The 57671-nt window shown below is 70.8% G+C and carries 43 protein-coding genes, 6 tRNA genes and 1 riboswitch (1 of these 50 running past the window's edge); of the genes, 26 read left to right on the top strand and 23 right to left on the bottom strand.

Going from position 1 to position 57671, the window contains the following annotated elements:
- Positions 1-353 carry the final stretch of an META domain-containing protein gene (locus AB0E78_RS05340; protein WP_361828665.1) on the top strand. 463 nt of this gene lie to the left of the window's left edge, so 353 of the gene's 816 nt are visible here — the last part of the coding sequence; the start codon falls outside the window, past its left edge; its stop codon occupies positions 351-353.
- On the opposite strand, the gene AB0E78_RS05335 is transcribed toward AB0E78_RS05340, so the two are convergent.
- From AB0E78_RS05335 to AB0E78_RS05325, 3 genes are all read right to left on the bottom strand, one after another.
- Positions 319-1665: an LPXTG cell wall anchor domain-containing protein gene (locus AB0E78_RS05335; protein ID WP_361828664.1), complete on the bottom strand. Its 1347-nt coding sequence runs from the start codon at positions 1663-1665 to the stop codon at positions 319-321. The genes AB0E78_RS05340 and AB0E78_RS05335 overlap by 35 nt on opposite strands.
- Before the next feature lie 198 nt (positions 1666-1863).
- Positions 1864-3270: a sulfatase-like hydrolase/transferase gene (locus tag AB0E78_RS05330; protein WP_361828662.1), complete on the bottom strand. Its 1407-nt coding sequence runs from the start codon at positions 3268-3270 to the stop codon at positions 1864-1866.
- A gap of 77 nt (positions 3271-3347) precedes the next feature.
- Positions 3348-3449 (bottom strand): putative leader peptide, encoded by a 102-nt coding sequence (locus AB0E78_RS05325; protein WP_361193438.1) that lies wholly within the window; start codon positions 3447-3449, stop codon positions 3348-3350.
- A 163-nt stretch (positions 3450-3612) separates the two neighbouring features.
- Here AB0E78_RS05325 and purF point away from each other — a divergent pair, with 163 nt between their 5' ends.
- Positions 3613-5139 (top strand): amidophosphoribosyltransferase, encoded by a 1527-nt coding sequence (purF, locus tag AB0E78_RS05320; RefSeq protein ID WP_361828661.1) that lies wholly within the window; start codon positions 3613-3615, stop codon positions 5137-5139.
- Positions 5140-5176: 37 nt separating this feature from the next.
- On the top strand, positions 5177-6244 hold the full coding sequence (gene purM, locus AB0E78_RS05315) for a phosphoribosylformylglycinamidine cyclo-ligase (protein WP_361828659.1): 1068 nt from the start codon (positions 5177-5179) through the stop codon (positions 6242-6244).
- A gap of 134 nt (positions 6245-6378) precedes the next feature.
- On the opposite strand, the gene AB0E78_RS05310 is transcribed toward purM, so the two are convergent.
- Complete coding sequence (locus tag AB0E78_RS05310) at positions 6379-6636, bottom strand: DUF3073 domain-containing protein (protein ID WP_361828657.1); 258 nt, start codon at positions 6634-6636, stop codon at positions 6379-6381.
- A 290-nt stretch (positions 6637-6926) separates the two neighbouring features.
- Positions 6927-8009: a Glu/Leu/Phe/Val dehydrogenase dimerization domain-containing protein gene (locus tag AB0E78_RS05305; protein ID WP_361828655.1), complete on the bottom strand. Its 1083-nt coding sequence runs from the start codon at positions 8007-8009 to the stop codon at positions 6927-6929.
- A 209-nt stretch (positions 8010-8218) separates the two neighbouring features.
- On the opposite strand from AB0E78_RS05305, the gene AB0E78_RS05300 reads away from it, so the two are divergent.
- Positions 8219-9115, top strand: coding sequence for a hypothetical protein (locus AB0E78_RS05300; RefSeq protein WP_361828653.1), 897 nt, complete (start codon positions 8219-8221; stop codon positions 9113-9115).
- Between the two features lie 534 nt (positions 9116-9649).
- Complete coding sequence (gene bldC / locus AB0E78_RS05295; RefSeq protein ID WP_003949541.1) at positions 9650-9856, top strand: developmental transcriptional regulator BldC; 207 nt, start codon at positions 9650-9652, stop codon at positions 9854-9856.
- 539 nt (positions 9857-10395) lie between these two features.
- On the opposite strand, the gene AB0E78_RS05290 is transcribed toward bldC, so the two are convergent.
- The 3 genes from AB0E78_RS05290 to hrpA form a co-directional block, all read right to left on the bottom strand.
- A complete protein-coding gene (locus tag AB0E78_RS05290; RefSeq protein WP_361828652.1) occupies positions 10396-10617 on the bottom strand; it encodes a DUF6274 family protein in 222 nt (73 codons plus the stop codon).
- 433 nt (positions 10618-11050) lie between these two features.
- A tRNA-Asp gene (locus tag AB0E78_RS05285) sits at positions 11051-11125 on the bottom strand.
- Positions 11126-11220: 95 nt separating this feature from the next.
- The gene (hrpA, locus tag AB0E78_RS05280) at positions 11221-15207 is read right to left on the bottom strand and encodes an ATP-dependent RNA helicase HrpA (RefSeq protein ID WP_361828651.1); all 3987 of its coding nucleotides are present in this window, start codon (positions 15205-15207) and stop codon (positions 11221-11223) included.
- Between the two features lie 83 nt (positions 15208-15290).
- Here hrpA and AB0E78_RS05275 point away from each other — a divergent pair, with 83 nt between their 5' ends.
- The 4 genes from AB0E78_RS05275 (at position 15291) to AB0E78_RS05260 (ending at position 18547) form a co-directional block, all read left to right on the top strand.
- Complete coding sequence (locus AB0E78_RS05275; RefSeq protein ID WP_361828649.1) at positions 15291-15665, top strand: hypothetical protein; 375 nt, start codon at positions 15291-15293, stop codon at positions 15663-15665.
- Between the two features lie 56 nt (positions 15666-15721).
- Entirely contained in the window at positions 15722-16492 is a 771-nt protein-coding gene (locus tag AB0E78_RS05270) for a DsbA family protein (RefSeq protein WP_361828647.1), read from the top strand.
- Positions 16489-17337 carry a cytochrome c biogenesis CcdA family protein gene (locus AB0E78_RS05265; RefSeq protein ID WP_361828646.1) on the top strand — a complete coding sequence of 283 codons (849 nt, stop codon included), beginning with the start codon at positions 16489-16491 and terminating at the stop codon, positions 17335-17337. Before AB0E78_RS05270 ends, AB0E78_RS05265 begins: the two co-directional genes overlap by 4 nt.
- Before the next feature lie 67 nt (positions 17338-17404).
- Positions 17405-18547, top strand: a complete 1143-nt coding sequence (locus tag AB0E78_RS05260) for an ABC transporter permease (RefSeq protein ID WP_361828644.1) — start codon at positions 17405-17407, stop codon at positions 18545-18547.
- A gap of 68 nt (positions 18548-18615) precedes the next feature.
- On the opposite strand, the gene AB0E78_RS05255 is transcribed toward AB0E78_RS05260, so the two are convergent.
- The 4 genes from AB0E78_RS05255 to AB0E78_RS05240 all read right to left on the bottom strand — a co-directional run bounded on the left by AB0E78_RS05255 (position 18616) and on the right by AB0E78_RS05240 (position 20530).
- Positions 18616-18689: transfer RNA gene (locus AB0E78_RS05255), tRNA-Phe, on the bottom strand.
- A 24-nt stretch (positions 18690-18713) separates the two neighbouring features.
- Positions 18714-18788 (bottom strand) — tRNA-Asp (locus AB0E78_RS05250).
- A gap of 39 nt (positions 18789-18827) precedes the next feature.
- Positions 18828-18900 (bottom strand) — tRNA-Glu (locus AB0E78_RS05245).
- 79 nt (positions 18901-18979) lie between these two features.
- Complete coding sequence (locus AB0E78_RS05240) at positions 18980-20530, bottom strand: metallophosphoesterase (protein WP_361828643.1); 1551 nt, start codon at positions 20528-20530, stop codon at positions 18980-18982.
- Between the two features lie 59 nt (positions 20531-20589).
- Between AB0E78_RS05240 and AB0E78_RS05235 the strand changes: the two genes are divergently transcribed.
- The 6 genes from AB0E78_RS05235 to AB0E78_RS05210 all read left to right on the top strand — a co-directional run bounded on the left by AB0E78_RS05235 (position 20590) and on the right by AB0E78_RS05210 (position 26697).
- Complete coding sequence (locus tag AB0E78_RS05235) at positions 20590-20940, top strand: metallopeptidase family protein (protein WP_361828642.1); 351 nt, start codon at positions 20590-20592, stop codon at positions 20938-20940.
- Positions 20941-21039: 99 nt separating this feature from the next.
- Positions 21040-21615 (top strand): hypothetical protein, encoded by a 576-nt coding sequence (locus tag AB0E78_RS05230; RefSeq protein ID WP_361828640.1) that lies wholly within the window; start codon positions 21040-21042, stop codon positions 21613-21615.
- Between the two features lie 303 nt (positions 21616-21918).
- A complete protein-coding gene (locus AB0E78_RS05225) occupies positions 21919-24267 on the top strand; it encodes a DEAD/DEAH box helicase (protein ID WP_361828639.1) in 2349 nt (782 codons plus the stop codon).
- A gap of 358 nt (positions 24268-24625) precedes the next feature.
- Entirely contained in the window at positions 24626-24889 is a 264-nt protein-coding gene (locus tag AB0E78_RS05220; protein WP_361828637.1) for a hypothetical protein, read from the top strand.
- Positions 24890-24954: 65 nt separating this feature from the next.
- Entirely contained in the window at positions 24955-26514 is a 1560-nt protein-coding gene (locus tag AB0E78_RS05215) for an amino acid permease (protein WP_361828635.1), read from the top strand.
- 110 nt (positions 26515-26624) lie between these two features.
- Positions 26625-26697, top strand: a tRNA-Lys gene (locus tag AB0E78_RS05210).
- Positions 26698-26805: 108 nt separating this feature from the next.
- Here AB0E78_RS05210 and AB0E78_RS05205 read toward each other — a convergent pair.
- From AB0E78_RS05205 to AB0E78_RS05195, 3 genes are all read right to left on the bottom strand, one after another.
- Complete coding sequence (locus tag AB0E78_RS05205; RefSeq protein ID WP_361828633.1) at positions 26806-27498, bottom strand: GAF and ANTAR domain-containing protein; 693 nt, start codon at positions 27496-27498, stop codon at positions 26806-26808.
- An 82-nt stretch (positions 27499-27580) separates the two neighbouring features.
- The gene (locus AB0E78_RS05200) at positions 27581-28309 is read right to left on the bottom strand and encodes a GAF and ANTAR domain-containing protein (RefSeq protein ID WP_361828631.1); all 729 of its coding nucleotides are present in this window, start codon (positions 28307-28309) and stop codon (positions 27581-27583) included.
- Positions 28306-29049: a GAF and ANTAR domain-containing protein gene (locus tag AB0E78_RS05195; RefSeq protein ID WP_361828629.1), complete on the bottom strand. Its 744-nt coding sequence runs from the start codon at positions 29047-29049 to the stop codon at positions 28306-28308. Before AB0E78_RS05195 ends, AB0E78_RS05200 begins: the two co-directional genes overlap by 4 nt.
- A gap of 391 nt (positions 29050-29440) precedes the next feature.
- Here AB0E78_RS05195 and AB0E78_RS05190 point away from each other — a divergent pair, with 391 nt between their 5' ends.
- The gene (locus AB0E78_RS05190) at positions 29441-30178 is read left to right on the top strand and encodes a GAF and ANTAR domain-containing protein (RefSeq protein ID WP_361828627.1); all 738 of its coding nucleotides are present in this window, start codon (positions 29441-29443) and stop codon (positions 30176-30178) included.
- Positions 30179-30779: 601 nt separating this feature from the next.
- On the opposite strand, the gene AB0E78_RS05185 is transcribed toward AB0E78_RS05190, so the two are convergent.
- Entirely contained in the window at positions 30780-31127 is a 348-nt protein-coding gene (locus AB0E78_RS05185; RefSeq protein WP_361828625.1) for a MerR family transcriptional regulator, read from the bottom strand.
- Between the two features lie 927 nt (positions 31128-32054).
- Between AB0E78_RS05185 and AB0E78_RS05180 the strand changes: the two genes are divergently transcribed.
- The 5 genes from AB0E78_RS05180 (at position 32055) to AB0E78_RS05160 (ending at position 37300) form a co-directional block, all read left to right on the top strand.
- Complete coding sequence (locus tag AB0E78_RS05180) at positions 32055-33266, top strand: alginate lyase family protein (protein ID WP_361828623.1); 1212 nt, start codon at positions 32055-32057, stop codon at positions 33264-33266.
- Between the two features lie 78 nt (positions 33267-33344).
- Positions 33345-33418 (top strand) — tRNA-Met (locus AB0E78_RS05175).
- Positions 33419-33592: 174 nt separating this feature from the next.
- Positions 33593-34756, top strand: coding sequence for a PP2C family protein-serine/threonine phosphatase (locus AB0E78_RS05170; RefSeq protein WP_361828621.1), 1164 nt, complete (start codon positions 33593-33595; stop codon positions 34754-34756).
- A 202-nt stretch (positions 34757-34958) separates the two neighbouring features.
- Positions 34959-35105, top strand: a riboswitch (cyclic di-AMP (ydaO/yuaA leader).
- Between the two features lie 11 nt (positions 35106-35116).
- On the top strand, positions 35117-36202 hold the full coding sequence (locus AB0E78_RS05165) for a M23 family metallopeptidase (protein ID WP_361828619.1): 1086 nt from the start codon (positions 35117-35119) through the stop codon (positions 36200-36202).
- Positions 36203-36355: 153 nt separating this feature from the next.
- Positions 36356-37300, top strand: a complete 945-nt coding sequence (locus AB0E78_RS05160; RefSeq protein WP_361828617.1) for an aldo/keto reductase — start codon at positions 36356-36358, stop codon at positions 37298-37300.
- Here AB0E78_RS05160 and AB0E78_RS05155 read toward each other — a convergent pair.
- The 4 genes from AB0E78_RS05155 to AB0E78_RS05140 all read right to left on the bottom strand — a co-directional run bounded on the left by AB0E78_RS05155 (position 37297) and on the right by AB0E78_RS05140 (position 42572).
- On the bottom strand, positions 37297-38652 hold the full coding sequence (locus AB0E78_RS05155; RefSeq protein ID WP_361829505.1) for a PrsW family intramembrane metalloprotease: 1356 nt from the start codon (positions 38650-38652) through the stop codon (positions 37297-37299). The genes AB0E78_RS05160 and AB0E78_RS05155 overlap by 4 nt on opposite strands.
- Positions 38653-38746: 94 nt before the next feature.
- Positions 38747-39562, bottom strand: coding sequence for a tRNA (guanosine(46)-N7)-methyltransferase TrmB (gene trmB / locus AB0E78_RS05150; RefSeq protein WP_361828615.1), 816 nt, complete (start codon positions 39560-39562; stop codon positions 38747-38749).
- A gap of 163 nt (positions 39563-39725) precedes the next feature.
- Positions 39726-40928 (bottom strand): L-2-hydroxyglutarate oxidase, encoded by a 1203-nt coding sequence (gene lhgO, locus AB0E78_RS05145; RefSeq protein ID WP_361828613.1) that lies wholly within the window; start codon positions 40926-40928, stop codon positions 39726-39728.
- A 177-nt stretch (positions 40929-41105) separates the two neighbouring features.
- Positions 41106-42572 (bottom strand): MFS transporter, encoded by a 1467-nt coding sequence (locus AB0E78_RS05140; protein WP_361828611.1) that lies wholly within the window; start codon positions 42570-42572, stop codon positions 41106-41108.
- Positions 42573-43271: 699 nt separating this feature from the next.
- On the opposite strand from AB0E78_RS05140, the gene AB0E78_RS05135 reads away from it, so the two are divergent.
- Complete coding sequence (locus tag AB0E78_RS05135; protein WP_361828608.1) at positions 43272-45371, top strand: asparagine synthase-related protein; 2100 nt, start codon at positions 43272-43274, stop codon at positions 45369-45371.
- A gap of 126 nt (positions 45372-45497) precedes the next feature.
- Entirely contained in the window at positions 45498-48782 is a 3285-nt protein-coding gene (locus tag AB0E78_RS05130; RefSeq protein ID WP_361828605.1) for a BTAD domain-containing putative transcriptional regulator, read from the top strand.
- 59 nt (positions 48783-48841) lie between these two features.
- Here the strand turns inward: AB0E78_RS05130 and AB0E78_RS05125 are convergent, their stop codons facing one another.
- Entirely contained in the window at positions 48842-50806 is a 1965-nt protein-coding gene (locus tag AB0E78_RS05125; protein ID WP_361828602.1) for a sigma-70 family RNA polymerase sigma factor, read from the bottom strand.
- A 225-nt stretch (positions 50807-51031) separates the two neighbouring features.
- Positions 51032-51805: a helix-turn-helix domain-containing protein gene (locus AB0E78_RS05120; protein WP_361828599.1), complete on the bottom strand. Its 774-nt coding sequence runs from the start codon at positions 51803-51805 to the stop codon at positions 51032-51034.
- A 373-nt stretch (positions 51806-52178) separates the two neighbouring features.
- On the opposite strand from AB0E78_RS05120, the gene AB0E78_RS05115 reads away from it, so the two are divergent.
- A complete protein-coding gene (locus AB0E78_RS05115; protein WP_361828596.1) occupies positions 52179-53537 on the top strand; it encodes an NAD(P)/FAD-dependent oxidoreductase in 1359 nt (452 codons plus the stop codon).
- 142 nt (positions 53538-53679) lie between these two features.
- Positions 53680-55353 (top strand): SpoIIE family protein phosphatase, encoded by a 1674-nt coding sequence (locus tag AB0E78_RS05110; RefSeq protein WP_361828593.1) that lies wholly within the window; start codon positions 53680-53682, stop codon positions 55351-55353.
- A 44-nt stretch (positions 55354-55397) separates the two neighbouring features.
- On the opposite strand, the gene AB0E78_RS05105 is transcribed toward AB0E78_RS05110, so the two are convergent.
- Positions 55398-56675 carry an MFS transporter gene (locus AB0E78_RS05105; RefSeq protein ID WP_361829503.1) on the bottom strand — a complete coding sequence of 426 codons (1278 nt, stop codon included), beginning with the start codon at positions 56673-56675 and terminating at the stop codon, positions 55398-55400.
- A gap of 115 nt (positions 56676-56790) precedes the next feature.
- Between AB0E78_RS05105 and AB0E78_RS05100 the strand changes: the two genes are divergently transcribed.
- Entirely contained in the window at positions 56791-57339 is a 549-nt protein-coding gene (locus tag AB0E78_RS05100; protein WP_361828590.1) for a MarR family transcriptional regulator, read from the top strand.
- Positions 57340-57671: the final 332 nt, after the last annotated feature.

The raw sequence follows: 57671 nt of genomic DNA, 5'->3' as shown, positions 1-57671 counted from the left end.
CGGGCACCAAGTGGAACGTGAACGCCATCGGCGACGGCAAGGTATCGGCGTCCCTGCCGAAGGAGGTCGAGGGCAAGGCCCATCTGACCTTCGGCAAGGACGGCACGGTCCGCGGCAACCTCGGCTGCAACAACGTCACGGCCAAGGCCGAGGTGAAGGACGGGACCATCACCCTGGGCGCCCCGCGGAGCACCCGGATGATGTGCGAGGGAGCCGCGGGCGACACCGAGAAGAAGCTGCTCAAGCTGTTCGACGGCAAGGTGAGCTACGAACTGCGCCACGGCGGGCTGTCGCTCACCGCCGCCGACGGCACGGTCGTCAGCGCGAACGCCGCCGACCCGAAGGGGAAGTAGGGGCGACGTGGCGGGTGCGGGACTTCAGCAGGAACGCGCCGCCGAAGGCGAGCAGCAGGCCGCCGCCGACCGCGTAGGCGAGCGTGGTGTCCGAGTCGCCGCCGGTCTCGGCCAGTTCGGTGGAACCACCGGCGGGGCGTGCGGCGTTGGGGGCCTCAGAGCTCTCCTTGTCCTCGACGGGCGTCGCGTTGTCCTCGACGGGCGTCGCGGACTTCGCGGGCCCGGCCGCCTTGGAAGGCGCCGCCACCCCGTCCAGGCTCACCCGCACCGTCGCCGCGTCGGCCCCGGCCTTCACGACCTTGACCTCGACCTTCCGTGCCGCGTCCGTGAGCGTCGCGCCCGCCTTGAGGGCGTCCACGTCGGCCGGGGCGTCGCTGTCGTCCCCGTCGGCGTCCGGCGTCGGGTCGATGAACGCCGACTTCGCGTAGTCCGTGCCGGGCACCCGGTAGGCGTGCACGCCCTGGATCCCGCCGTCGACGGTGCCGGACTCGTGCCGCAGCTCCACGACCAGGCGGTCGTCGCCCAGCGGAATGTCGAGCGCACGGACCCCGCGGCCGCTCCCGTACAGCGGACGCAGGTCGTACGTGCCGGATGTGGCGACCTTCGCGACCTCGCCGCCCGTGAGCCACTTGTTGTGCAGCAGCTCGGGCGAGGTGAGGCCGGCCTCCCAACCGCCGCCGCCCATCGGGGTCTTGTGGCTGGTGCCGTCCTCCTCGCAGCCCTCGCCGAGGTCGCCGGCCGGGCAGCGCAGCCGCATGTGGTGGCTGTAGCCGAAGTTGTGGCCGAACTCGTGGACCAGGGCCGTCATCGACATCTTGCCGTCGGCGCCGACGGGCATCCAGGTGGTGCCGCCGCCGACGGTACCGAGCGCGAGCCAGTCGCAGCCCGCCTTCTCCGAGGGGAAGACGAGCGACAGGTGGTCGTAGCTGTCCTCGGGCACGCCCTTCGCGGCGAGCGCCTTCCGCGTCAGGTCGTTGATCTTGCCGGTGTCGCAGCCGGTGGCCGCGAGGTCGATGTCCACGGGTCCGGTGACGCCGTCGCCCTCGGCGGCCTTGAAGGTGGTCGCGCCTCCGGTGACCTCGTTGTAGTACGAGGTGAGGGAGCCGCTGCTGCCGAAGTAGTTGTCCTTCAGGGCCGTTTCGAGTGTTCCCGCGTCCGGGATCCGGCTGTCCGTGAAGTTCACCATGGCGACCTGTACGCGCCGCTCCGGCTCGTCGGCGGCGTGCGCGGGCGAGGCGGAAGCGGCGGTCAGGGCGGCGGCTGCGGCGGCCACGGCGGCCGGTACGAGGCAGAGGCGCGGGGACGGTTTCATGGGGGACCTTCCGGGTGGGGGTGCGCGCGGGCCTGATGATCAACTCGGTTGCGCGCCAGGCACGCTAGCGATCACTTCGGCCCGCGCGAACCCCTGGGGAAGGCCCTTAGGGCGCGCTTAAGGCTCTGTTCATGCAGCCGGACCCCACGGCCGGGTTCAGGCAGCCCACAGCCGGACCGGGTCCCCGCGAAGCCCAGGTCACGCGCCCGGGTACGGCAGCAGCCCCTTGTCCGTCTTCTCCCAGGCCGCCTTCAGATCGGCGAGCAGCTTCGGCTCGTCCGGCGCCCGGTCGGCCTGCTCGCGCTGATCCGCCGCGAGGTTGAAGAGCTGGTCCTTGCCGCCCTTGCCCCGGTAGTACTTCCACTGCCCGCGCCGCAGCGCCCGCTCCCCGCGCACCCGCCAGAACAGCTCCCGCTCGGCGAGCTCCTCGCCCTTGAGGAGGTAGGGGGCGAGGCTGGTCCCGTCCAGCTCGTACGCGGGGTTCGGCCTGGCACCGCCGATCTCCAGGAGCGTCGCCGTCCAGTCCGGGGTGAACACGGGCTCGTGGCTGACCTGCCCGCCGTCGAGGCGCGCGGGCCAGCGCACGATGGTCGGCACGCGGATGCCGCCCTCCTGGAGCGAGGCCTTGTTGCCCGACAGGGGCCAGTTGTACGAGAAGCGCTCACCGCCGTTGTCCGAGGCGAAGAAGACGAGGGTGTTCCGCTCCTGCCCGGACTTCTTCAGGGCCTTGAGGACCTCGCCGACCGACCGGTCCAGGTCCTGCACCATCTCCGTGTACTTCTCGACGGAGCCGCCGTCCTGGTGCCAGAGCGCACCCTTCTCGCCCGCCTCGATCCTCCGTACGATCTCGGCGCTCTCCTCCTTGTCGCCGTCCGCTATCCACGGCCAGTGCGGGGTGGTGAAGTTCAGGTTGAGCAGCCACGGCTTGTCGCCGTGGTCCCGCCGGACGTACTCGCTCGCCCGCTCGGTCAGGATGCGGGTGTAGTAGCGCAGGTCCTTGTACTCGGCGTCGCCCTCGTAGAGGTCGTACTCACCGCCGAGCCCGAGCTTGGAGTAGTACTCCAGGGCCCCGCCGAAGTTCCCGAAGAACTCGTCCCAGCCCGATCGGGTCGGCGAGTAGTCCGGCAGGTAGCCGCAGTGCCACTTGCCGATGAGGGCCGTCGCGTACCCCGCGTCCCGCAGCAGCGAGGCCAGCGTCGGATGTGTCGGTTCGAGGCCGACGGACTTGTCCGCGATCGGCTCCGCGAGCCCGCCCTTCGTACGCCCGGGAAAGCGCCCCGTGTAGAGGCTGAAGCGGGTCGGCGAGCAGGTCGCGGACCCGGAGTAGGCGTCGGTGAACCGCACGCCCTGGCGTGCGAGGCGGTCCAGGTTCGGGGTCTTGATGTGCGGCGACCCGTAGGAGGAGAGGTCCGCCCAGCCCAGGTCGTCGCCGAGGATGAAGAGGATGTTCGGCCGCTCGGCGCTTCGGCCCGGGGCGGCCCGAAAGGGCCGCTCCCGGGCCTCGGCGGCGGCGGGCAGACCCACCGCGGCGGCGGCACCGGCACCCACGGCACCGGTGAAGGCACGTCGGGACAGAGCGGACTTTTCGTACGAGGACGAGGGCATGGCGGCGCTCCTGAACGGGGCACGGCGCGGCAGCGGCCCGTACCCGGAGTCGGGAAGAAGGGAGACGGAGAGTGAGTTCAGGCAGCGCTGCGACAGATGGCGCTCGCGACACGGACCAGGTCGACGTGGCGGCGCTCCACAAGGGTGACCGACGGGTCACCGAGGGGTTGCAGGGGCATGGACCAGGAGCTTCACGGGACCCGGACGCCCCTGTCAACGCTCCCGCTCACCTGTTCACAAGGGCTTCGTACTCCACGTACGCATCGGCGCCGTCATCACGCTCCGTGCGGGGCCCGTATCCCCAATTCGGACCAGTGGTCGATCTCGCCTACACTCGATGTCGTGCCACGTGGTGACGGTCGACTCAATCATGATCTGCTCCCCGGCGAGAAAGGCCCCCAGGACGCTTGCGGCGTCTTCGGTGTCTGGGCTCCGGGTGAAGAGGTCGCCAAGCTCACTTACTTCGGGCTGTACGCCCTCCAGCATCGAGGCCAGGAGTCCGCGGGAATCGCGGTCAGCAACGGCTCCCAGATCCTTGTCTTCAAGGACATGGGGCTCGTCTCCCAGGTCTTTGACGAGACTTCCCTCAGCTCGCTCCAGGGTCATATCGCGGTCGGTCACGCCCGCTACTCGACCACCGGAGCCTCCGTCTGGGAGAACGCCCAGCCGACATTCCGTGCCACCGCGCACGGCTCCATCGCGCTCGGGCACAACGGAAACCTCGTCAACACGGCCCAGCTCGCCGAGCTGGTCGCCGCCCTGCCCAAGGAGAACGGCCGCGCGACCCAGGTCGCGGCGACCAACGACACCGACCTGGTGACGGCTCTCCTCGCGGGCCAGGTGGACGACGACGGCAAGCCCCTGACCATCGAGGAAGCGGCCACCAAGGTCCTCCCGGAGGTCCAGGGCGCCTTCTCCCTCGTCTTCATGAACGAGCACACGCTGTACGCGGCCCGCGACCCGCAGGGCATCCGCCCGCTGGTCCTCGGCCGCCTGGAGCGTGGCTGGGTCGTCGCCTCGGAGTCCGCCGCTCTCGACATCTGCGGCGCCAGCTTCGTCCGCGAGGTCGAACCCGGCGAGTTCATCGCGGTCGACGAGAACGGACTGCGAACGTCCCGATTCGCTGAAGCGAAGCCCAAGGGCTGTGTCTTCGAGTACGTCTATCTGGCGCGCCCCGACACGGACATCGCCGGCCGGAACGTCTACCTCTCGCGCGTCGAGATGGGCCGGAAACTCGCCGAGGAAGCTCCCGCCGAGGCCGACCTCGTCATAGCGACCCCGGAGTCCGGAACGCCCGCCGCGGTCGGTTACGCGGAAGCCTCCGGCATCCCCTTCGGTGTCGGCCTGGTGAAGAACGCCTATGTGGGCCGGACCTTCATCCAGCCCTCGCAGACGATCCGCCAGCTCGGCATCCGTCTCAAGCTGAACCCCCTCAAGGAAGTCATCAAGGGCAAGCGTCTGGTCGTCGTCGACGACTCGATCGTGCGCGGCAACACCCAGCGCGCCCTGGTCAAGATGCTCCGCGAGGCCGGGGCCGCCGAGATCCACATCCGGATCTCCTCCCCGCCCGTGAAGTGGCCCTGCTTCTTCGGCATCGACTTCGCGACCCGCGCGGAGCTCATCGCCAACGGCATGACGATCGACGAGATCGCCAAGTCCATGGGCGCCGACTCCCTCTCGTACATCTCCATCGACGGCATGATCGAGGCCACGACCATCGACAAGCCGAACCTGTGCCGCGCCTGCTTCGACGGCGTGTACCCGATGGACCTCCCCGACCCCGAGCTGCTCGGCAAGCAGCTCCTGGAGACGGAGCTGGCCGCCGGTCCGGCGTCCACGGCAGCGGCCGACGCGATCCGTCGCCCGTAAGCCACCCGTAGTAACGACACGAAAGCTCTCAATCACCATGTCTGAGACCACCGGTGCCAGCTACGCCTCCGCGGGCGTCGACATTGAAGCGGGCGACCGCGCCGTCGAGCTGATGAAGGAGTGGGTGAAGAAGACGAAGCGTCCCGAGGTCCTCGGCGGCATCGGCGGCTTCGCCGGACTCTTCGACGCCTCCGCCCTCAAGCGCTTCGAGCGCCCCCTGCTCGCCTCCGCCACCGACGGCGTCGGCACGAAGGTCGACGTGGCCCGCCAGCTCGGCGTGTACGACACCATCGGGCACGACCTGGTCGCGATGGTCATGGACGACATCGTGGTGTGCGGCGCCGAGCCGCTCTTCATGACCGACTACATCTGTGTCGGCAAGGTCCACCCCGAGCGTGTCGCGGCCATCGTGAAGGGCATCGCCGAGGGCTGCGTCCTCGCCGGCTGCGCCCTCATCGGCGGCGAGACCGCCGAGCACCCGGGTCTCCTCGGCCCCGATGACTTCGACGTCGCGGGCGCCGGCACGGGCGCGGTCGAGGCCGACCGCGTGCTCGGCCCGGATCGCATCCGTAAGGGTGACGCGGTGATCGCCATGGCGGCCTCCGGCCTTCACTCGAACGGGTACTCGCTCGTCCGGCACGTGGTCTTCGACCGCGCGGGCTGGTCCCTGGACCGCCAGGTCGAGGAGTTCGGCCGCACGCTCGGCGAGGAGCTCCTGGAGCCCACCAAGATCTACTCCCTGGACTGCCTGGCGCTCACCCGCACCACGGACGTCCACGCCTTCAGCCACATCACGGGCGGCGGTCTCGCGGCGAACCTGGGCCGGGTCATCCCGGACGGTCTGCACGCGATCGTCGACCGTGAGACGTGGACGCCCGGCGCGGTCTTCGACGTGGTCGGCAAGGCCGGTCAGGTCGAGCGCCTGGAGCTGGAGAAGACGCTGAACATGGGCGTCGGCATGATGGCGATCGTCCCCGAGGAGTCCGCCGACGCGGCCCTGGCGACCCTCGCGGACCGCGGTGTGGACGCCTGGATCGCCGGTGAGATCACCGAGCGCGGCGACCACGCGACGGGCGCAGAGCTCATCGGTGACTACGCGAAGTAGGCCCGTGCGGCGGCCTGCGGGGCAGTCCTCAGGGCAGCACAAAACCCGGTCCGGTGTGGTGACCACCCCGGACCGGGTGAGGTGCAGTTGCTACGAGAACTGCGAATACTGCAGGTGCTGCGAATGCAACGAGGTCAAGCGCCGCGGCGCTGCGACGAAGGCCCGGACTCGTCGGCGGAGTCCTCGTCATCGTCGTCGTTGTACACGTCCGCGTACTGGGCGTACGGGTCGTCTTCCTCGTCGTCGTCCTCGAACGGCTCGCCATTCGGCGGCTGTTGCGAAGTCGAAGCGCCCAGCTCATTGGCCAGACGCGAGAGGTCAGTCCCGCCGCTGCTGTACTTCAGCTGGCGGGCGACCTTCGTCTGCTTGGCCTTTGCCCGGCCGCGCCCCATGGCTCGACCCCCTCGGATATGGGGCTTGGTGACCCCAGAGTCTTGACACGCGTTCATGATCAGGAACGGGCTCTCCGTGGAGAGGCCGGTCCGTAGGGCTTCCACGGTACCTGCTCCTGCGGCCATACGGTACGTCGCCCGCAGGACGCGCCTAAGCGCAGAACCGGCGAGGAGCCCCGTCCTCGCTGGTCAACTGCGATTTTAACCTCTTCTTGCCGGGCGACCCGCCGACGGGGGTGAGTCTTGTCTCTCGCGCACGTCGGCGGGGCCCCTTCGCGGCACCTGCGGGGTCAGCGGAGGCGGGCCTCCGCCATCCGCTGCTCGGCGATCCTGTCGGCCGCCGCGGCCGGCGGAATGCCGTCTTCCTTCGCACGAGCGAATATGGCAAGAGTGGTGTCGAAGATCTTCGACGCCTTCGCCTTGCACCGGTCGAAGTCGAAGCCGTGCAGCTCGTCGGCGACCTGGATCACGCCGCCGGCGTTCACCACGTAGTCGGGCGCGTAGAGGATCCCGCGGTCGGCGAGGTCCTTCTCCACACCGGGGTGCTCGAGCTGGTTGTTGGCGGCGCCGCAGACCACCTTGGCGGTGAGCACCGGCACGGACTGGTCGTTCAGGGCGCCGCCCAGCGCGCAGGGGGCGTACACGTCGAGGCCCTCGACCCGGATCAGCGCCTCGGTGTCGGCGACGGCCGTCACGGAGGGGTGCTTGTGGGTGACCCGGGTGACGGACTCCTCGCGGACATCGGTGATCACGACCTCGGCGCCGTCCTCCAGGAGGTGCTCGACGAGGTGGTGACCGACCTTGCCGACGCCCGCGACGCCGACCTTGCGGCCGCGCAGCGACGGGTCGCCCCACAGGTGCTGGGCGCTGGCCCGCATGCCCTGGAAGACACCGAACGCGGTGAGCACGGAGGAGTCGCCCGCGCCGCCGTTCTCGGGGGAGCGGCCGGTCGTCCAGCGGCACTCACGTGCGACGACGTCCATGTCGGCGACGTACGTACCGACGTCGCACGCCGTCACGTAGCGGCCGCCGAGCGAGGCGACGAAGCGGCCGTAGGCGAGGAGCAGCTCCTCGCTCTTGATCTGCTCCGGGTCGCCGATGATCACGGCCTTGCCGCCGCCGTGGTCGAGACCGGCCATGGCGTTCTTGTACGACATCCCGCGCGCGAGGTTCAGCGCGTCCGCGACGGCGGCTTCCTCGCTCGCGTACGGATAGAAGCGGGTGCCGCCGAGGGCCGGGCCCAGGGCGGTGGAGTGGATGGCGATGACGGCCTTGAGGCCGCTGGCACGGTCCTGGCAGAGCACTACTTGCTCATGGCCCCCCTGGTCCGAGTGGAACAGGGTGTGCAGGACGCCGTTGTCTGCTTCGGTCACTGTGGTGACTCCCGGTCAAGTGGCGGCGGTTGGGCGGGCGCCCGTGCGGGTGGCGGGGCCCGATGGGCATGAGACTAGAGCCTGGAAGAACCCGGTGGCCGCGCAGTGCCGAGGATCACCCTCTCCCGGCGCAGCGACCGGTACGGCGGAGTTCGGCCATGGCACGATTTGCAGTGTTTTCCAGCCGGTACGCGGGGGAGGGAGCAGCCGTGCCCAAGGTGTCTTCGTTGGTCGTCCCGTACGCGTCCTACTTGCGCGTCTATGAGCCCCTCGCCGCTTTCCCGGAGCCCGAGCGCGGCCACTGGGCCCGCTACGCGCGACGTACCGACCGCCCCTCGTACCAGGACGAACTCCGCCGCTCCCTGGCCGACTTGCTGCCCACCCCGCCGGTGCCCGTGCCGGTGCACGAGAGCAGCGACGCGTTCGTGGTGGAGGCCGACGGAGTGGTGTGCGTCTGCCCCTGGCGCACCCGGCTGCGCGGCTGGCAGGCCCTGGGGGAGCTGGCGGGGCAGTTGCCGATGCCGGTCCTCGACGCGGTCCTGCCGCCGGTGGTGCGCCGCCAGACGGCCGCGGACTACGAACAGTGGCTCGCCCGGAACCCTGACGCGCGCCCCTGGATCCGTACGTCGACGTGGCAGGTGCCGCTGAACTGGTTCGTGCTCGTCGCGGACGAGGAGCGGCAGTTCGAGAAGGGCTACGAGAAGAGGGGCGACGAGGGCGCTGCGGGGTCCGACGGCGCCGAGGGCGAGGCGGTGGCCTGCGCGCCCGTCCTCCGCTACCGCACGCCGATGGTGCAGGCCCGGCGCAGGGTGGCCCGCGGGCTCAGGACGCTGCGGGACACCCTCGACGACGGACCGCTCGTCGAGGGACTCACGGACGTGGGCCGGTGGCTGGAGGAGTTCCATCCGCGCTCCCTGGTCGAGCTCGACTACGGCGGGCTCGTGCACGCCCTGTCCGAGGAGCAGCTCGCCGACGACCACTCGGCGGCGGACGTGGCGGAGGGAATCGAGGCGCTGCGCAACGGCGACGGCGAGGGGGCCGGCGAGGCGTATGCGAGGCTCATGGAGCGATGGAGGGCGGTCCGGGACCGCCAGTTCTCGAACTGAACGTCGGCCGGTTCTCGAACTGAACGTCAGCGGTTTCTCGAACTGAACGTCAGCCAGGCGTGCGTGGGTCGTCCCTACGTGTCGCCTACACGGGACGTAGGTCCCGATCCGGGCTTTTGTATCAAGCGTGACGGACCGCACTTACTGGGCTCTTGCGCCCATCACCCCCCCTCGTGCCAAAATAGGACAAGGAGTCCGGGGAGGGCTCCTTCCGTTCATGTACGGGCGGAATGCTCAGCATTGCACGCTATGGGGGGTCTGTTGACTCCTGATCGCTCTGTGACTGATCGTCACTGTGGCGTGACTGTCCGCTATGGCATGGTCCATCGGCTTCCGTCGCTGATAGACACCTGGGAGGGCAATTCCATCGGTTTGGCCGACGTGGCTGGACGGATGGTGTAGTTGTAGTGCCGAGGACAAGCCGTTCGTCCTATAACCGACTCGACCCGCGTCCGCCATTTCGGGCAACGCGGGTCAAGGTGCAGAATTTAGAGGAATGAACCGAGAAGGTTCGGTTCTCCGAGGAGGCCGCTCATGACCGCTCGCACCCCTGATGCCGAGCCGCTGCTGACCCCGGCTGAGGTTGCCACGATGTTCCGCGTCGACCCTAAGACGGTGACGCGCTGGGCCAAGGCTGGCAAGCTCACGTCGATTCGCACGCTCGGCGGGCATCGCCGTTACCGCGAGGCCGAGGTCCGCGCACTGCTCGCGGGTATCCCGCAGCAGCGCAGCGAGGCCTGATTTACCGCATAACCGCAGTACCCGGACGAAAAGTACGTCCGCTGTCGGGTCCCCCAACCCGGCCGCACCGTCCGACCAATAGCTACACGCGACGCGGGTCCCGCCCCAACGGGTCCCACGCCTGAGCCTCATGGGTGAGTCGTTTCGATCGCGCTGGACTCCGCCGGGTCCAGCGCGATCTTTTTTGTGCACCCAGGAGGCCCTGGTGAGCGCCGCTGTGAGCGGGCTTGTTGGTCTCTGAGGAGTGCTGGGGCCGTCCTGTGGGGAGGCTGTGGTGGCGCCCTTCCGCCGGCCTTGTGGCACCCGGGCGGACGCTCGGTGGACCTCGTGCCGGGTGGTGCAATTGCACATATTAAATTGACCGGTTGTAGGGCGGGTGTAAGTTCCGGGTTTTTCAAAACGACTTCGGTGACACCCGTCACATGCCGTGAACCTTGTTGCCGGCGACACCTCTGGGCTAGAGGAGATCCCGGAGGGTGCAGGGGAGTTGCTTCCCTCTCACCCTCCCACCGCCGGGGCAGGCCGCGGGGCGGCTTTGGTCACGCGTTCGGGGGACTTTCGTCCTCGCTCGGCTCGCAGCCGCCCTCACAGCCGCCCTGAGCGCCCGGAGAGGCGGCGGAGGAGGTCTCAAGGGCGAGCCGCTCCAGCCGGTGGCAGATCGGGCAGTGCCGGGTCAGATGGCGATAGCTCGTCGCCGCGGAAAGGTGGGCGCGCAGGAGAGCGCGAGTCTCGTGCCGTGCGGACGCCGCTGAAGCCGTCATACGCCACCTCCAGATGAGGAACCGGTCCCGCCCCGCTCCCTGATGTCTAGGTACCGGCGGAATGTGACGCAGTCAAGACGCGAGCACACGAACGGGCCGCGCCCCGGGGGATGCGGCCCGTGCCGGCGTACGCGAAGGGGCCCGAATCCATGACGGACGCGGGACGCGAAGAAGGGCCGCAATCGGCGAGCGGGTGTGGCCCTTCTTGGTCGGCGGTCCTGGCGGGATTTGCTGTGTCTGATTGCGGCTGCGCCGCGGGCGCGGCCTCCACCTCGACAGGGTGGCGAGCGGGCGCGTGGGGGCGGGACGCGAAGAAGGGCCGCAACCGGTGAGTGGGTGCGGCCTCCACCTCGACAGGGTGGCGAGCGGGCGCGTGGGGCGGGACGCGAAGCAGGGCCGCAACCGGCGAGCGGTTGCGGCCCTGCTTTTACTGCGGTCCTGACGGGATTTGAACCCGCGGCCTCCACCTTGACAGGGTGGCGAGCACTCCAAACTGCTCCACAGGACCTTGCTTTGCGGCGCTGATTGCTGCGTTGCGCTGCGAGACGAAACTGTACAGCAGGCCTGGCCCGGCGGTCGAACTCGCTCTGCGTTAAGGGTCCGTTACGGCGCGGCCGCGTCGATCGCCTTCACGATCCGCTTGTCCGAGACGGGGTACGCCGTGCCCAGCGCGTGCGCGAAGTAGCTGACCCGCAGCTCCTCCAGCATCCAGCGGATGTCCAGGACCTCCCGCGGCACGGGCCGCCCCTGCGGGAGCTGCTCCAGGAGCCAGGCGTACTCGTCCCGCATCTCGTGGACCTTCTCCATGCGCGAGGTGTCCCGCTGGACGTTCGTCGGCATCTGCTGGAGGCGCCGGTCGGCAGCCGTCATATAGCGCATCAGGTCCGGGAGGCGGCGGATGCCGGTGGCCGTGACGAAGCCCGGGCCGATGAGGGCGTCCAACTGCGCCCGGACGTCCGCGAGGTTGGCCAGGAGCGTCGGGCTCTTCGTCGACTTCAGGCGGCGCTCACAGGCCTGCCAGGCGGCGAGGACCTGCTGGACCTGGCCGACCGTGCGGACCGTCGTGTCGACGATCTCCGCGCGCACCTTCTCGTACAGCTTGCGGTACGACTCCTCGTCCCAGGCGGGACCGCCGAAGTCGCCGATCAGCTTGTCCGCAGCCGCCATCGCGCAGTCCGCGAAGAGCGCCTGGATGGAGCCGTGCGGGTTCGCGGACAGGGCGATCTTCTGGGCGTTGGTCAGCTTGTCCGAGGCGAACTTGGCCGGATTCACCGGGATGTTGCGCAGGATCAGGCGGCGCGTTCCCTTCCACATCGCCTGCTGCTGCTCGGCCTCGGTGTCGAAGAGGCGTACGGAGACGGTGTTCGCCGCGGAACCGTCGTCCACGAGCGCCGGGTACGCCTTCACCGGCTGGCCCGCCCGCCGCGTCTCGAAGACGCGGCTGAGGGAGCCGATGGACCAGTCCGTGAGGCCGGAGCGCTCGACCGCCGAGCCGCCCGCCTTCTCCGCCGTCGCGGCCGCCGCCTGGGAGAGCGCCTTGCGGGCCTTCGGGCGGAGCTGGAGCTTCAGCGCCTCCAGGTCCTTGTCCTCGGCGAGGTTCTTGCGCCGCTCGTCGATGATCCGGAAGGTGATCTTCAGGTGGTCCGGTACGCGCGTGAGGTCGAAGTCGTCCGGTGTGACGGGCACGCCGACCATCCGCTGGAGCTCGCGCGCGAGCGTCACGTGCAGCGGCTCCTGGAGGGGCACGGCCCGCTCCAGGAACGCCTTCGCGTAGTTCGGGGCGGGGACGTAGTGCCGACGGATCGGCTTGGGCAGGGAGCGGATCAGCTCGATCACGACCTCCTCGCGCAGGCCCGGGATCTGCCAGTCGAAGCCGTCCGCGGTGACCTGGTTCAGGACCTGGAGCGGGATGTGGACGGTGACGCCGTCCGCGTCCGCGCCCGGCTCGAACTGGTACGTCACCTTGAACTTGAGCGGCCCCTGCCGCCACGAGTCGGGGTAGTCGTCCTTGGAGACGTCACCGGCACGCTCGTTGATCAGCATCGAGCGCTCGAAGTCGAGCAGCTCCGGCTCCTCGCGCTGCTTCTTCTTCCACCAGGAGTCGAAGTGCGCGCCGGACACGACGTCCTCGGGCACCCGCTGGTCGTAGAAGTCGAAGAGCGTCTCGTCATCGACGAGGATGTCGCGGCGCCTGGCCCGGTGCTCCAGTTCCTCCACCTCGGTCAGGAGGCGGCGGTTGGCGGCGAAGAACTTGTGGTGCGTGCGCCAGTCGCCCTCGACGAGCGCGTTGCGGATGAACAGGTCGCGGGAGACCTCGGGGTCGATGCGGCCGTAGTTCACCTTGCGGTCGGTGACGAGCGGGATGCCGTAAAGCGTGACCTTCTCGACCGCCATCACCGCCGCCTGGTCCTTCTCCCAGTGCGGCTCGCTGTACGTGCGCTTCAGGAGGTGCTGGGCGAGCGGCTCGACCCACTCCGGCTCGATGCGCGCGTTGACCCGGGCCCACAGGCGGGAGGTCTCGACGAGCTCGGCCGACATGATGAAGCGCGGGGGCTTCTTGAAGAGCGCGGAGCCCGGGAAGACCGCGAACTTGGCGTTGCGCGCACCCAGGTACTCGCCCCGCCCGCCGCGCTGCTTGGGGTCGCTGTCCTTGGACTCCTTCACGTCCTTCATCCCGATGTGGGAGAGGAGCCCGGCGAGCAGGGAGATGTGCACCTGCTGCTCGGGGGCGTCGTCCTCGTTGAGATGGATGCCCATCTGCTTGGCGACCGTACGCAGCTGCGTGTAGATGTCCTGCCACTCGCGGATCCGCAGGAAGTTCAGGTACTCCGACTTGCACATCCGGCGGAACGACGACGAGCCGCGCTCCTTCTGCTGCTCGCGGATGTACCGCCACAGGTTGAGGAAGGCCAGGAAGTCGGAGGTCTCGTCCTTGAAGCGCGCATGCTGCTGGTCGGCCTGCGTCTGCTTCTCGGCGGGGCGCTCGCGCGGGTCCTGGATGGAGAGCGCGGCGGCGATCACCATGACCTCGCGTACGCAGCCGTTCTTGTCGGCCTCCAGGACCATGCGGGCCAGGCGCGGGTCGACCGGCAGCTGGGCCAGCTTGCGGCCTTCCTGGGTGAGGCGCTTCTTCGGGTCCTTCTGCGTGGGGTCGAGCGCGCCGAGCTCCTGGAGGAGCTGTACGCCGTCGCGGATGTTGCGGTGGTCCGGCGGGTCGATGAAGGGGAACTTCTCGATGTCGCCGAGACCGGCCGCCGTCATCTGCAGGATGACGCTCGCCAGGTTCGTACGGAGGATCTCCGGGTCGGTGAACTCGTCGCGGGCGACGAAGTCCTCCTCCGAGTACAGGCGGACGCAGATGCCGTCCGACGTACGGCCGCAGCGGCCCTTGCGCTGGTTGGCGCTGGCCTGGCTGATCGCCTCGATGGGCAGCCGCTGCACCTTCGTACGGTGGCTGTAGCGGGAGATGCGGGCCGTGCCCGGGTCGATGACGTACTTGATGCCCGGGACGGTCAGGGAGGTCTCCGCGACGTTCGTCGCGAGCACGATGCGTCTTGCTGTTCCCGCATCGGGCCGCTGGAATACGCGGTGCTGCTCGGCGTGCGAGAGCCGGGCGTAGAGCGGGAGGACCTCGGTGAAGCGGTAGTTCTTCTTGTTCAGCGCGTCCGCCGTGTCGCGGATCTCGCGCTCTCCGGAGAGGAAGACGAGGATGTCGCCCTTGCCCTCGCCCTGGAGCTCCTCGACGGCGTCCGTGATCGCGGTGATCTGGTCGCGGTCGCTGTCCTCGGAGTCCTCTTCGAGGAGCGGGCGGTAGCGGACCTCCACGGGATACGTACGGCCGCTGACCTCGACGATCGGGGCCTCCCCGAAGTGCCGGGAGAACCGCTGCGGGTCGATGGTCGCCGAGGTGATGACGACCTTCAGGTCCGGGCGCTTGGGCAGCAGCTGGGCGAGATAGCCGAGCAGGAAGTCGATGTTCAGGGACCGCTCGTGGGCCTCGTCGATGATGATCGTGTCGTACGCGCGCAGCTCGCGGTCCGTCTGGATCTCGGCCAGCAGGATGCCGTCCGTCATCAGCTTCACGTACGTGTCGGCGCCGACCTGGTCGGTGAAGCGGACCTTCCAGCCGACGGCCTCGCCGAGCGGGGTGTTCAGCTCGTCGGCCACGCGCTCGGCGACCGTGCGGGCCGCGAGACGCCGGGGCTGGGTGTGCCCGATCATGCCCCGGACGCCGCGCCCGAGCTCCATGCAGATCTTGGGGATCTGCGTCGTCTTGCCGGAGCCCGTCTCGCCCGCGACGATCACGACCTGGTGGTCGCGGATCGCCTCGGCGATGTCGTCCTTCTTCTGGCTGACCGGGAGCTGTTCGGGATACGTGATCTTGGGCAGACGGCTGCCCCGCTCGGCCATCCGCGCCGCGGCCTTGTCGACGTCCGCCTCGATTTCGGCGAGGACGGCGGCTCGGGCCTCGGGCTTGCGGATCCGGCGCGCACCCTCCAGCCGGCGTCCGATCCGGTGCTCGTCGCGCAGCGACAGCTCGGACAGACGCGGGGCGAGGGTGTCGAGGGTGAGGGCAGGCTGCGTAGACATACGGCGTCCAGGATCTCACCCGCCGCTCGGAGGTGGCGAACCGATTTATCCGGCGGGGCGCCCGGGCACGTACGATTCCGGGCATGTTGTCCCGTGCGCGTGCGTCGTGGTGCCCCTTGCTGGGGGTACTGCTCGTGGTGCTCGGGGCGTTCTGCGGGCCTGCGGTGGCCCTGGAGCCCGTGGCGAAGCCCGTGGTGCGCGCCGAGGTGTCCGTGCAGGCCGAGGAGGCCGCCGGGGTGCCGGGCTGCGGCAAGGGCGGGCAGCAGGACGCCGGCCAGGCCCCGGCCGCGCCGCCGCGTTCCACTTCCTCGTACGAGCTGCTTCCCGCCCTGCATCAGGCGCATGCCGCGTCCGGTGCGTGGGGCGTCGGCCAGACCGTGCCGTCCCTGACGCCGGAGCGCGGGCCGCCGCCGCTCACGCCGCCCTCTCCGGTCGATCTCTCGGTCCTGCGCGTGTAGGAGGCCCCTTTCTCCGGGGCCCCACAACGACGTACAGGAACAGAGAGAACTCCCTGATGCCCAAGAACAACAACAAAAAGAAGAACATCGCCATCGGGGCCGGAGTGGCCGTCGCCGCGCTGCTGCTCGGCGCCGCCTCCTACTCCGCCACCAGGCCCGACGAGCCCTCCTCGGTCACCGCGAAGGAGGGGTCCCCCGACTCCCCCGCCGATGTATCCGCCGACCCGCGGGCCGGGGTCTACCCGGAGCTGGCCGAGCTCGCCCGGCGCGACGCCAAGGACCCGCTTGCCCAGGGGCGCAAGGACGCTCCGGTCGTGCTCATCGAGTACGCCGACTTCAAGTGCGGCTACTGCGGCAAGTTCGCCCGCGACACCGAGCCCGGCCTCGTGAAGAAGTACGTCGACGAAGGCACCCTGCGCATCGAGTGGCGCAACTTCCCGATCTTCGGCGCGGACTCCGAGTCGGCCGCGCGCGGGGCGTGGGCCGCCGGGCAGCAGGGGAAGTTCTGGCAGTTCCATGAGGCCGCGTACGCCGATGGCTCCAAGGAGAAGGGGTTCGGGGGCGACCGTCTCAAGGAGCTCGCGAAGCAGGCCGGGGTCAAGGACATCGGCCGCTTCTCCGACGACGCGAGCGGCGCAGCGGCCAAGGCGGCGGTGAAGAAGGACCAGGAGGAGGCGTACGGCCTGGGGGCCACGTCCACTCCGTCCTTCCTGGTCAACGGGCGGCCCATCTCCGGGGCGCAGCCGGACGAGGTCTTCGACCAGGCGATCGAGCAGGCGGCCGCGGCTGAGGGCAAGGGTTCCTCGGGCAAGGACGGCGACAAGTGACCGCCGATGTCGGGTACTTCGCGGCGCTTCTCGGCGGTCTCCTCGCCCTGATCAGCCCATGCAGCGCGCTGCTCCTGCCCGCCTTCTTCGCGTACTCGATCGACTCGACCTCGCGGCTGCTCGCCCGGACCGGCATCTTCTACGCCGGTCTCGCGACGACGCTGGTGCCGCTGGGCGCGGCGGGCTCGGTCGCCGGACGGTTCTTCTTCGGCCACCGGGACCAGTTGGTGCTCGTCGCGGGGTGGCTGATCATCGCGCTTGGCGTGCTCCAGGTCGTGGGCATGGGGTTCGCCTCGCGGAAGATGGCCGAGCTCTCGGGCCGCATCCGGCCGACGACGGCGGTCTCCGTGTACGCGCTCGGTGCGGTGTACGGACTCGCCGGTTTCTGCGCGGGGCCGATCCTCGGGAGTGTGCTGACCGTGGCGGCGGTGAGCGGAAGCCCGGTCTACGGAGGGCTGCTGCTCGCGGTCTACGCCCTGGGGATGGCGGTGCCGCTGTTCGTGCTGGCGCTGCTCTGGGAGCGGTTCGATCTGGGTCGGCGGCGGTGGCTGCGGGGGCGTTCCTTCCGGATCGGCCGCTGCGAACTGCACACGACCTCGCTCCTGTCGGGCCTCTTCTTCGTGGCCCTGGGCGCGCTGTTCCTCGCGTACGACGGGACCACCGCGCTGCCGGGTCTGCTCGACGTGGACGACTCGTTCGCCGTGGAGCGGTGGGCCGGGGACGTGGGCCGTGCGGTGCCGGACTCTGTGCTGCTCATCGTCGTCGTGGCGCTGGTGGGGGCGGGGTTCGCGGTGCGGGGGTGGCGGGAGCGGGGGCGGGCGCGGGGGCCGGTCGAGGCGGAGTGAGGGCGGGGCGTGGGCCGGGTGCGGGCCGGGTGAGGTAAGTCCGCTTTGGGTGGTTTAGCGTATTCGTATGTCTGACCACCCTGAGCATGATCATCTTGAGCGGGAGCCTGAGCGGGAGCCTGACCGCCCCGAGCATCTGGACCTTCCGCACGGCGCCCATGGGAGGACTCCTACGCGGGCCGAGCGGTGGTCGGCGTTCAAGGAGTCGCCGTTCCTGCCCGCGATCGTGCTGGTGTTCATCCTGGCGGCCGCCGCGGGGCTCTTCGCGGGTTCGTACACGTACTCCATGGCGAACCCGACCCCGCACCGCATCCCCACGGCGGTGGTCGGCGCCCAGGAGGCCACCCGGGGCAAGGCGTTCCTGGACGGCATGGAGAAGGCGCTGAACGCCTCCCTTGAAGTCCACCGGTACGACGACGTCGCCGCCGCGCGGGACGCGGTGGAGGAACAGAAGGTCTTCGCGATCCTCGCGGCGGCTCCGGGGGGCGGCGGCAAGGTGACGTTCGACGTCTCGGGTGCGTCCGGGGCGTCGGTCGCCCAGGTGCTCGCGGAGACGGCGCCGAAGGTGGGGGAGAAGGTGGGGGTGCCGGTGACCGTGAAGGACATCAAGCCCCTCCAGGAGGGCGACCCCCGGGGGCTCGCGATCTTCTACATCTCGCTGGCCGCGGTGATCATCGGCTTCGTCGGGGCGATCCAGCTGAGCGTGCACGCCCGGGGGCTCAACCCGGCCGAGCGGATCGCGTTCACGATTCTCTACGCGCTGCTCGGCGGTTTCGTGATCGCGGCGGTGGTGGACTGGTGGCTCGGGGCGGTGGATCTGCCGTTCGTCGAGTCGTGGCTGATCCTGGCGCTGACGATGTTCGCGTCGGGGATGGTCTTCACGATGTTCAACACGATGTTCGGGCGCTGGGCGATGCTGCCGACGTGGGGCCTGATGGTGCTGCTGGGCAACCCGTCGTCGGGCGGCGCGGTCTCCTGGCCGCTGCTCCCCTCGGCGCTGGGCCACATCGGGCGGTGGCTGCCGCCGGGGGCTTCGGTGAACGCGCAGCACACCGCGGTGTACTTCGGCGCCCATCAGCACGCGTTCCCGTTCCTGGTGCTCGCGGGGTGGGCGGTGCTGGCATCGGCAGTGTTCTGGCTCTGGCGCCACCGGCACCCGGGGGGCCGGGAGAAAACACCGGCTCATGCGGGGGTTCCGGCTGCGGGGTAGCGGTACGGGGTGGCTCCGCCTCGGGGAACGGCGAAGGCCCCGTCCACTGGACGGGGCCTTCGAAGAGGTGGCTGGGGCCGGGATCGAACCGGCGACCTATCGCTTTTCAGGCGATCGCTCGTACCAACTGAGCTACCCAGCCACGCGATCCGCGTGGAATCGCAAGCGGTCCTGACGGGATTTGAACCCGCGGCCTCCACCTTGACAGGGTGGCGAGCACTCCAAACTGCTCCACAGGACCAAGCTTTGTGCGAGCACTAGTCTCGCACAAGGTGTTGCGTGCCCCCAACGGGATTCGAACCCGTGCTACCGCCTTGAAAGGGCGGCGTCCTGGGCCACTAGACGATGAGGGCTAAGGGCCCACCTGGGCGCTGTGCAGCGCGTCGGGGACGTGAGAAGCATATGGGATGCGGGGAGCTATCGCCAAAACGGTTATCGGGGGGTCGGGGAACCGCTCCCCGGGGAGCGGCCCGGAGGGGGCGGCGAAGGGGTCGCCCCGGGCTGGTTCTCCTTGGGGAGATGGCGGCTGACCTCCGCCTTCGTCAGGCCGAGCCCGCCCAGTTTGATCTCGTCCCAGGCCTGGAGGCGCCGGCTGTCCCGGTCCAGGTAGAGGACCGACGCCTCGACCGGATCGGGGTACTTGCCCTCCACCGCCCGCAGCCCGCTCCCGCCGGTGGAGCCCTCGATGCGCAGCCGCGTCCCGCGCTCCATGACCTCCATCTCCTGGTGGTGGACGTGGCCCGCGAGGACGAGCGGCACCTCACCGTCCGTCTCGCGCGCGGCGTCGGGGTTGTGCGCGACGGCGATGTCCACGGGCGTGCCCGCGGTCTGCTGGTCGCGCAGGGCGGAGGCGAGCCGGATGCCCGCCATCTCCTCGACGGGTCTGCCCTCCGCGGCGACCGAGCGGTCCGGGGTGTACTGCGGGTCGCCCGTCCCCGCGAACCGCAGGCCCGCGACCGACACCGCCTTGCCCTCGTCCAGGACGCGGACGTTCTTCATGCGCTGGAGGTAGCGCTGGGTGGTGTGGGAGTCGTGGTTGCCCCTGACCCACACGTACGGGGCGCCCAGGTCCTCGATCGGGTCGAGGAAGGCGTTCTCGGCGGCGCTTCCGTGGTCCATGGTGTCGCCGGAATCGACGATGACGTTGATGTCGTACTGCTCGACCAGGGAGGCGATGATCTTCCAGCTCGCCGGGTTGAGGTGGATGTCCGAGACGTGCAGGACCCGGATCGTGGACGGGTCCGGCTGGTACGCGGGGAGCGTCGACGTCGCGTCGTACAGCTTCGTCACGTTGGTTACCAGGCGTGCCAACTCCTGCTGGTAGACGTCGAATTCGCTGACGATGTTGCGGGCGTTGCCGACCACCGACGGCGCGCTGCTGAGGAGGCCGGAGAACTTGGGTTCCAGGACCGACTTCGGGTTCCACGTCGCGTACGCGAGCGCGCCCGACGCGGCGAGCAGGGCCAGGGCGAGGCCGCCCGCCGCCAGGGCCCGGCGCGGGCGCCGGTAGACCGCGAGGCCCAGTGCCGTGGCGCCCGCGACGACGGCGGCGCAGGAGCGTACGGCCAGGTCGAGCGTGCCGTGCCCGACGTCCTGTGCGACCTCGTCCTGGAGGCCCGCGATCCGCTCGGGATGGTCGACGAGGGCCTGGGAGCGGACCGGGTCCAGGCGGTTCACGTCCACGTCCAGGCGGATGGGCGCGACGTGCGAGCGCAGTTCGAGGGCGCCCAGCGGGGAGACGTCGATCTTCGTGCCGCCGCTGAGCGAGGGGCGCAGCGTCATCCGGGTGTCCATCGGGCCCACCGGCGCGTGCACGCTGCCGACGATCAGCAGGCCGAGCCAGGCGCCGAAGAGGACGACCGCGACCATGCCCACGGCCCGGCCGTAGGGATGCGGAGGGCTGATGAGTTCGCCGACCGGACGAGGGTGGCGGGATCGGTAGTGGCGTACGAGGGCGGCTAGCGCACGGAAGTCGCGGGCCATTGGGCCCGTATGCCCATGGGGAGGGGCGGCTATGCGGGGTGGTGGCCGACAATGGGGGTGTGCTGGAGATGACGCGGGAAGAGTTCGAGGAACTGGTCGCCGAGGCGCTTGACCGGATTCCTCCCGAGTTGACGCGGTTGATGGACAACGTGGCGGTGTTCGTGGAGGACGAACCACCCGCCGAGGATCCCGAGCTGCTCGGGCTCTACGAAGGGACGCCGCTGACCGACCGGGGCGAGTGGTACGCGGGAGTGCTGCCCGACCGGATCACCATCTACCGCGGGCCGACCCTGCGCATGTGCGCGTCGCGGGAGGAAGTGGTCGCGGAGACCGAGATCACCGTGGTCCACGAAGTCGCACATCACTTCGGGATCGACGACGAGCGCCTGCACGCCCTGGGGTACGGCTGACGGTCGGCGGCACGGCCGTCTCCCGGTCCGTGTCCTCTTGCGGGGCAAGGGAGTTGGGTAGGGCGTCCCCGCTTCTCAGCGCCTCGGAGGTGCTCGGCCGTGCGCCAGTTGTACGTTCCTGTCCGGTTGGCCGCGGCGGCGGTGGCCGTCATGGCGACCGCGGGCTGCATGAGCATCGGCGACGACGGGGGCGGTGAGCCCGGCCCCAAGCGGTCCGCGGGCGAGCACAGCGCGGCGGCCGCCCCCGACGGCGGAAGTGCCGGGACCGATGCCGGTTCGGCCGGCGGCGGCAAGGCGGGCCGCGCCGACGCGAAGGGCGGCAAGCACGGCAAGGGCAAAGGCAAGGGCAAGGGGAAGAGCGGCGGCAAGGGGGGCTCGGGCAAGCACGGCGACTCCGGTTCCGACGCCGCCCAGGCCTCGGCGACCGCGACCGGCGGTGGCGGTGACCCCGCCCCGCCCACGAAGGACGGGCGCCCGACGCCCACGCGGACCAGGCCCGACCCGCCGCGCCCCACGCCGACGCCCGATCCCCCGAAGCCGACCCCCACGCCGACCCCCGAGCCGACTCCGGAGCCCTCGTCGTCGGCGCACGAGGGCGGGCAGGCGGCGCAGCTCGGGGAGCGGTCGGAGGGGCTCAGGTCACGCGAACCTTCACCGGAGGCGGGGCCTGCCTAGCGTTCGGTGAGGCCGATCCCTCGGTGGGAGCCGTTTCCGCCCCTGTCCGAAACCCGCTTCGTCGCAGGTGAGACGAGCTGTGGGGGGCGGAATCCAAGGTGCCCGGAGGGTGCGGTTTGCCTTCTGGGGGGTCGGGTGCGTATGGTGGTAGATCGTTTGATCCCATTTGCCCGGCGCCGAAAAAGAAGAGCGCCGCGTGGCGCGTACTCTCCCTTGCCGTGGCTGACCGCATAGAGGCGGTCCATTGCGAAATCACGGAGTTGACGGGCGCGTGCCGAGACTCCGGAAGGTTTCGCATTTCGCATGTCCATTTCTCATTCTGACCACGCCGTCCTGCCCGAGAACGAGACGACCGACGAGCTGACGGTCGAGGCCGTCGCAGAGGCCGTCGCAGAGGTCGTCGAGACCATCGAGGCCACCGACATCGCTGATGTCGTCGAGGCCGCCGAGCAGGTCGTCGTGGAGACCGAGGCCGCCGCTGAGGCCGCCGACGAGGTCGACGAAGACGCCGAGACCGGCCCCACCTTCACTGACCTCGGTCTGCCCGAGGGCATCGTCCGCAAGCTCGCCCAGAACGGCGTGACCGCCCCCTTCCCGATCCAGGCCGCGACCATCCCGGACGCCCTGGCCGGCAAGGACATCCTCGGCCGTGGCCGCACCGGCTCCGGCAAGACCCTCTCCTTCGGTCTGCCCCTCCTGGCCACGCTGGCCGGCGGCCGCACCGAGAAGAAGAAGCCCCGCGGCGTCATCCTCACGCCGACGCGTGAGCTCGCGATGCAGGTCGCGGACGCGCTTCAGCCGTACGGCGACGTGCTCGGCCTGAAGATGAAGGTCGTCTGCGGCGGTACGTCCATGGGCAACCAGATCTACGCGCTCGAGCGCGGCGTCGACATCCTCGTCGCCACCCCGGGCCGTCTGCGCGACATCATCAGCCGCGGCGCCTGCTCGCTCGAGGACACCCAGATCGCGGTGCTCGACGAGGCCGACCAGATGTCCGACCTGGGCTTCCTGCCCGAGGTCACCGAGCTGCTCGACCAGGTCCCGTCCGGCGGCCAGCGCATGCTCTTCTCGGCCACGATGGAGAACGAGATCTCCACGCTGGTCAAGCGCTACCTGACCAACCCGGTCACGCACGAGGTCGACAGCGCCCAGGGCAACGTCACGACCATGACGCACCACATCCTGATCGTGAAGCCCCGCGACAAGGCGCCCGTCACGGCCGCCATCGCCTCGCGCAAGGGCCGCACGATCATCTTCGTCCGCACCCAGCTGGGCGCCGACCGCATCGCCGAGCAGCTCTGCGAGTCCGGTGTGAAGGCCGATGCGCTGCACGGCGGCATGACGCAGGGCGCTCGTACGCGCGTTCTTGAGGACTTCAAGAAGGGCTACGTCAACGCGCTCGTCGCGACCGACGTCGCCGCCCGAGGCATCCACGTCGACGGCATCGACCTGGTCCTGAACGTGGACCCGGCCGGCGACCACAAGGACTACCTGCACCGTTCGGGCCGTACGGCCCGCGCCGGCCGCAGCGGCACGGTCGTCTCGCTCTCCCTCCCGCACCAGCGCCGTCAGATCTTCCGTCTGATGGAGGACGCGGGCGTCGACGCCACGCGTCACATCATCAACGGCGGCGGCACCTTCGACCCGGAGGTCGCCGAGATCACCGGTGCCCGTTCGATGACCGAGGTGCAGGCGGACTCCGCGGGCAACGCCGCGACCCAGGCCGAGCGTGAGGTCAAGGACCTCACCAAGGAGCTGGAGCGCGCCACCCGCCGCGCGACGGAGCTGCGCGAGGAGGCCTCGCGTCTCACCGCGCGTGCCGCCCGCGAGCGTGGCGACGACCCGGAGACCGCGGTCGCCGAGGCCACCGCCGCCGCCGAGGCCGTCGTCGAGGCCGCTGTCTCCGTCCCGGAGCAGCAGCCCGCCGCGCCGGCCCGCGAGGAGCGTTCCTCGTACAGCCGTCCGCAGCGCGACGACCGTGGCAACTACGAGCGTGAGCGCCGTGACGACCGCGGTGGCCGTTCCTTCGAGCGTCGTGACGACAACCGTGGCGGTGGCTCCGGCTTCCGTGGCGGCGACCGTCGTGAGGGCGGTGGCGGCTTCAACCGTGACCGCAACGACCGTGGTGGCTCCGGCTTCCGCCGTGACGACCGCGGTGGCTCCGCCCCCCGTGGCGGCGACCGTCGTGAGGGTGGCGGTGGCTTCAACCGTGACCGCAACGACCGTGGTGGCTCCGGCTTCCGCCGTGACGACCGTCCGTCGGGCGGCGACCGTGGCGGCTTCCGTGGCGGCGACCGTCGTGAGGGTGGCGGTGGCTTCAACCGCGACCGCAACGACCGCGGCGGCTCCGGCTTCCGTCCCTCGGGCGGCGACCGCCGTGAGGGTGGCGGTGGCTTCAACCGTGACCGCAACGACCGTGGTGGCTCCGGCTTCCGCCGCGACGACCGCCCCTCCGGCGGCCACCGCGGCAGCGACCGTCCGTTCAACCGCGACCGTCGTGACGACCGTCCGGCGAGCGGCTCGGGCGGCTTCCGCTCCGGCGGCCACGACCGCCCGTCGTACAACCGCAACGCGGGCACGTCCGGCACCGGCACGGGCACCGGCTCGTTCGGCCGCCGCGACGACAAGCCGCGCTGGAAGCGCAACGGCTGATCTTTAGCCGCATCTGCCTGACCGAAGGGCCCGCACGACGTCACCGTCGTGCGGGCCCTTCGTCGTGCGCGGGTTCTGCGGGCCGTGTCGATGTCAGTACGGGCTGTTACCTTCGGGCTTGATCGAAGCAGTGGTCCGGTGGGGAGCCGGGCCCAGAGGGACCCCGTGATTCGTCATGCCTTCGTACACAGCGCGGTGGCCGTCGCGCTCGCGTCATCAGCCGTCGTCGCCACGCCATGGGCGGCCGCGGCGGCAGAGAACGGCCCACCGGAGCAGCCTGCCTCCGACGGGGCGTCGTCTCGACGGAGCGCACCTGTCTCTCCCCCGCCCCGTCCCGCCAGGAAGCGTCCCGGAGGAGGTGCCGGCGTTCACCGATGTGGACTGGCGCGTACGGGGCTTCGACGGCACGGCGTGGGGGCCGTGGAGCTCTGACGACGGCCGCGGCCTGTGCGGGTTCGTGTACGACACCGAGCAGCCGGCGAAGCCGTCGGTCTCGTCGCCGGAGTACCCGGACGATCAGAAGTCATGGCACGACGGAGTGGGGTCGTACGGCACGTTCACGGTCGACTCCTCCTCGGACGACACCGTGTCGTACGTCAATGCGGGAGACCCGTCGGTCTGAGCGTCAGGCGTCTTCCGGCCAGCGCTGACGCATGTCGTGCCCCCGGTGAGGGAATCGCTGGGGGCATGACAAGTGACAGAGAGCGGCAGGAGTCAGCAGCACCCGTACCCGTCGCCGGGTCCGACGAGGCTCGCCTCGCTCAGCTCGGTTACACGCAGGTCCTCGCGCGGCGCATGTCCGCGTTCTCCAACTACGCGGTCTCGTTCACGATCATCTCGGTCCTGTCCGGCTGCCTGACCATGTATCTGTTCGGCATGAACACCGGCGGTCCCGCCCTGATCACCTGGGGGTGGGTCGGGGTCGGACTGATGACGCTGTTCGTGGGTCTTGCCATGGCGGAGATCTGTTCCGCCTATCCGACCTCCGCCGGGCTGTACTTCTGGGCGCACCGGCTCGCGCCTAGCCGTACCGCTGCGGCCTGGGCGTGGTTCACGGGGTGGTTCAACGTGCTCGGGCAAGTCGCCGTCACCGCCGGGATCGACTTCGGCGCGGCCTCGTTCCTGGGGGCGTATCTGAATCTGCAGTTCGACTTCCAGGTCACCGAGGGGCGGACGATCCTGCTCTTCGCCGCGATCCTCGTGCTCCACGGACTGCTCAACACCTTCGGGGTGCGCATCGTCGGGCTGCTGAACAGCGTCAGCGTCTGGTGGCATGTGGTCGGGGTCGCCGTCATCGTCGGCGCGCTCGCCTTCTCGCCCGACTCGCATCAGTCGGCGTCCTTCGTCTTCACCGAGTTCGTCAACAACACGGGGTGGGGGAGCGGGCTGTATGTGGTTCTTATCGGGCTGCTGATGGCCCAGTACACCTTCACCGGGTACGACGCCTCCGCCCACATGACCGAGGAGACCCACGACGCGTCGACCGCCGGGCCCAAAGGCATCGTCCGGTCCATCTGGACGTCCTGGATCGCCGGATTCGTGCTGCTGCTCGGCTTCACGTTCGCCATCCAGTCGTACGACGGGGCCCGCGAGTCGGCGACAGGGGCGCCCCCGGCACAGATCCTGCTGGACGCCCTCGGTGCGACCACCGGCAAGCTGCTCCTGCTCGTCGTCATCGGCGCCCAGCTCTTCTGCGGCATGGCGTCCGTGACCGCCAACTCCCGCATGATCTACGCCTTTTCGCGCGACGGAGCGCTGCCGTTCTCGCACATCTGGCACACGGTCAACCCGCGTACGCGCACACCCGTCGCGGCCGTCTGGCTCGCGGCGCTCGGGGCGCTCGTCCTCGGTCTGCCCTATCTGATCAACGTCACGGCGTACGCGGCGGTGACGTCCATCGCCGTCATCGGGCTCTACATCGCGTACGTCATCCCGACCTTCCTGCGGCTGCGCAAGGGCGATGAATTCGAGCGCGGGCCCTGGCACTTGGGCCGCTGGTCGCGCCCGATCGGCATCGTCGCGGTGGCCTGGGTCGGCGTGATCACCGTCCTCTTCATGCTGCCGCAGGTCTCGCCGGTCACCTGGGAGACCTTCAACTACGCCCCGATCGCCGTTCTTGCCGTCCTGGGCTTCGCCGCGACCTGGTGGTTCGCGTCGGCCAGGCACTGGTTCCTGAACCCGGACCACGAGCGCACGGCGGCCCGCGAGGCGGCCCGGCGCGGGGCGCCCGAACCGGCCGATCCCTGAGCACGCGGTGGCCGTCCCGGGCCCGCCGCGGACCGCGCGACGGGCCCGGGAGGCGATACCCGATCGGACGGCTTGCCCGTTCCCGCTATGCTCGTGGGGTGCATCCGCACGGACCGTTAGCTCAATTGGCAGAGCAGTGGACTTTTAATCCATTGGTTGTGGGTTCGAGTCCCACACGGTCTACAGGAAGTGGGTGAGGGGAAGACCCCTCTGACCTGCTACGCAGCGCCCGGGTCGGCTTCGGCTGGCTCGGGCGCTTCCTTGTTTCGGCAGTCGTCCGCGCACGCGTCCCTAGTCGAGTCGGTGGGTGTCGATGACCTGTTCCGCTGTGTGCAGCAGGGGCTGGTTGTGGCTGAAGGCGTGGGCGCGGAGGCGGGCCAGGGCGTCTTCGGGGGTGAGCCCGTCCTTGGCTGCGAGGACACCGGCGGCCATGTGGACGGTAGGGGGGTAGCCCTGTGGTCCGCGCTGGGTGGGCCGGGAATGGCTGGAGAGCAGGTGAGGGTGCTCCTCCAGGGCGAGCAGGGCCAGAATGCGGGCGTAGGCACTGGCCCGCTCCTGATGGGCGGGGCTGAACGGGGTGGGCTCGACGCGGTAGAGATCCATGGCGCCGATGGCGAGGGCGCCGATCGTCAAGGGGAGCGCCAGAACGCTGCGTGCGCCCTGTTCCCTCGCCAGGGGGGTGTAGACGGGCCAGCGGTCGGCCGCGTGGTGCAGGTCCACGGCGTCGACGGGGGCGCGGCGGGTGTAGGCGTCGGTGCATGGCCCTTCGCCGGTGATCAGCTGGGCGTCTTCCGCCCTCCGGGCGCGCTCGTCCGTGGCGGTGGCCAGCAGACGCAGTTCTCCGGCGACGACGAGGGTGGCTCCGGCGAAGTCGGCTTCCACGTCGTCGGCGCATGCCCGGCAGGCGACGGTGAGTGTGATGCCGCCGGTGTGAGCAGCGGTGTTGATGCGCTGCCAGGCTGCGGTCTGGTGGTCCTGGGTCACGAAGTGTCCCTGTGACGGGGTGGCGGGAGGGACACGTCCTTCCGCCGGGGTCTGGGGCGGGGTACCTGGCCGGGGTGCGCGGTCAGGGGCGTTGGATGGCGGAGGAGTCGATGGAGCCGTCGATGAGCTGCTTGCAGAGCCCGGCCAGGGTCTGCCGGTGAGAGCGGGCGTGTTGGCGCAGGGCGTCGAATGCCTCGTCGAGGGTGGCCTGCCAGCGCTCGGCGAGGATTCCCTTGGCCTGTTCGATGACGATGCGGCTGGAGAGGGCGGCCCGCAGCTGGGCGCGCTCGATGTTGCCGTGCACGACGGTGCGGTGCTGCAGGATGGCGATGGTGGCCACGGCGGCCAGTGCCTGCGCCACCCGCGCGTCAGCGTCGCTGAGTTTCTGTTCCCGGGAGTCGAAGAGATTCATCGCTCCCACGACCTTTTGGCGCAAGCGCATCGGCAGGGCGTGGGTGGTGGCGAATCCGGCCTGGAGGGCCCGCTCGGCGAAGAGCGGGAAGGCAGCTGTCTCCTCGGGGGACTTCAGGGAGATGTTGAAGCGGGAGGTGCCACTGCGGTGGCACTCCACGCAGGGTCCCTGGTCGGCCTGGAGGGCGAAGAGTTCCAGTAGCCGGGCGTGCTCGTCCGACGCGGCGATCAGCTGCAGGCCCCCGGCGGGGTCAGCGAGCATGACGCCCACGGCGGAAACGTCCAGCAACTCGTTGCACCGTTCGCACAGCTGGTGCAGGAAGTCGATCAGGTCGAAGTCGTCGACGAGGGTGTCCACGGCATCGACCATGGCTGCCAGCAGTTGTTCTTCACGTGTCATGGCCCTTCAGTCCCTTCACCGGCAGGATCGTCCGGCCCGTTTTCATCATTGTGGAAGGCCAGCCGCCTGGCTACCACGTCCTCGGCTACCTCCAGCAGCGGCTGCCCGTGCCGGTAGGCGTGGGCGCGCAGCCGCAGGAGGGCCTGGGCGAGCGAGACCCCGGCCTGGACGCTGACCATGCCACTGGCCTGGTGAACGGCAGCCCGGTAGAAGTCCGAGGAGTCGGCGGCGGTGGCGAGGGCTTCCTGTTGTGGACCGCTCTCCAGCAGGAGGGAGGTCAAAGCGTTGGCCACCAGCCAGGTGTCGGTCATCGCGGTGTCCGGGAGCGGACCCGGCGCCGTGCGTTGCAGCGTCATCGTGCCCAGGCAGGCCGACCCGACGGACAGCGGAAAGCAGAAGACGGCGCCGACGCCCAGCGCCGTGGCCTCGGGCAACAGCACGGGCCACCGGCCGGCCGGCACGCGCGAGAGGTCCGCCACCAGGACGGGCCTGCACGAGGCGGCCACTTCGAGCACCGGTCCCTGCCCCAGGGTGAACTGCAGGTCCTCCAGCCACGTGCTGGCGCCTGCTGTGGACCACAGCAGTTCGCTCAGGCCGTTGTCGGTGGTCGCGGAGACGGCGATGCCGTCCACGAGCAGGGCCTGGGCGCACAGCTTCGGGTCGGCACCGATCAGACTCGTGTCACCGGAGGAGGGATGCAGGCTCTGCAGCACGTAAGCCAGGTCACTGTCGGTGCCCACTGCTCTCACCTCCCGTCACGGCCTCAGGGGGGGGCGACTCCGCGGCGCGGAGGACGCACTGATGACGCATCCAGTCTAGGGAGCTTTTGCTGCGGACACTTTCCTTCCCCGTTTCGGTGTCGAAGGTGGCGAGGCGGCCGACTTGCTCCGCGGGCTCCGCGGGCGAAGCAGGCAGGCAACCGGACGTCTGCGGACGCCGCTGAACGCGAGGCGAGGCGTACGGTGGAGACACAGGCTGCCCGAAGGCGACGCTGCTCGCCCACCTCACCCTGACATTGGCTTCCGATCCGGGCAGCATCGGCGGTGAATGCCGGAGTTCGGACGCCACTATGACCGCGCGCCTCCATAGCGCTTGCCAGCCTGCCTGCCCTGCTCGTGCACCGAGTCTTCGGTGACGGCCGCCCGCGGTGAGGCCGTCATCCTCGCCTCCCGCTACACCGGAGACGCCGAACCCGGACTGCGCATCGGCCAGGCGTGCCGGAGGGCCCTGCACAGCGCGTACTCCGTGGGGCTCACCCTGGCGGTCGATGCCGCCCTGGCGCAGCGGGTATCGCTCTGCGCGGCCGGCCCGCTGGCCCGCAAGGGCGAGGAGCTGCAGATCAGTCTCGGAGAAGGGCCCTGCGTACAGGCCCTGAGCCAGCGCGCTCAGGTCCTGGTCGCCGATCTCGACGACCCGGAAGCCACCCGGCACTGGCCTGTCTTCGCGCAACAGGCGAAGACGCACTACATCCGCGCCGCCTACGCACTGCCGATCCTCAACGGCGCCGACCCGGCCCGGCAGGCCGGCCTCGCCCTCACCCTCTACCGTCACCGCCCCGGCCCGATCTCCGACGCCGACCTGCAAGTTGCCCAGGACCACGCCGACGCCGCGGACCTCCTGCTTCTGACTACGCCCGTGCCGACCGAGGACGAGCTCGTCCACGCCTGGCTCCTGCCCGTGGAGGCCGTGGTCCACCAGGCCATCGGCATGATCAGCTACCGCCACTCCCTCACCACCGGCCAGGCCCTCGCCCTGCTGCGCGCCCATGCCCACACCCGGGCAACGCCCCTGCCCAGCCTGGCCCGTGCCATCGTCCACGATCACTGCACGCTCCTCGACCCGCCCGCTTCCGAGAACGGAGAGGGCTGACGTGGGTGCGGTCAGTTGCCGGGAGTCGAGAGCGCCTCAAGGCAGAAGAGCAACTGGTCCGTCCATCGCAGGCATGGGGCGGGCTACTTGGAAAGGCCCTCTACCGCAGTTGCCGACGGAGCCATATCCTGATCCCGGACGAAGGATTCATGTGCTGTCACTGACCACGTGATCCCAGCAGGCTCCCAGCCCCCGAGCCGGAACAACACCGAGGCCCGGCTGGAGCCGCATCGCCGACAACGCAGCTCCAGCCTCCGCCCGACCGGCATGTGGGGGCTATTCCCGCATCCCCAACACCGGGAGGGCCCTCGTGAGGATGGAGCGGAGGGGAGCCGCGCATCCTCACGCTTGGGGATCGCCGTCGCACACCGGCGGCGATTCCCAAGCCCGGCCGCACGGCCGGTCTGTCTCAAGTCTCCCACCGCGGACCGCCACTGGACCGGTTCCGTGGATATCTCGTCGCATGGCAGGGCGAACCGAAACAGGCCCACTGCCGACCTCGGGTGACCGAGCTTTCTGCCGGTTCGCCCACCGGCCCCGCCCGACCACGGACCGGCACAGCAGACAGCGAGTAGCGCGAGCACACCCGCAGTCGCAGGGCTCAGCCGGTTTGACGCGTGGCTGTCGGGGTCGCTGCTTCGGCGGCGCGGTGATGTTCGGCGTTGATGCGCTGGGCTTCTTCGAGTTGGTCTTCGAGGATGACGATGCGGCAGGCGGCCTCGATGGGGGTGCCCTGGTCGACGAGTTCGCGGGCGCGGGCCGCGATGCGCAGCTGGTAGCGGGAGTAGCGGCGGTGGCCGCCCGCCGAGCGCAGCGGCGTGATGAGGCGGGCCTCGCCGATGGCGCGGAGGAAGCCCTGGGTGGTGCCGAGCATGTCGGCGGCCCGGCCCATGGTGTAGGCGGGGTAGTCGTCGTCGTCGAGACGCCCGAACGAATCGTCTGCTGTCACTTGCACCTCTCTATGGAACGCGTGGAGGGGCCCGGGTGCCGTATGGCACCCGGGCCCCGAAGGAACTGCTACACCATCTGCCGGCCCTGTTGCTGCGCCGGCCTTCTGTTTCCGCAGACCCGACCGAGATGCTGTCGGGACTGCCGGGATCGCGGTTGCTTGACCGGAGACCACCTCACTATCGATGTCCTGCGGTACCCGGGCTCAAAAGTCCACCCGGGCGATCCTCCTGATGGCGCTCGGCTCCTCCGTTCTTCCCTCTTGAATCACTTGCTTACCTACGGGAACTGCGTACTGCTGGTGATGCGAACTACTGGTGGCCTTCCATAGCGCCACTCTTCGGCAGCCAGCCCCGTCGCCTCTCCTGCATCTGCTCTGGCTTAGAACCCCACTGCCGAACCTCCCGGTGCGCGCGCCCGCAGCCGACGCCTTCACCGAGGTGCTGCTCACTTGCCTTCACTGCTGGGTACTGCGAACTGCACTTACTGGTAATGCACTTGCGTGTACTGCGGTCCTGCTCGCGGAGGCCCCTGATCACTGCGGGCCGCCCGGTCCGGTCGTCAGTCCCGTCGCCGTCCTGCAACCGCTCTGGCTTCGGAACTCCACCACCGCACCGTCCTGCGCACTGCACTTGCGGGTACTGCTGCCCGGCAGTTCGTCTCTGCCGGGCCCTGCTGTCTCTCTGGGTTACGAGAGAAACCATAACCACACCATCACTCAATGTCTACTCCAGCCGACATAGATTTTCGCGTGTTCGATGGTGAGGTAATCGACCTCGAACAGTGGCGGTGGACGCACGGCAAGACCGTCCTCGTGACCAGGCTGTTCGGGCGGATGGGCGGTCGCCCGAATGGACCCGCCTCGCCTGCGCCCCCGCGCCCCCCGGGCGACGCTGGGCCTGCCAGGTGACCGATCCGGAGGTACAGCATGGGTTCCGTACGACGGGCTCTCGTGATGGTGCTCGTGCCGTTGCTGGTCGGCGTCTCGGCGGCCTGCGGCAGCTCCGGCGGCGGCAGCGACACCGCCACCGAGCGGGCCCGGCCCGCCGAGCAGGCCTTCGAGCATCCCGGAGTCCTCGTCAGCAAGGCGCAGCTGAAGCGCGTACGGGCCCATGTCGCGGCGGGCGAGCAGCCCTGGCTGACGGCGTTCCGACGGATGCGGAACAGCAAGTACGGCGCGGACGACTACACCGCCAAGCCGTACGCCGTCGTCGAGTGCCCGCCCGACACCCGCCCGGGCCAGGGCTGCGTCGAGGAGCGCGAGGACGCCATCGCCGCGTACACCCAGGCCCTGCTCTGGAACATCACCGGCGACCGCGCGCACGCCGAGAAGGCCGTGCAGATCATGGATGCCTGGGCGCGGGTGATCACCCGGCACACCGAAGCCAACGCGGGCCTCCAGACGGCCTGGGCCGCCTCCTCGTGGGCACGCGCGGCCGAAGCCGTGCGCTACACCTACGACGGCTGGAGCGACGGACAGATCCTTCGCTTCGAGCGGATGCTGCGCAACGCCTATCTGCCCCAAGTGCGGGACGGGGCGGCCGACTTCAACGGCAACTGGGACCTCCTGATGGCCGACGCGACCATCAGCATGGCGGTCTTCCTCGACGACCACGAGGCCTTCGAGAAGGCGGTGACGCACTTCAGGACCCGCGTGCCGGCCTACTTCTATATGAAGTCGGACGGCCCGCTGCCCGTCTCGCCCGCGGGCAGCGGAATCAATACCCGGGAGAAGCTCCAGAAGTACTGGTTCGGGCAGAAGACCTTCGCCGACGGGCTCTCCCAGGAGACGTGCCGCAACTTCAAGCACGCCAGCTATTCGCTCGCGGCCACCGCACACATCGCGGAGACCGCCTGGCACCAGGGCGTCGATCTGTACGGCGAGGTCAAGGAGCGACTGCGGGCCGCGCTGGAATTCCACGCCAAGTACCAGCTGGGCGCCGAGGCGCCGGACTGGCTGTGCGGCGGCAAGGTGCAGCGCGACATGGGGCCCGACACCGAGGTCGCGCTCAACCACCTGCGGGACCGGCTGAAGCTGGACCTGCCGGAGACGGAGCGGCTCACGCGAAAGCAGCGGCCCGAGGGCACGGACGGCCTGTTCGTGGCCTGGGAGACGCTGACGCACGCCGAGAACGCGTGAGCGGCGGGCCTCGTTCGCCGGTGGTTCTCGACCGGTTCGCTTTCACTCCCCCTGATGGCGTAGAGTTGCATTCAACGGCGCGGGGTGGAGCAGCTCGGTAGCTCGCTGGGCTCATAACCCAGAGGTCGCAGGTTCAAATCCTGTCCCCGCTACTAAAGACCGAAGGCCCGGATCCAGAAATGGATCCGGGCCTTCGGTGTTTTCCGCAGCAGCGTCTTTCCGCAGCAGTGTCTTTCCGCCGCGGCATCTTCCGCCGTCGCTTTCCGCCGTAACCCGGTCGGCCCCCACCGGTCGCCCCGTGCCGTCGCTCCGGGAACCCTGGACGAGTGGGGCAGCGAGGAGAAAGTGGCGGGGGCGGGGGCGGCGGCAGGCGTCCCGATGTCCGGCACGAGCGGGCGCTCGTGCGGACCCTCCCCCTGCTGCTCATCGTCGTCGGGGTGGTCTACGACGTGACGACCCCGCCGGAGTTCACCGCCTCGCCGCTCTTCACGGCGGCCCCGCTCATCGCCGCACCCTTCTACTCGCTGCTCAGCACCGCCCTCATCGGCACCGGCTCCTGCGCCGCCGTGCTGGCCCTGCATTTCAAGACCGACACCAGCACCGACGTCGAGGCCGTCACCGAGCTGATCACGGTGGTGACCGTCGCCGTCCTCGCCGTCCTCATCAACCGCGTCGTACGCCGCAGCGACGAGCAGCTCGCCTCCGCCCGCTCCATCTCCGAGGCCGCTCAGCGCGCCGTACTGCCGCAGCCGGATCCCAGGATCGGGGGGCTCGACATCGCGGCGCGGTACGAGGCGGCGGAGGCCGACGCGTTCATCGGGGGCGATCTGTACGCCGTGCAGGAGACTCCGCACGGCGTACGCGTCATCGTCGGCGACGTACGGGGGAAGGGCATGGGCGCGGTGGCGGCCGTCGCCGTCGTGATCGGGGCGTTCCGGGAGGCCGCCGAGCAGGAGGCCACGCTGGAGGCCGTGGCCCAGCGCCTGGAGCGTGCCCTCGCGCGCGAGGGCACGCGGCGCGACGGGCTCGACGCCTTCGAGGGCTTCACCACCGCCGTGCTCGCCGAAATCCCGCACGGCGACGGTCTCGTGCGGCTCATCAACCGCGGGCACCCGGGTCCGCTGCTCCTGCGCGGCGACGGGCGGCTGTGCGTCCTGTCCGCCACCGAGCCCGCGCTGCCGCTCGGGATGGGTGAGCTGGGCGCCTGGCCGGACCGTGCGGACGAGACGGAGTTCCCGCCGGGGGCGATGCTGCTGCTCTACACCGACGGGCTCTCCGAGGCGCGGGACGCCCGGGGCGAGTTCTACGATCCCGCGGCCCGGCTCGGCGGCCGGATCTTCCCGGGCCCGGGCGGCCCGGACGCGCTCCTGTCGACGCTCGTCGAGGAAGTGCGGCGGCACACCGGCGGAGGCGGCACCGACGACATGGCGTTGCTCGCGGTGCGGCGGCCCATGTCACCGGCCGTGACGGAAGGACACCCCTCCGCATAACTCCTGACGAGCTGTCAAGGAGATGTGAAGCTCCGGTGTGTGAAGAAGTGGGGTCAACTCGCCCCGTTCGCAACCCCGGTGTCCCGATAAGTACAGGGTGTGGGCGTTAACGATCAGTCGGAACAGCTTGGAATACGACCCCGCTGTCTATTAACGTTCGATAACGCAGCGCGGTCGTCCCAGCCGTCACTCGAGTCGGCTCCGCGCGCACGCGCCTAATCCCGAAAGGGAGCCGGGGAACCACTAATTGGGGTGAATCGGGCATCTGTGCATCCGTGCCAGATGTTCGTAGGAGACCTTCCTGCTCCGAACCCGTCAGCTAACCCGGTAGGCGAGAAGGAAGGAAAGGAGTGCGCCCCCGTGGCGTCCAACCGCCCTGCCCCCCAAGGCGCGTACGTACCGAATGACGACGATTTCGGTGGGTACGACAATGATTCCTGGGAGGAATGGAACCCCACCGAGGAGTCCATTCGTCCCGTCCGCGGCAGGCACCGCGTCCACAAGCGGGGCGGCGGCGGACTTGCCCGCAGCTCCACGGTTCTCGGCGTAGGCGTCATCGCCGCCGTCGGCGCGGGCGGCATCGCCACCGCGCAGGGCGGCAAGCCCCCGGTCTCCATCGCCATGCCGGACATGTCGGCCGTCACGGACTCGCTGCCGGAGGCCAAGTCGCTGCCGGGCGTGGGGTCCCTGATATCCGACGACTCGTCCGATTCCGGTTCCGCGGACAACGGCGTGACGACCGCTGCCGCACCCCTCTCCGCCGCGGGACTCAGCACCGCCGACGCCGAGCAGGGCACCACGGACGCGGGCGAGGCGCTGCGGGCCCGCATCATGGAGCAGGCCGAGAACCAGCAGGACCAGGCGGACGACGCGGTCCAGAAGGCGGCCGAAGAAGCCGCCGTCAAGCAGGCCGCCGAGCAGGCCGCCGCCAAGCAGACCGCGGCCGAGAAGAAGATCGCCGCCGAGAAGGCAGCCGCGAAGAAGAAGGCCGAGGCGGAGGCCAAGAAGAAGGCCGAGGCCGAGCGCCTGGCCAAGCTCGCGAAGAGCTACACCCTCCCCGTCGCCTCGTACACGCTCACCGGCACCTTCGGTCAGCCCGGCTCCATGTGGTCCTCCGGCTACCACACCGGCCTGGACTTCGCGGCGCCCACGGGCACGCCCATCAAGGCGATCCACTCCGGCACCATCAAGGAAGCGGGCTGGGCGGGGGCGTACGGCTACCGCACGGTCCTCGAATTGGACGACGGCACCGAGCTCTGGTTCTGCCACCAGTCCTCGATGAACGTCAGCGCCGGCCAGAAGGTCACCACCGGCGAGGTCATCGGCCGCGTCGGCGCGACCGGCAACGTCACCGGCGCCCACCTCCACCTGGAGGTCCACCCGGGCGGCGACGCCACCGGGGTCGACCCCGCGGCATGGCTGCGCGGCAAGGGCCAGTCGCTCTGAGGTAACCCAGAACCCCGGCGGTCCTGGCGACAACCCCCCGACGCCAGGGCTGCCGGTTCGGCATGTGCGGACGGCCTGCCGAGGTGTGGACATCCTGCCTAGGTGCGGGCCGCTCTCCGGAATGCTGGAGTCCGTATGGGCGTTGATCCCCTTATGACTTCTCTCCGCAAGCTTGGCTCGTCCGACCTCGAGGTCTTCCCGCTCGCCCTGGGCGGCAACGTCTTCGGCTGGACGGCCGACGAGGCGCAGTCCTTCAGCGTGCTCGACGCCTACACCGCCGCCGGCGGCAACTTCATCGACACCGCCGACGTCTACTCGGCCTGGGTGCCCGGCAACAAGGGCGGCGAGTCCGAGACCGTCCTCGGCAGCTGGCTCGCCGCGCGCGGCAACCGCTCCGACATCGTGCTCGCCACCAAGGTCGGCGCCCACCCCGATTACAAGGGCCTGTCCGCCAACACCATCAAGTCCGGTGCCGAGGAGTCGCTGCGCCGCCTGGGCACCGACTACATCGACCTCTACTACACGCACTACGACGACCCGACCGTCCCGGTCGAGGAGATCATCGGTGCGCTCGACGACCTCGTGACGTCGGGCAAGGTGCGCGCGATCGCCGCCTCGAACGTGACCCCCGAGCGGCTCCAGGAGTTCCTCGACTTCTCCGACCGCGAGGGCCTGGCGCGCTACTCGGTGCTGCAGCCGCACTACAACCTCGTCTCGCGCGACACGTACGAGGGCCCGCTGGAGCAGGTCGCCTCGCGCTCCGGCCTGGCCGCCGTCCCGTACTACGCGCTCGCCTCCGGCTTCCTGACCGGCAAGTACCGCCCGGGTGCGCAGGTCGACAGCGCGCGGGCCGAGGGCGCGGGCAAGCACCTGGCCACCGACCGCGGCGTGCGGGTGCTCGCTGCCCTGGACGAGGTCGCCCAGGCGCGCGGCGCCGAGCTCGCGACCGTGGCCCTGGCGTGGCTCGCGGCGCAGCCGACGGTGGCGGCACCGCTCGCGTCGGCCCGTACGGTCGAGCAGCTGCCCGCGCTGCTCGCGGTGGGGGAGCTCGAGCTGACGGAGGCCGAGGTGTCGGCGCTGACGGCGGCTTCCGCCTAGCCCCGGTAGGGGTTGTAGGCGGGGTAGGGCATCGCCGGCTGGGCGTACGGATATCCGTAGGGGGGCTGCTGCGGGTGGGGCTGCTGTGGATACGGCTGGGGAGGCGGGTAGGGCTGGGGATACGTCTGGCGGTACCCGTACTGCGGCGGTATCGGTACGAGTACCGGTGCCGTCGCCTGTGCCGCGTAGGCGAGGGCCGGCCGCGCCGCCTCGCGGCGCTCCCACAGGGCGTGCAGCAACTCCCGCTCCCGTACGACGAAGTCGGCGGCCGCCTTGCCCTGGCGTCCGCGGTGCCGCAGGAGCGCGAGAGTCGTCGCGTACGTCTCGTACTGCGCGACGGTGCGCGCCGCGGCCTTGCCCTGGGTGTAGGAGGCGTAGTCGCGGGCGAGCGTGCGGGCGCGCATCGTGCCTAGCGCGTACGGCTCGGGGGCGGTGAGCCAGCCCGCGATCACGTACGCGGGGAGTTCGGCGCGCACGATGCGCAGGCCGCGCTGTCTGGTCCATATCGCCAGCCAGGTGAGCAGGCCGAACGCGGGCAGCATGAACGTCGCGTACACCGCGAAGAAGCCGTAGTCCCCGAAGCTGGCCGAGCCGTTCCACAGGGCGTGCAGGCCCATCGCCAGGAGCAGTCCGAGGAGCGGGAGCAGGACGCGCCGCCAGTTCTGCCGGTCGGCGCTGAGCGCGGCGATGCCGAAGCCGATGCCGGTGAGCACGGTGAAGAGCGGGTGCGCGAAGGGCGACATGACGACGCGTACGAAGAAGGTCGCTGCCGTCACGGACGCGAGCCCGGTGTCGCCGTTGAGCTGGTCCGCGCCGAAGGCGCTGCCGAGATAGAGGATGTTCTCGGTGAACGCGAAGCCGGTGGCGGTCACTCCGGCGATCACGACGCCGTCGACGATGCCGGTGAACTCGCGTCTGCGGAAGAGGAAGACGAGCAGGACGGCCGCGGCCTTCGCGCTCTCCTCGACGATCGGCGCTATGACCGTCGCGCCGAGGGTGTCCGCGCTGGTGGGGTCCGCGGTGGCGGTGGCTATCCAGCGGGTCGCGAAGCTGTTCGCGACGATGGCTATGAGGGCGGCGGCACAGGCTCCCCAGGCGAAGGCGAAGAGCAGATTGCGCCAGGGGCCCGGCTGGACGCGTTGCAGCCAGCGGAAGGCGGCCACCAGGAGCGGCACGGGCAGCGTCGCGAGGCCGAGCCCGACCAGGAAGCCCTCGGTGCCGGTCTGTTCCCTGACCAGGGCCAGGATCACCAGGCCGGAGAGGGCGAGCAGCGTGACCAGGGCGGCCGCGCGTATCGCTCTGCGCTGCCACCAGCCTGCGCGGCGCAGCCCGGCAGGCCCGGCGGGGGGCATCGGGTACGGATGTGCAGAACGGGTGGCCACCCGTTGACCCTAACGAGGGACGGGGGTGGCCCGCGACGGTGTCTCGGGCCGCGTGGCCGGTGTCTCAGATCGCTTGGCCGGTTCCTTGTCCGGTTCCTTGTCCGGAAGTACGGCGGAACAGCAGGTCGTGGACGACGTGTCCCTTGTCCAGGCCCTGGCCCTCGAACCGGGTGAGGGGACGGAAGGCGGGGCGGGGTACGTACCCGCCGTCGGCCTGGGTGTTCTCGAACGCGGGGTGCGCGGTGAGCACCTCCAGCATCTGCTCGGCGTACGGCTCCCAGTCGGTCGCGCAGTGCAGCACGGCGCCGGGCTTGAGGCGGGGTGCGGCGAGGTCGAGGAAGTCGGGCTGGATGATGCGGCGCTTGTGGTGGCGGGCCTTGGGCCAGGGGTCGGGGAAGTAGACGCGGAGGCCGTCGAGGGAGGCGGGCGGGAGCATTTCGCGGAGCAGGATGACGGCGTCGCCGTTCGCCACGCGGATGTTGTCCAGGCCGTTCCGCTCGGCGAGGCCGAGCAGGTTCCCCTGGCCCGGGGTGTGCACGTCCACGGCGAGGATGCCGGTGTCCGGGTCGTCGGCGGCCATCTGGGCGGTGGCCTCACCCATGCCGAACCCGATCTCCAGCACGACGGGCCGGTCGGCGCCGAACAATTCGGTGAAGTCGAGGGTCCGCTGCCCGTCGATGTCCAGACCCCACGCGGGCCACAGCCGCTGCAGTGCGTCCGCCTGCCCGGTGGTGACCCGACTCCTGCGGGGCTGGAAACTCCGGATCCGCCGCTCGAAGTGAGAGCCCGCGGGGTCCGGTGCGGGCCCGTCGGGGAAGCGGGGCTCGCCCTTGGGTCGGGGGGTGCGGGGGTGCTCGGGGGCGACGTTCGACTCAGACACAGTGGGGAGATTTTAGTCCCCACCCCACCCCTTCCCGAAAACTCGCTCGGCGCCGGTCCGGACATATCTTTCAGCCCCTCCGGCGTTTGAGGAGCGGGGTCTGGGGGCGGAGCCCCAGGTTCGGGAAGGGGCGGGATGGGGGAATGCCCCGCAGGGACCGCCCCTACAGAACCCCCAGCACCCGCCGAGCCACTTCCCTCCCGATAGGGAGAGAAGCCGTCGCCGCGGGCGAGGGCGCGTTCAGTACGTGCACGGCCCGCGGCCCCTCCCGTATCAGGAAGTCGTCGGCCAGCGAGCCGTCCCGCAGGACGGCCTGCGCCCGCACCCCGGCGGCCGCGGGCACCAGATCGTCCGAGGTCACGGCGGGCAGCAGCCTGCGCACAGCCGTGGTGAAGGCCTCCTTGGAGAAGGAGCGCCGAAGCTCCCCCGCCCCGTACCGCCAGTGCCGCCCGGCCATCCGCCAGGCCCCCGGCCAGCTCAGCGTCCCCGCGAGTTCCCGGGGCCGCACCACACCCCATCCGTACCCCTCGCGGGCCAGCGCGGGCACCGCGTTCGGCCCCACATGGACCCCGCCCCCGATGCCCCGCGTCAGATGCACCCCCAGGAAGGGGAACGCCGGGTCCGGGACCGGATACACCAGGCCCCGCACCAGCTCGGGCCGCACCAGGTCGAAGTACTCCCCGCGGAAGGGCACGATCCGCATCCCGGGGTCGTCACCGGCCAGCATCGCCACCCGGTCGCACTGCAGGCCCGCGCAGTTGACCAGGACCTTGCCCCGCACCACCGAGCCGTCGGCCGTGCGGACGGCCACCCCGAGCGTCGCGCGCCGGTCGATGCGGACGACGTCCGCGCCGTACCGCACATCGGCTCCCGACGCGTCCGCGAGGCGCTCCGCCACCGAGCCGTAGTCACAGATCCCCGTCGTCCCGACCTGGATCGCGGCGAGCCCCCGCACCTCCGGTTCGTACTCCGCGATCTGGGCGGGGCCCAGCTCCCGGACCGGAATGCCGTTCTCCCTGCCGCGCTGGACGAGTGCGTGCAGGCGGGGCAGCTCGGACCGCTCCGTGGCGACGATCAGCTTGCCGGTGACCACGTGCGCGATGCCGTACTCCGCGCAGAACTTGATCATCTCGGCGGCGCCCCGCACCGCGTACCGCGCCTTCAGGGAGTCCGGGCGGTAGTAGATCCCGCTGTGGATCACCCCGCTGTTGCGTCCCGTCTGGTGTTTGGCGGGGCCGGCCTCCTTCTCCAGGACGGTGACCCGCGTCCCCGGCGCGGCACGCGTGATGGCATACGCCGTCGACAGACCGACGATCCCGCCGCCGATCACCAGCACATCGCAGTCGTACGTCCCGGCCCGGACCATGCCGCATCACCTCCCACCCCGATAGTGCACTGCGCCACTGACAACGCCTTCAAACCCGGCGAGGACCGCAGGGTTACAGGGTGCGTAAATACTGTTGCCGATCCGGCGGCGCGCGCGGGACCGACCGCGCGGTGCAGGGGAGGGCCGGGTACGCGCCGCATGCGCATGGACGACGGACTACGCGGGGGCCACGAGCAGCGGCCGTGCCCGCTCCCGCAGCTCCACGACGCGTGGCTCGTCCCCGTACGGCTCCAGGCGGTGCAGCAGGTCCTTCACGTACTCCGTGGTCCGCGCGGACGAGATGCGCCCGGCGACCTCCAGGGCGCGTGTGCCCTGCTCGCAGGCCGCGTCGAGGTTCCCCGACTCCAGCTCGGCGACCGCCGACACCACGAGCCGCAGGCCGTGCGAGCGCACGAACTCCTCCGTCGGCCGGGAGAGCGCCTGCTCCGTGAAGCGCCGCACCTGGCGGGGGGCTTTCAGGTCGCGGTAGCACTCGGCGGCGTCCGCGGCGAAGCGGTCGTATCCGTAGAAGCCCAGCCACGACGGGTCGTTGTCGCCTTCCCTGGCCCGCTCCAGCCACCCCTCGGCCGCCCGGAGGGCCGCTCCCGCCGCCTGCGCGTCATTGGCGCGCGCGTGTGCGCGTGCCTCGACGAGACGGAAGAAGCTCATCGTGCGTGCGGTGGCCAGACCGCGGTTGCGCTCCAGGGCCGCCTGCGCGAGGTCGACGCCCTCGTCGCCGAAGCCGCGGTAGGTCGCCTGGAGGGACATGGAGGCCAGGACGTACCCGCCTAAGGGGACGTCGGCCGCCGCGCGGGCCAGGCGCAGGGCCTGGATGTAGTAGCGCTGGGCTGCCTCCTGCTGGCCGGTGTCGAAGGCCATCCACCCGGCGAGGCGCGTCAGTTCGGCCGACGCCCCGAAGAGCGAACGGCCCACCTCGTCCGAGTACGAACCGAGCAGCAGAGGCGCCGCCTCGACCCGCAGGCACTCCGGGACCATCGACGAACGCCAGTCCCCGCCGCCGTACTTGGAGTCCCAGCGCCGGGCGTCCTCGGCGGCCTCCCGCAGTTTCAGCACGTCGCTGTGGCCGACCTTCATCGGCAGCCCGCTGCTCGCGCTGTCGGTGCCGTCGGAGGGGTGGCTGATTTCGCGGGGTTCGTCCGGGGTGACGTCGCGGGCGACCGAGCTGTCGGCCGGGGTTATCAGCCAGCGCGAGGCCGGCGTCGCGTACGCGCTCACCGCGAAGGAGCCTGCGAGCGACTGCCAGATGCCTCCGCTGCCCGCGCGCCTGCCCGCCAGATCGAGGCGGTAGAGCTCGGTCGCCGACTTGACCGCGGCGCCCACGTCACGCGGGAAGGCCAGGCCCACCTCGGGCGCCGGATCGGCGTCCGCGAGCCCGATCTCGTGCAGCGGGACGGGACGGCCGAGCTTCTGCCCGATGGCCGCGGCGATGAGGTGCGGGGCGGCGCCCTGCGGCACCATGCCCTTGGACACCCAGCGGGCCACCGACGTCTTGTCGTACCGAAGCGTCAACCCGCGTTGGGCGCCGAGGTCGTTGACCCTGCGCGCGAGTCCCGCGTTGCTGATTCCCGCGAGGGCGAGAACGGTGCCGAGTTTTTCGTTCGGCCCGCGTTGCTCCCTGGACATGGCCACCCCTCGACACAGACGGCTGCCGTGCAGTGGCTTGACCGCGCGGCATTCGTGCCGTGTTCCCTCAGGGGCAGCGGTGTCCGCGACTACGACCACCGTGGCCCGGAACCTCGGCCGCAAGAGCATTTGGCCGAGCCCCCAGGAATATGCCTCCGCGAAAACATCAGCACACACAGCGTAGTTCGCCGAATCCCAAGCGTTAAGAGGCGCAGTTCCGTATGGCGAGATTGTTGTCGGTAGGGAAGCGGGGGAGTGCCGGGGTGTGCTCCGGGTGTGTGGCTGTGCGCCTGCGTGTGCGCTCTTCACCGGCCATAAGGGGAGCGCTTCCATTGAAGGTGCGTGGGTCGGCCCGCTGCGCTGGAGTCAGTGGGCTGGGGGACACCGCCGCCTCACATCCCCGCGGGCGGCGGACCGGTCCGGGGGGCGAACAGCGCCTCCCGGACTGTGGGTTGCCGTTTACGGTTCCGGCACGCGAGCGTCACCCGCTGATTTGGCTGAAAATCGACCCAGCGCAGACCGGCCAATGCGCCCCCCTTACGGGGGAAGGGCATGGCCGCACCCTTCAAGTACCGCTCCTCCGAGGCAGATTGACGGGAGCGCGAGCAACCCCGTAGCCGCTCCCGCGCGCCTCCTTCGTGGCAGCATGGGACCCCAGTTCTTCGATGCACTGGTTGTCCACAGCCTGTGGAGGCAACGATGCGGTGGTTGGTGGGGTGGAGCAGCACTGCCGCGAAGCCTTCGGTGGTGGGCTCGGCCGGGGCCACCGGTGAGAACGGCGAGACCGTCCACCCCGTGGGCTCCCAACTCCTGTGGGGCGACCCGGATCCGCTGTGGGCGGTGGGCGACTGGCGCGCCGACGAGGTGCGCACGGTGCAGGCCGACGAACAGACGCGCATCGCGGTGCTCGGCACCTGCGGCGCGAGCGACGAAGAGCTCAGGGTCGGCCTCTTCGCGGCCCGCGGCGGCGCCCTGCGGCATCTGACCGCCTGGTCCGGGAGCTACACGGCGGTCGTCCAGGTCGGGCGGCGCGTCATGGTCGCCGGCGACCTCGCCGGCGCGCGCCCCGTCTTCTACACCCCCTGGGCCGCGGGCACGGCCTTCGCGACGGCCGCGCTCCCGCTGGCCGACCTCATCGAGGCCCACCTGGACATCGGCCACCTCGCGGCGCTCCTCGCGGCACCCGACGTGCCGGAGGCGCTCCAGGACTCGACGCCCTACCAGGGCGTGCGCCGTGTGCCACCGGGGCATGCGCTGATCCTGCGCGCGGGCGCACGGGAGATCGCCGGGTACGAACAAGTGGCGTCCCTCGCCGTCGCAGCGCCCGCCGCCGACGCGACCGCCGCGGTGGACGGCGTCCGTGACGCCCTCGTCGAAGCGGTACGCACCCGGCTCGGCGCCCCGCGGCACGTCCCCGGAGCGGCGGAGGTCGATCCGGGGCCCGTGCCCGGCATGGGCCCCGCCGAGCGGCGGGCGGCACGCGGGATGCCGGTGCCCGGCATCGGCGCCGACCTCTCCGGAGGGCCCGCGTCCGGCACGCTCGCGCTGCTCGCCGCGGGTCTCCCGGGGATGCCCGGCACGGTCCTCGGACATGGCACGGGCGCGGGGGAGCGGCTCCTTGCCGTCACCTTCAACGACCTCGCGATCAAGGGCCGTGAGGCCGAGCTGGAGCGGGCGGGCGCCATCGCGGCCAACCCCCGGCTGCACCACGTGGTGGTCGCCGCGGGTGAAGAGGCCCTCCCGTACGCGGACTTGGACGGCCCTCTTACGGATGAGCCGAGCGCCACCCTCGTCACGGCCCAGCGCCACCGCGCCCGGCTCGCGTCGGGCAGCGCCGACCACTTCACGGGGTACGGCGCCCGGCAGGTCCTCGACGCGCATCCGGCCCGCCTCGCCGACCTCCTGATGGACCGCAGGCGACGCCATCTGGTGCGCCCCGTCGCGGCGTTGGCCAAGGCGGACGGCTCCGCCGGCTCCGTCATGGTCCCCGCGCGCGTGTACGGCGCCGCGCGCAAGCTCGCCCGGATGCCCTACCGCGCGGGCGTCGACTCGCTCGCCGACCGTCTCCTTCAGCGCCGCTTCGACGAGCCGGGCGGTGCGGTGGGGGCGTCGATGGCCGCGCTCTCGTGGGCGAGACCGGGGCCCGCCGCGCGCTGGCTGACCGGCGAGGCCCTCGCTGAAGTATCGGTTCGCCTCCAGGACATGACCGGGCGTCCCGGCGCGGGGCCCGGCCAGCGCCCCGGTGAATTCCGTGCCCGCGCGGCGCTCGCCCGGCACGCGGCCGACCTGCGCGTCCTCGAACAGGCCGCGGAGGTCCGCTTCCAGCGCCTGCACGCGCCCTTCCTGGACAACCAGGTCGTCAGGGCCTGCCGTGCCCTCCCCGTCGCCCTGCGCGTCCAGCCAGGGGCCCGTGCGGCCATCCTGCGTACGGTCCTCGAAGGGGCGGGAGTGACCGAACTGCCGCCCGGCTGGGGCGCGCCGTCCCACGCGCCGTCGGCGGTGGCGGCGCGGACGGGCCTGCGGGTGGCGGTGGACGACCTGCTGGCCCTCTTCGACACGCCTCTGCTCGCGCAGGCGGGCCTGGTGGAGGCCCGTGTGGTCCGCAAGGCGCTGCGGGCGGCGGCCGAGGGGGAACCCCTGCCGCTGGACGGTCTGGCGGACCTGGTCTCCGTGGAGCTGTGGCTGCGCCGCCTGCTGTCCCGCCGGGGCACGTGCTGGACGGGCACGCCCGCGCGGCAGAGGGCGGTCCCTACGGGGAGCGTCGTGCCGCAGAGGGGGGCTTTGGGGGCGGGGCGGTAGCCGAGGTTCCGGTACCTGCGCGCCGATGCGGTGGGGAGCGGCTCGCCCGGAGGCTGAACGGGAGCGGCTCGCCCGGAGAAGGAAACCCCTCGCGCCTCGACCCGCACGACCGGCGAGAATGACCCCGTGCGGTACAGAATCCTGGGCGCCACAGAGGCGTACGACGAACAAGGGGCACCCCTGCCCGTAGGGGGCCGAAGACTTCGCGCGCTCCTCGCCACCCTCGCACTCCGCGCCAACCGCACCGTCCCCGTGGAAACCCTCATCGCCGAGGTGTGGGCCGAGGACGAGCCCCCCACGGACGCGCCCGCCGCCCTCCAGGCCCTCGTCGGCCGCCTGCGCCGGGCCCTGGGCAAGGCCGCCATCGCCTCGGACCACGGCGGCTACCGCCTCACCGCCGCCCCCGAGGACATCGACCTGCACCGCTTCGAACGCCTCGTGCGCGAGGGGCGGGCGGCCCTCGGGCGGCACGACCCGACGTCGGCCGCCCGCACCCTCGGTGAGGCGCTCGCCCTGTGGCGCGGCCCCGCCCTCGCCGATCTGCCGGACCGCAGCGCGGCCACCCGCCCCGAAGCGCTGCGTGCCGAGGCGACCCGCGCCCGCATCGAGGCCGAGCTGCTCCTGGGCCACGCCTCCGACGTCGTACCGGAACTGCGGGAACTCACCGAGGTCCAGCCGTACGACGAGGCCCTGCACGCGCTCCTGATCCGCGCTCTGCGCGACGCGGGACGCGGTGCCGACGCCCTCACCGCGTACGAGAACGCGCGCCGCACGCTCGCCGAGGCACTCGGCACCGACCCGGGCCGCGAACTGCGATCCCTGCACGCGGAATTGCTGAATCCGGCCAGGGCTTCGGGGTCCGCCACCGACGAGCCCACCACCGGCGGGTCCGCCACCGACGGGTCCACCACCGGCGGGTCCGAGCGGCGGGAACCTCCCGAGCGGCCGGAGCGTCCCGAGCGCCCGCAGCGTCCCGACCGGCGGGGCAATCTCCGCCCCCGACTGACCTCTTTCGTCGGCCGGGAACCCGAACTCGCCGCCATCCGTTCGGACATACGACGAGCACGCCTGGTCACCCTCACCGGACCTGGCGGCTCCGGCAAGACCCGCCTCGCCGAGGAAGCCGCCGCCGGGCATCCGCAGGCATGGCTGGCCGAGCTCGCCCCGCTCGACCATCCCGAAGCGGTCCCGGGGGCTGTCGTCAGCGCGCTCGGTCTGCGCGAGACCGTGCTGATGACCAGCGAGATGACCGCGCCGCAGGACGACCCGGTCGCCCTGCTCGTCGAGTACTGCGCCCCGCGCAGCCTGCTCCTGCTCCTTGACAACTGCGAACACGTCATCGGCGCCGCGGCCGACCTCGCCCAGACCCTCCTCACGCACTGCCCTGACCTCACCGTCGTCGCCACCAGCCGCGAACCCCTGGGCGTGCCGGGCGAGTTCGTGCGCCCCGTCGAGCCGCTCCCGCCCGACCCGGCGTACCGCCTCTTCACCGAGCGCGCCATGGCCGTGCGCCCGGACTTCGCCCCGGAGGAGGACTCCGAGGCCGTAGCCGAGATCTGCCGCCGGCTCGACGGCCTCCCCCTCGCCATCGAGCTCGCCGCGGCCCGCCTGCGCCTGCTCGCACCCCGGCAGATCGCCGACCGCCTCGACGACCGCTTCCGCCTCCTCACCAGCGGCAGCCGCACGGTCCTGCCCCGCCAGCAGACCCTGCGGGCCGTCGTCGACTGGTCCTGGGACCTGCTCGACGAGGCCGAGCGGACTGTGCTGCGCGAGGTGTCCGTCTTCGCCGGCGGCTGGGACCTGGCGGCGGCCGAAGCGGTCTGCACCGGGCCCGCCGCCGACCTCATCGGCGCCCTGGTGGACAAGTCGCTGCTCATCGCCGAACCCACGGCCAGGGGCGACATGCGCTACCGCATGCTGGAGACCATCCACGAGTACGCGACCGAGCGGGCCGCCGAGACGCCGCAGCTCCGCGCCGCGGCCGGCCGGCGCCACACCGCGCACGTCCGCGCGCTGGTCGAACAGGCCGACCCCCTGCTCCGCTCGGCGGACCAGCTCCCGTGGATCCAGCGCCTGGAGACCGAGCTGGACAACATCCGCGCGGCCCTGCAGCGCGCCATCGAGGCCCGGGAAGTGGAAGACGCCCTGGCCATCACTCTGGCCACGGGCTGGTTCTGGTGGCTGCGGAACTACCGCAGAGAGGGCACGGAGTGGACCGCCCGTCTCCTGCTCCTCGCACCGCCGATGCCGCCGGACGGGCCTGACGGCGCTCCCGACGGCACGGGCGACCCGCTCCATTGGTCCTGGATGAGCCTGCGGCTGCTGTCCTTCTTCCTGGTGGCGGAGAACAGACCGACGGATCTGATGGAGGGGGAGGGCAAGCGCGAGAGCGTGCGGCGGGTGCGGGACGCCTTCTCGCGACCGGGGCCCGCGTCGGCCCGCTTCCCCGGGCTGATCTGGCCGTTCACCGTCTACTTCCTCGACGGCACCGACGCGTCGAGGCCCGCCATGGACGAGGTGGTCGCCAACTGCCGTAAGTACGGCGGTGACTGGGAGATCGGCGTCAGCCTGATGTTCCGTGCGCACCAGGCCGTCGACGCCCCGGGCAACCTGTCCGGTGTCGACGAGGACCTCGCCGAGCTCCGGGGGCTGAGCAAGCGCGCCGGCGACCGCTGGATGCGCGCCCAGGTGTCCAGCGCGGCGGGCGAGGCCGCCATGGCACGCGGCCGGTACGAGGAGGCGCGCACGGAGTACGAGGAAGCGCTCCGCCTCGCCTACGAGGTGGGCGCCTACGCGGAGACGCCTTTCCTCATCGTCCGCCTCGCCGAGGTCGCGTACCGCGAGGACGACCGCGAGCTGGCGGCGAAGACCCTCATCGAGGCGTCGATCGAGGCCGACCGGTACGGAGTGACGGACGCGCGGGCGTTCCTGCGGATGATGCAGGCCCGGATGGCGCTGGACGACGGAGATGTCGCCGGGGCCCGCGTCTGCTTCGAGGTGTCCCGCACCGACGCCGAGCGCGGCACACCACCGCCGCAGTTCAACGCGGACCTCAAGCGCCTGGAGTCCACGATCGTGGCCGCCGAGTCCGGTCCCGCGCAGGCGCTGCCCCTGCTCGCCGACGGTCTGCGCGAAGCCGTGGAGAGCCGGTGCGCGGAGCTGGTCGTCGCCGCCCTTGTGGACACCGGAGCCACCTTCGTGTGCCAGCTGGGCGATCACCCGCGCGCGGTGCGCCTACTGGCCTTCAGCACCCGGCTGCGGAACGGCAGCGCGCGCCCGATGCCGGAGCGGGCCGAGGCCGAAGAGGTCGAGACCGCGGCGCTTGCCGTGCTCGGCCGCAGCCGGTACGCGGCGGAGAGCGAGGCGGGTGCCCGGCTCACCGCCCCCGACGCCCTCGCGGAACTGAGCTGAACGGCGCCGGGCCGGGCCTACGTACAGCGGAAGCCGGCCTACGTACAGCGGAAGCCGGCCTACGTACAACGGAAGCGTGACTGCGCCCAGTCCGCGAGCGCGACCGAGTCGAACGGCGTGTGCGGCTCGACGGCCAGGCGGATCGTCTTGCGCCCGGTCAGATTCACCTGCACCGGCACCGCCGGGTCCCCGCCCTTGATCACCGGAGACCGCCACAGCCGCGCGCCGTCGCCGAAGACGGAGAACCGCACCTTGCCGAGGCCCATCGTCAGGTCGTCGACACCGACGACCGCTTCGTACGACGAGCAGGTGCGGTTCAGGTCGATGGTGACGGAGGACTGGCCGTGGACGGTCACGCCGTGGCCGTACTGCCGGTCCGCGATGGACATGCCGGACCGCTGCCAGACCCAGCTGCTCTCGCCGAGCCGCATCTCGGGCTTGGTGCCGTCACCGACGACGCCGTACCGCAGCTCGCTCCACTGGTAGACCGCCGGGGCGGGCGGCGGTGGAGGCGGCGGCTTGGGCTTCGGCTTGGACGGCGTGGGAGCGGGCGTCGGCTTCGGGGCCGGCGGCTTCGGCTTCGGCTTCGGCTTCGGGGTGGGCGTCGGCTTCGGCTTCGGCTCGGGAGCCGGCTTGGGGGGAGGCTTCGGCTTCGACTCGGCGACCGGCTGCTCGGGCGGCGGCTTCGGCTTCGGTTTCGGGGGCGGCGGCTTGCTCGGCACGACCGGCTCCACGGCCGGCGGCTTGTCGGCGCTCGGCAGGTCCTTGGGCTTGTCCCCGCCCGCGGTGAGCGCCAGCGCCACGGCGGCCGCGGCCGCGACGACGACACCCGCGGCGATACCGGCCTTCGCGGGCGCGCCGAGGCCCTCGGCTGCGGCACCGCCGCCCGCCGCGCCTCCGGACGAGCCGCCGCTCGCCGCTGCCGCGCCCGCCGCACCGGCGCCCGCGGCACCCGCCGCGCCACCGCCGACGAGGGCGGCCACCTTCGCGTAACCGGCGGCGCCGAACCAGCCGATGACCGCGATCGGCACGACCCCGGGAATGCCGCTGGCGACTTCCTTGATCTGGCCTGCGGCAAGACGGCACTTGGCGCACTCTTCCAGGTGCTTGCGCAGGCCGCGCTCGGCCCGGGTGCGCAGACTGCCGCGTGCGTAGGCGCCGAGCCGGTCGGCGTACCGCGCGCACTCCTCGTCCGCGGTGAGCGTGGTGCTCACATGGGCCTGGAGATACGCCTCCTTCAGGCCCTCGCGGGCCCGCTTGGCGAGGACCCGGGTGCCGTTGGCGTCGAGCCCGAAGAGGGTGGCGACGTCGCTCGGGGACTCGTCCTCGACCTCCGTGTGCCACAGCACGGCCTGCCACCGCTCCGGAAGGCTCCGGAACGCCTGCATGGCCATGGACTGCTCGGCCTCGTGCATCGCGAGCACGTCCGCGCCGAGGTCCAGGGTGTCGTCGTCGGAGACCTCGGAGCTGCGTGCGGCCTGCGCCGCGAACACCGCGAAGTCCTCGACCAGTTGCTCCCGCTTCGCCGACTTCGTCCACCCGGCGGCGACGCGGCGCACCGTGGTGAGCAGATAGGCGCGCACCGCGTGCTCGGGTCCGCTGCCGCCACGGACCGCCTGCAGCATCCGTGCGAAGACCTCGGCCGTGAGGTCGTCCGCGGTGTGCGCGTCCCGGCAGCACGTGCGGGCGTACCGGCGGACGGCTTCGGCGTGCCTTCGGTACAGCTCCTCGTACGCCGTGTCGTCGCCCGCCCGCATCCGGGCGATCAGGTCGCTGTCGGGCGGCGGACCGTCCCCGGGCGCGAGAGCTCCGGCGTCGGTCGGGCCGGTCGGCAGGAGAGGGACCGCGGCTTCGGCCCTGGCGCCTTCCCGCTGCGGCGGGACGCTCGGATCCGCGCCGCCGGGGGCGCCACCACCCGCACCGCCGGCCACGGGGCCGCCTTGGTTCGGCACCTGCCGATGAGGCAGTCCCGCGGCCTCGTCGCCCAGGGCGGAGGACGACTCGTCCCGCCCGTCACCACTCATCGCGGAAGCCCCCGCTTGCACACTCAGACCCGGCCATCCGGGAAAGAGTGCCACACGGTCCTGCTACGACGGACGGCGAAGACGGTCAACCACCCTTCCGGGGTGATTTCCCGTATCCGAGCACTACCGTTCACCCATTCGGGGAAGGCTCAACCTCCGTGCTCACAACGGAGGTTGAGCCGTGTCCGTGAGGGACTTGTGCCGATCCCGTGTCCCTGGGCCGCTTCAGGCCGTCGGGCGCGAGCGCAGCCCCTCTAGCAGGATGTCGAGCAGCCGCGAGGATGCCGCCGCCTGCTGTGCCGCGTCCGGCAGCGAGGGCGCCGCCGTCGCTATCACCAGGAGCACGTCCGACACGGTCACGTCCGCGCGCAGCTCGCCCGCGGCACGCGCCCGCTCCACGAGGCGCCCGACGACGTCCAGGAGCGCGACCGCCCCCGGGTCGACGGCCGTCGACTCCTCGGCCGGTGCCGAGCGCTGCTCGACGAGCCGCAGTTCGGGTCCGGCCGGAGCCGCCTGCCGCTGCTGCGGCACGCGAGCCTCGTCGTCCCGAACCCCCGCGACCTCGTCCGCGACGCCCACCCGCAGGACCTGCGGCGGCAGGAGCCGCCCCGCGCCCGACGCGACGGACGTGCGCAGGAAGCGCGAGAGCGCCGACCACGGCTCGTCCTCCTGCCCGAGCGCCGAACGGGCCTGGTCGGTCAGCCGGGAGGTCTCCTCCTCGGCTATCCGCCGCACCAGCACGTCCTTGCTGGGGAAGCGGCGGTAGACCGTGCCGACGCCGACCCGGGCGCGCCGGGCCACGTCCTCCATCGGCGCGCCGTAACCCAGCTCGCCGAAGACCTCGCGCGCCGCGCGAAGTACGTGCTCGAGATTGCGCTGTGCGTCCACCCGCAGCGGCGTCGAACGCGGGCCGTCCCCCATGTCGCGTCCGTTCCCGCTGGTGGCGACGGCTGATGCCGACGCCGTGCTCGAAGTCCAGTGAGATTCCTGAATATGCATACGCGTTCCCCCGGTAATGACGTCTCCCCCCGGAGACACTCCCCGCCATTGGCAACCGGAGTGTGAGGAGCAAGCCCGATTTCGGGACCCGTAGCTGGACCCGACGAGCGCATCCCCCGACACCCCGACGACACACGAACATAGTTGAGCCAGAGTCAATTCAGAAGAGGTGGGTTCCGCACGGACCGCCCCCCGATCGGAGTACGCACCGATTCCGACCTGATTGCACCCCTTCACTTTGCCCCTTTTCACCCTGCTGACCTGCACATCTGTCCCGCGCCCCGGCAAGGCCCCGACGGCGCGTCGCGCATCACGGCCGGTCACACAAATTGTCGAGCCTGTGGACAAACTCAAGAGCTGGGTGCGTCATGGGATGGTGAAGGAACCTGTGCGCATTCTCGTTGTGGGCGGCGGATACGTCGGCATGTACACCGCGCTGCGCCTCCAGCGGAAGCTGAAGCCGGAGCTGAAGCGGGGCGAAGCGGAGATCGTGGTGGTGACGCCCGATCCCTATATGACCTATCAGCCGTTCCTGCCCGAAGCCGCGGCCGGCTCGATCTCGCCGCGCCACGTCGTGGTCCCGCTCCGCCGTGTCCTGGACAGATGCCGGATCGTCATCGGCGAGGTCCAGTCGGTCGACCACGCCAAGCGCACGGCCTCCTTCACCACCCTCGCGACCGCGGACGAGGGCGCGGGCGCCGTCGAGATCACGTACGACGAAATCGTGCTGGCCCCCGGATCCATCTCGCGCACCCTGCCCGTCCCGGGCCTCGCCGAGCACGGTGTCGGCTTCAAGACCGTCGAAGAGGCCATCGGCCTGCGCAACCACGTCATCGAGCAGATGGACATCGCCTCGTCGACGCGCGACCCCGCGATCCGTGACGCGGCCCTCACCTTCGTCTTCGTGGGCGGCGGTTACGCGGGGGTCGAGGCGCTGGGCGAGCTGGAGGACATGGCCCGCTACGCCTCGCGGTACTACCACAACGTCAAGGCCGAGGACATGAAGTGGATCCTCGTCGAGGCCTCCGGGCGGATCCTCCCCGAGGTCGGCGAGGAGATGGGCAAGTACACGGTGCGTGAGCTGCGGCGCCGCAACATCGACGTACGCCTGGAGACCCGGCTCGACTCGTGCGAGGACCGGGTCGCCGTCCTGAGCGACGGCTCGCGCTTCCCCACCCGTACGGTCGTGTGGACCGCGGGCGTCAAACCGCACCCGGTGCTGGCCGCGACCGACCTGCCGCTGAACGAACGCGGCCGCCTCGACTGCACCGCGCAGCTGACCGTGAACGGCGCCACGCACGCGTGGGGCGCGGGAGACGCGGCAGCCGTCCCCGACGTCACAGCCGACGAGCCCGGCAAGGAGTGCGCCCCCAACGCCCAGCACGCGGTACGCCAGGCCAGGACACTCGGCGACAACATCGCCGCCTCCCTGCGCGAACAGCCCCTCAAGGAGTACACGCACAAGTACGTGGGCTCCGTCGCCTCCCTGGGGCTGCACAAAGGTGTCGCACATGTCTACGGACGGAAGTTGAAGGGCTACCCTGCCTGGTTCATGCACCGCGTCTACCACCTGAGCCGCGTGCCCACCGTCAACCGCAAGTCCAGGGTGCTCGCCGAATGGACCCTGTCCGGCCTGTTCAAACGCGAGATCGTCTCCCTGGGGTCGCTCGAGCACCCGCGTGCGGAGTTCGAACTCGCGGCCGGGGGAAGAAGCCCGAAGGAGTCCTCCTGACCGGAGGCAGGAACTCCCCGTACGACACCGGCGTCTGACGGATGTCAGTCCGGTCGGCCAGACTGTTCGTGTGACCATGGGCGGGCCAGGACCGCCGGAAATCCCCGCCCGATCCAGAAGCGACATCACGAGGCCTACCGCAGTGAACTTCACGCGCTGGAGCGCCCGGCTCCCCGGAACGCAGCGCCGCGCCGCGGCGCGCACCGACCTGGGGATCTCCCCGCCACAGCGAGCCGAAAGCTCCGTCCCTGCGGCCCGCGCCGAAGGCGGCCAGGAGGGCACCACCCTCATGCCGGCCGCCGCAGGTGTCGACGAACTGCCGACCCGCGAGGTGCTCGACCGCATTCCGGCCCTCGTCGCCCTGGTGCACGGCCCCGAGCACCGCATCGCGTACGTCAACGACGCGTACGCCACCGCCTTCGGCGAGCGTCCCGTGGGGGAGCCCGCCCGCGACGCGCTGCCCGAGCTGGACGAGCTGGGCCTGCTGCCCCTCCTGGACCAGGTCCTGCGCAGCTCCAAGCCGCGCACGGTCAAGTCCCGCAAAGCGGCGAGCGGCCGGTCGTACACGTTCACCTGCACCCCCGTGACGCTCCCCGTGAGCGGCTCCGCCACGGGGCTCAAGGACGAGGGCATCCTGGTCTTCGCCGCCGACGTCACCGACCACGCGGAGGCCGCCGAGCGGCTGCGGGCCAGCGAGCGCACCCAGCGCGAGACGGCTGTCACCCTGCAACGCTCGCTGCTTCCGCAGGAGTTGGAGCAGCCGGACGACCTGCGCATCGCCGCCACGTACCAACCGGGCGGCACGGAGGCCGCGGTCGGCGGCGACTGGTACGACGTGATCACCCTCGGCGGCGGCCGTACGGCCCTGGTCATCGGCGACGTCATGGGCCGTGGCGTCCGCGCGGCGGCCGTCATGGGCCAGCTCCGCACGGCCGTGCGCGCCTACGCCCGCCTGGACCTGCCCCCGCACGAGGTCCTGCAGCTCCTGGACGGCCTGGCCGCCGAGATCGACGCCAGCCAGATCGCCACCATGGTCTACGCCGTGCACGACCCGAGCGAAGGCAGCCTCGTCTACGCGTCGGCGGGACACCTGCCGATCCTCGTACGGGACGAGGGCGGCACGATCCACCGCGCGGAGGAGCCCACGGGCCCGCCGCTCGGCACCGGAGGCTGGCTGCACACCTCGGGGTCGGTCCCGCTCGGCCCCGGCTCGACCGCCGTCCTCTACACGGACGGCCTGGTGGAGCGGCGCAGTGAGGACATCGACGAAGGTGTCGCGTCCCTGGAGCGTGCCCTCGCGGGTGCCACCGGCACACCCCAGGTGGTGTGCGACCGCCTGATCCGCGCCCTGGGGGTGGCCGCCGACCACGACGACGACGTGGCGGTCCTGGTCCTCCAGCACCCGGCACGCACCGGCCTGGACGCCGAGCTGTTCCGGAACGCCGCACTGGAGCTGCTCGGGGGAGTGGAGGCGGCGCCACGCGCGCGTGCCTTCGCGACCGGAGTCCTCGCCAGCTGGCGCTTCCCGCCCGAGCTGCACGACCTGGGGGTACTCGCGGCCAGCGAACTGGTCGCGAACTCCCTCCAGCACGGCACGCCCCCGATGCGGCTCCGCCTGCGCCGCACGGACCGCCGCCTGATCATCGAGGTGACGGACGGCGACGACCACCTGCCGCGCCGCCGCCGCGCCGAGCCCGCGGACGAGGCGGGCCGTGGCATCGCCATCGTCGCCACGATCGCCTCGAACTGGGGCTCACGGCGCACACCGGGCGGCGGCAAGGCGGTCTGGTGCGAATTCGCCCTGCCGCGCGCGTAGCGCTCGTTCAGTACGACAGGTAATGCGACTAGTACGACAGGCGCCTAGGAGTTGGCCGGTACGGGCTCCGGGGTGCCCTGGGCCACCACGCGGCTCTTCGCCACGTACGGCTGGTTCTGCAGCGGAGTGAGCTGCCGCCCCAGGCGCACGGCGAGCACCGTGATACCCAGCGAGAACAGCAGGAACGTCACGATGTACGGCCCGTGCAGCGCGGCCCCCATCGGACCGCCGACCGCGGGGCCGACGGCGAGCGCGAGCTGCTTCACCAGGGCGAAGGCCGAGTTGTACTGACCGACCATCCCGGCGGGCGCCAGATCGGCGACCAGCGGGGCGACGGTCGGCGACAGCATCGCCTCACCGAGCCCGAAGAGCGCGTACGTGGAGATGAACGCGGCGGTGGCCATGGCCTGGCTGCCGTTCCCCATCCCCGCGTACCCGGCGGCGATCCACGCGACGGCCCAGATCAGACCGACGGCGGCGATCACGCGCGACCGCTTGCGACGCTCGACGAACTTCAGGACGGCGAACTGCGCGATGACGATCACGGCCGTGTTGGCGGCGAGCGCGATGCCCAGGGTCGACGGCGAGATCCCGGCCGCCTCCACGCCGTACGCGGAGAGACCCGACTCGAACTGGCCGTAGCAGGCGAAGAACAGCACGAAGCCGAGCACGCACAGCTGCACCATCGCCTTGTGCCGGAGCAGAGCCCGCAGACCACTCTGCGGCGCGGCCCCGTCCTTGGGCACGGCGTCCTGGATGGACGGCGCGTGCGGAAGGCGCACGGTGATGACGATCGCGGCGAGCACCAGGAACATCACGGCCTCGATGGAGAACAGCGTGATGAAGCTGCCCGGGTCGTGCTCGTCGACGATCTGCCCGCCGAAGAGACCACCGATGCCGAGGCCCAGGTTCTGCAGGAAGAACTGCATCGCGAAGGCACGCGTACGGGTGGTGGGCGTCGAGCACCAGACGATCATCGTGGCGAGCGCCGGCTGCATCACCGCGGTGCCCGCACCCAGGAGGGCCGCCGAGACGATCGCCGTCGGCTCACTGTTCGCGAAGCCCAGGGCGAGGGCACCCACCGCGGCGGTCAGCGCGGCTCCCATGAGTACGGGGAGCGGGCCGCGACGGTCGATGACGCGCCCGGTGACGGGCAGGACGATCAGCGCGGCCATGGCAAACGCGGCGAGCACGATGCCCGCCGTACTGGCCCCCAGATCCCGCACCTGCGCCACGTACACGTAGAGGAACGGAACCGTGAACCCGACGCCAAACGCGCTCAGCGCGCTGCCTACCTGAATATGACGCATCGCTGCGCCCATCGCCCTGGTCACTTTCACCTGCCTTAGGAGTGAAGACTTCGAAGCTAAAGTTAGAGACTAAACAATACACACAGAAGGACTTCAACGCCAAGCGGGGGCGTGCCATACTGCGGCCATGGGTGACACTCCCGGCCCCAGTGAGCCGACTCTCGAAGAGCAGATCGCCGCCTACCAGCGGGAGTTCCAGGACCTCGACCCGCAGGTCGAGGAGATCGTCTCGGCCCTCGGCCGCCTCAACCGGCGGATGAGCGTCGCCTACGGGCGGCAGACCGCGACCCTCGGCATCAGCAACGCCGAGTGGGAGGTCCTCAAGGCCCTGGTCCTCTCCGGCGCCCCGTACCAAATGGGCCCCGGCGAGCTCGCCAAAGGACTCGGCCTCACGCCGGCGGCCATGACCCACCGCATCGACCGCATGGTCGCGGAGGGTCTCGTCACCAGGGACCGCGACGAGACGAACCGCGTACGCGTGATCGTCGAGCTCACCGCGGAGGGCCGCGAGAAGTGGCTGGAGGCGATGCGCCTGGCCACGGTCTTCGAGGAGGACCTCCTCCAGGACCTTTCCCAGGAGGAGCGCGGCGCCCTCGGAGAGGTACTGACTCGCCTGCTGCGCAGGGTCGAGCACGCCCAGCACGACGCGAGCGGACGCCTCAGCGACCTGGACTAGCGGCCGTACGGAGCCGGAGCAACCGCTCCACCTCCGAGGTTTGACAGTCGCCAGGCCGATCCGTAGAGTTCTTCGGGTTGCCACGGAGCCGTAACGGTTCTGCGACAGCACCTCCAGCCGCTGAGACGCGGCAAAACAAACTCTGCACGGCATCCCACCGGGAACGATTTCGGCGTGCCCGAATTCAATTCCACGGCTCGATTATGAGCCGCCGGGAAAACCCGCTAGAGTTTGAGACGTCGGAACGGCCCAACAGCCGGGAAGACAAGCCCCGCTGACTGGGAATCAGGCCCGAAAGGATCTGGTAGAGTCGGACTCGCCGGAAAGGGAAA

The sequence above is a fragment of the Streptomyces sp. NPDC032198 genome, assembly GCF_040636975.1.
Taxonomy (GTDB): Bacteria; Actinomycetota; Actinomycetes; order Streptomycetales; family Streptomycetaceae; genus Streptomyces.
Note: the sequence above shows the minus strand (reverse complement) of the source record. Positions and strands in the feature narration are given on the sequence as shown.

What these genes read in the sequence shown, in the direction of transcription:
- AB0E78_RS05335 (WP_361828664.1), bottom strand. Translation starts at nt 1,665, where the DNA reads ATGAAACCGTCCCCGCGCCTCTGCCTCGTACCGGCCGCCGTGGCCGCC.
- AB0E78_RS05330 (WP_361828662.1), bottom strand. Translation starts at nt 3,270, where the DNA reads ATGCCCTCGTCCTCGTACGAAAAGTCCGCTCTGTCCCGACGTGCCTTC.
- AB0E78_RS05325 (WP_361193438.1), bottom strand. Translation starts at nt 3,449, where the DNA reads ATGCCCCTGCAACCCCTCGGTGACCCGTCGGTCACCCTTGTGGAGCGC.
- purM (WP_361828659.1), top strand. Translation starts at nt 5,177, where the DNA reads ATGTCTGAGACCACCGGTGCCAGCTACGCCTCCGCGGGCGTCGACATT.
- AB0E78_RS05310 (WP_361828657.1), bottom strand. Translation starts at nt 6,636, where the DNA reads ATGGGGCGCGGCCGGGCAAAGGCCAAGCAGACGAAGGTCGCCCGCCAG.
- bldC (WP_003949541.1), top strand. Translation starts at nt 9,650, where the DNA reads ATGACCGCTCGCACCCCTGATGCCGAGCCGCTGCTGACCCCGGCTGAG.
- AB0E78_RS05290 (WP_361828652.1), bottom strand. Translation starts at nt 10,617, where the DNA reads ATGACGGCTTCAGCGGCGTCCGCACGGCACGAGACTCGCGCTCTCCTG.
- hrpA (WP_361828651.1), bottom strand. Translation starts at nt 15,207, where the DNA reads ATGTCTACGCAGCCTGCCCTCACCCTCGACACCCTCGCCCCGCGTCTG.
- AB0E78_RS05275 (WP_361828649.1), top strand. Translation starts at nt 15,291, where the DNA reads ATGTTGTCCCGTGCGCGTGCGTCGTGGTGCCCCTTGCTGGGGGTACTG.
- AB0E78_RS05270 (WP_361828647.1), top strand. Translation starts at nt 15,722, where the DNA reads ATGCCCAAGAACAACAACAAAAAGAAGAACATCGCCATCGGGGCCGGA.
- AB0E78_RS05260 (WP_361828644.1), top strand. Translation starts at nt 17,405, where the DNA reads ATGTCTGACCACCCTGAGCATGATCATCTTGAGCGGGAGCCTGAGCGG.
- AB0E78_RS05240 (WP_361828643.1), bottom strand. Translation starts at nt 20,530, where the DNA reads ATGGCCCGCGACTTCCGTGCGCTAGCCGCCCTCGTACGCCACTACCGA.
- AB0E78_RS05225 (WP_361828639.1), top strand. Translation starts at nt 21,919, where the DNA reads ATGTCCATTTCTCATTCTGACCACGCCGTCCTGCCCGAGAACGAGACG.
- AB0E78_RS05215 (WP_361828635.1), top strand. Translation starts at nt 24,955, where the DNA reads ATGACAAGTGACAGAGAGCGGCAGGAGTCAGCAGCACCCGTACCCGTC.
- AB0E78_RS05200 (WP_361828631.1), bottom strand. Translation starts at nt 28,309, where the DNA reads ATGACACGTGAAGAACAACTGCTGGCAGCCATGGTCGATGCCGTGGAC.
- AB0E78_RS05180 (WP_361828623.1), top strand. Translation starts at nt 32,055, where the DNA reads ATGGGTTCCGTACGACGGGCTCTCGTGATGGTGCTCGTGCCGTTGCTG.
- AB0E78_RS05160 (WP_361828617.1), top strand. Translation starts at nt 36,356, where the DNA reads ATGACTTCTCTCCGCAAGCTTGGCTCGTCCGACCTCGAGGTCTTCCCG.
- AB0E78_RS05155 (WP_361829505.1), bottom strand. Translation starts at nt 38,652, where the DNA reads ATGCCCCCCGCCGGGCCTGCCGGGCTGCGCCGCGCAGGCTGGTGGCAG.
- lhgO (WP_361828613.1), bottom strand. Translation starts at nt 40,928, where the DNA reads ATGGTCCGGGCCGGGACGTACGACTGCGATGTGCTGGTGATCGGCGGC.
- AB0E78_RS05140 (WP_361828611.1), bottom strand. Translation starts at nt 42,572, where the DNA reads ATGTCCAGGGAGCAACGCGGGCCGAACGAAAAACTCGGCACCGTTCTC.
- AB0E78_RS05135 (WP_361828608.1), top strand. Translation starts at nt 43,272, where the DNA reads ATGCGGTGGTTGGTGGGGTGGAGCAGCACTGCCGCGAAGCCTTCGGTG.
- AB0E78_RS05125 (WP_361828602.1), bottom strand. Translation starts at nt 50,806, where the DNA reads ATGAGTGGTGACGGGCGGGACGAGTCGTCCTCCGCCCTGGGCGACGAG.
- AB0E78_RS05120 (WP_361828599.1), bottom strand. Translation starts at nt 51,805, where the DNA reads ATGCATATTCAGGAATCTCACTGGACTTCGAGCACGGCGTCGGCATCA.
- AB0E78_RS05115 (WP_361828596.1), top strand. Translation starts at nt 52,179, where the DNA reads ATGGTGAAGGAACCTGTGCGCATTCTCGTTGTGGGCGGCGGATACGTC.
- AB0E78_RS05105 (WP_361829503.1), bottom strand. Translation starts at nt 56,675, where the DNA reads ATGGGCGCAGCGATGCGTCATATTCAGGTAGGCAGCGCGCTGAGCGCG.
- AB0E78_RS05100 (WP_361828590.1), top strand. Translation starts at nt 56,791, where the DNA reads ATGGGTGACACTCCCGGCCCCAGTGAGCCGACTCTCGAAGAGCAGATC.